Origin of the sequence: Achromobacter spanius, from assembly GCF_002812705.1 — a bacterium.
GTDB classification, from domain to species: domain Bacteria; phylum Pseudomonadota; class Gammaproteobacteria; order Burkholderiales; family Burkholderiaceae_B; genus Achromobacter; species Achromobacter spanius.
Map to the genome: position 1 here is coordinate 168,474 of NZ_CP025030.1, position 54,975 is coordinate 223,448.

General features: G+C 63.7%; 58 protein-coding genes and 1 tRNA gene (2 of these 59 running past the window's edge). 10 read left to right on the forward strand and 49 right to left on the reverse strand.

Annotated elements, in window-relative coordinates:
- The 3 genes in view from merA to merT are tightly spaced (at most 12 nt apart) and all read right to left on the reverse strand, a layout consistent with a single transcriptional unit that may run on beyond the window.
- On the reverse strand, positions 1-86 hold the beginning of the coding sequence (merA, locus tag CVS48_RS00850; RefSeq protein ID WP_003098932.1) for a mercury(II) reductase. The gene continues 1,603 nt to the left of window position 1, outside the view; only the first 86 of its 1,689 coding nucleotides appear in the window; its start codon is at positions 84-86; the stop codon falls past the left edge of the window.
- 10 nt (positions 87-96) lie between these two features.
- Positions 97-384: a mercury resistance system periplasmic binding protein MerP gene (gene merP, locus CVS48_RS00855; protein ID WP_003116826.1), complete on the reverse strand. Its 288-nt coding sequence runs from the start codon at positions 382-384 to the stop codon at positions 97-99.
- A gap of 12 nt (positions 385-396) precedes the next feature.
- A complete protein-coding gene (gene merT, locus CVS48_RS00860; RefSeq protein ID WP_003116827.1) occupies positions 397-747 on the reverse strand; it encodes a mercuric ion transporter MerT in 351 nt (116 codons plus the stop codon).
- Positions 748-818: 71 nt separating this feature from the next.
- On the opposite strand from merT, the gene merR reads away from it, so the two are divergent.
- Entirely contained in the window at positions 819-1,226 is a 408-nt protein-coding gene (gene merR, locus CVS48_RS00865; protein ID WP_003098939.1) for an Hg(II)-responsive transcriptional regulator, read from the forward strand.
- Between the two features lie 261 nt (positions 1,227-1,487).
- Here merR and CVS48_RS00875 read toward each other — a convergent pair whose 3' ends face one another.
- The 9 genes from CVS48_RS00875 to CVS48_RS00915 all read right to left on the reverse strand — a co-directional run bounded on the left by CVS48_RS00875 (position 1,488) and on the right by CVS48_RS00915 (position 9,695).
- A complete protein-coding gene (locus tag CVS48_RS00875) occupies positions 1,488-2,312 on the reverse strand; it encodes a hypothetical protein (protein WP_003098941.1) in 825 nt (274 codons plus the stop codon).
- A 288-nt stretch (positions 2,313-2,600) separates the two neighbouring features.
- Positions 2,601-2,879 (reverse strand): hypothetical protein, encoded by a 279-nt coding sequence (locus CVS48_RS00880; RefSeq protein WP_003116828.1) that lies wholly within the window; start codon positions 2,877-2,879, stop codon positions 2,601-2,603.
- Between the two features lie 97 nt (positions 2,880-2,976).
- The gene (locus CVS48_RS00885; RefSeq protein ID WP_003116829.1) at positions 2,977-3,714 is read right to left on the reverse strand and encodes a DUF5983 family protein; all 738 of its coding nucleotides are present in this window, start codon (positions 3,712-3,714) and stop codon (positions 2,977-2,979) included.
- Positions 3,715-3,797: 83 nt separating this feature from the next.
- On the reverse strand, positions 3,798-4,484 hold the full coding sequence (locus CVS48_RS00890; RefSeq protein WP_003116830.1) for a hypothetical protein: 687 nt from the start codon (positions 4,482-4,484) through the stop codon (positions 3,798-3,800).
- 182 nt (positions 4,485-4,666) lie between these two features.
- A complete protein-coding gene (locus tag CVS48_RS00895; protein WP_003116832.1) occupies positions 4,667-5,059 on the reverse strand; it encodes a hypothetical protein in 393 nt (130 codons plus the stop codon).
- A gap of 21 nt (positions 5,060-5,080) precedes the next feature.
- Positions 5,081-5,293: a hypothetical protein gene (locus CVS48_RS00900; protein ID WP_003116833.1), complete on the reverse strand. Its 213-nt coding sequence runs from the start codon at positions 5,291-5,293 to the stop codon at positions 5,081-5,083.
- A 337-nt stretch (positions 5,294-5,630) separates the two neighbouring features.
- Entirely contained in the window at positions 5,631-5,942 is a 312-nt protein-coding gene (locus CVS48_RS29870) for a hypothetical protein (protein WP_100852862.1), read from the reverse strand.
- Between the two features lie 336 nt (positions 5,943-6,278).
- Entirely contained in the window at positions 6,279-6,779 is a 501-nt protein-coding gene (lspA, locus tag CVS48_RS00910; RefSeq protein ID WP_003098955.1) for a signal peptidase II, read from the reverse strand.
- A 3-nt stretch (positions 6,780-6,782) separates the two neighbouring features.
- A complete protein-coding gene (locus CVS48_RS00915; RefSeq protein ID WP_003098961.1) occupies positions 6,783-9,695 on the reverse strand; it encodes a heavy metal translocating P-type ATPase in 2,913 nt (970 codons plus the stop codon).
- Between the two features lie 91 nt (positions 9,696-9,786).
- On the opposite strand from CVS48_RS00915, the gene cadR reads away from it, so the two are divergent.
- Complete coding sequence (cadR, locus tag CVS48_RS00920; protein WP_003098965.1) at positions 9,787-10,185, forward strand: Cd(II)/Pb(II)-responsive transcriptional regulator; 399 nt, start codon at positions 9,787-9,789, stop codon at positions 10,183-10,185.
- Positions 10,186-10,252: 67 nt separating this feature from the next.
- Here cadR and CVS48_RS29545 read toward each other — a convergent pair whose 3' ends face one another.
- Positions 10,253-10,627, reverse strand: a complete 375-nt coding sequence (locus CVS48_RS29545) for a DUF3703 domain-containing protein (RefSeq protein WP_011516992.1) — start codon at positions 10,625-10,627, stop codon at positions 10,253-10,255.
- A 12-nt stretch (positions 10,628-10,639) separates the two neighbouring features.
- Entirely contained in the window at positions 10,640-10,876 is a 237-nt protein-coding gene (locus tag CVS48_RS29550) for a sterol desaturase family protein (RefSeq protein ID WP_003098970.1), read from the reverse strand.
- A gap of 384 nt (positions 10,877-11,260) precedes the next feature.
- Between CVS48_RS29550 and CVS48_RS00930 the strand changes: the two genes are divergently transcribed.
- Positions 11,261-11,896 carry a cation efflux transmembrane domain-containing protein gene (locus tag CVS48_RS00930; protein WP_003098972.1) on the forward strand — a complete coding sequence of 212 codons (636 nt, stop codon included), beginning with the start codon at positions 11,261-11,263 and terminating at the stop codon, positions 11,894-11,896.
- Positions 11,897-12,619: 723 nt separating this feature from the next.
- Here the strand turns inward: CVS48_RS00930 and CVS48_RS00935 are convergent.
- The 11 genes from CVS48_RS00935 to CVS48_RS00985 all read right to left on the reverse strand — a co-directional run bounded on the left by CVS48_RS00935 (position 12,620) and on the right by CVS48_RS00985 (position 22,930).
- A complete protein-coding gene (locus tag CVS48_RS00935; protein ID WP_003116834.1) occupies positions 12,620-14,650 on the reverse strand; it encodes a DNA topoisomerase III in 2,031 nt (676 codons plus the stop codon).
- Between the two features lie 283 nt (positions 14,651-14,933).
- Positions 14,934-15,374 (reverse strand): single-stranded DNA-binding protein, encoded by a 441-nt coding sequence (locus tag CVS48_RS00940; RefSeq protein WP_003098976.1) that lies wholly within the window; start codon positions 15,372-15,374, stop codon positions 14,934-14,936.
- Between the two features lie 73 nt (positions 15,375-15,447).
- Positions 15,448-15,975, reverse strand: a complete 528-nt coding sequence (locus tag CVS48_RS00945) for a DUF3158 family protein (RefSeq protein WP_003098978.1) — start codon at positions 15,973-15,975, stop codon at positions 15,448-15,450.
- Positions 15,972-16,763, reverse strand: a complete 792-nt coding sequence (locus CVS48_RS00950) for a PFL_4669 family integrating conjugative element protein (protein ID WP_003116836.1) — start codon at positions 16,761-16,763, stop codon at positions 15,972-15,974. The genes CVS48_RS00945 and CVS48_RS00950 overlap by 4 nt, the downstream gene beginning before the upstream one ends.
- Before the next feature lie 429 nt (positions 16,764-17,192).
- The gene (locus tag CVS48_RS00955) at positions 17,193-18,431 is read right to left on the reverse strand and encodes an STY4528 family pathogenicity island replication protein (protein WP_003116837.1); all 1,239 of its coding nucleotides are present in this window, start codon (positions 18,429-18,431) and stop codon (positions 17,193-17,195) included.
- Between the two features lie 3 nt (positions 18,432-18,434).
- Positions 18,435-18,995 (reverse strand): DUF2857 domain-containing protein, encoded by a 561-nt coding sequence (locus CVS48_RS00960; RefSeq protein ID WP_003090097.1) that lies wholly within the window; start codon positions 18,993-18,995, stop codon positions 18,435-18,437.
- Between the two features lie 14 nt (positions 18,996-19,009).
- Complete coding sequence (locus CVS48_RS00965; RefSeq protein WP_004350508.1) at positions 19,010-20,689, reverse strand: ParB family protein; 1,680 nt, start codon at positions 20,687-20,689, stop codon at positions 19,010-19,012.
- Positions 20,682-20,951 carry a hypothetical protein gene (locus CVS48_RS00970; RefSeq protein WP_003050422.1) on the reverse strand — a complete coding sequence of 90 codons (270 nt, stop codon included), beginning with the start codon at positions 20,949-20,951 and terminating at the stop codon, positions 20,682-20,684. Before CVS48_RS00970 ends, CVS48_RS00965 begins: the two co-directional genes overlap by 8 nt.
- Positions 20,935-21,810, reverse strand: a complete 876-nt coding sequence (locus CVS48_RS00975) for a ParA family protein (RefSeq protein ID WP_003098988.1) — start codon at positions 21,808-21,810, stop codon at positions 20,935-20,937. Before CVS48_RS00975 ends, CVS48_RS00970 begins: the two co-directional genes overlap by 17 nt.
- Before the next feature lie 42 nt (positions 21,811-21,852).
- A complete protein-coding gene (locus CVS48_RS00980) occupies positions 21,853-22,065 on the reverse strand; it encodes an AlpA family transcriptional regulator (protein WP_003090093.1) in 213 nt (70 codons plus the stop codon).
- A 118-nt stretch (positions 22,066-22,183) separates the two neighbouring features.
- A complete protein-coding gene (locus tag CVS48_RS00985; RefSeq protein WP_003098991.1) occupies positions 22,184-22,930 on the reverse strand; it encodes a hypothetical protein in 747 nt (248 codons plus the stop codon).
- 450 nt (positions 22,931-23,380) lie between these two features.
- Between CVS48_RS00985 and CVS48_RS00990 the strand changes: the two genes are divergently transcribed.
- The gene (locus CVS48_RS00990; protein ID WP_003098996.1) at positions 23,381-23,881 is read left to right on the forward strand and encodes a DUF305 domain-containing protein; all 501 of its coding nucleotides are present in this window, start codon (positions 23,381-23,383) and stop codon (positions 23,879-23,881) included.
- 613 nt (positions 23,882-24,494) lie between these two features.
- Positions 24,495-25,205 (forward strand): hypothetical protein, encoded by a 711-nt coding sequence (locus tag CVS48_RS00995; protein ID WP_100852863.1) that lies wholly within the window; start codon positions 24,495-24,497, stop codon positions 25,203-25,205.
- Between the two features lie 90 nt (positions 25,206-25,295).
- Here CVS48_RS00995 and CVS48_RS01000 read toward each other — a convergent pair whose 3' ends face one another.
- The 17 genes from CVS48_RS01000 to gspG all read right to left on the reverse strand — a co-directional run bounded on the left by CVS48_RS01000 (position 25,296) and on the right by gspG (position 43,084).
- The gene (locus CVS48_RS01000) at positions 25,296-27,920 is read right to left on the reverse strand and encodes a S8 family peptidase (protein WP_100852864.1); all 2,625 of its coding nucleotides are present in this window, start codon (positions 27,918-27,920) and stop codon (positions 25,296-25,298) included.
- Between the two features lie 134 nt (positions 27,921-28,054).
- Positions 28,055-29,542, reverse strand: coding sequence for a lytic polysaccharide monooxygenase (locus CVS48_RS01005; RefSeq protein WP_100852865.1), 1,488 nt, complete (start codon positions 29,540-29,542; stop codon positions 28,055-28,057).
- A gap of 272 nt (positions 29,543-29,814) precedes the next feature.
- Positions 29,815-31,356, reverse strand: a complete 1,542-nt coding sequence (locus tag CVS48_RS01010) for a lytic polysaccharide monooxygenase (protein ID WP_100852866.1) — start codon at positions 31,354-31,356, stop codon at positions 29,815-29,817.
- A gap of 216 nt (positions 31,357-31,572) precedes the next feature.
- On the reverse strand, positions 31,573-32,886 hold the full coding sequence (locus CVS48_RS01015) for a sensor histidine kinase (protein ID WP_126376257.1): 1,314 nt from the start codon (positions 32,884-32,886) through the stop codon (positions 31,573-31,575).
- A 22-nt stretch (positions 32,887-32,908) separates the two neighbouring features.
- The gene (locus tag CVS48_RS01020; RefSeq protein ID WP_100852868.1) at positions 32,909-33,595 is read right to left on the reverse strand and encodes a response regulator transcription factor; all 687 of its coding nucleotides are present in this window, start codon (positions 33,593-33,595) and stop codon (positions 32,909-32,911) included.
- 266 nt (positions 33,596-33,861) lie between these two features.
- Positions 33,862-34,353, reverse strand: a complete 492-nt coding sequence (locus tag CVS48_RS01025) for a type II secretion system protein (RefSeq protein WP_242001130.1) — start codon at positions 34,351-34,353, stop codon at positions 33,862-33,864.
- Positions 34,328-34,717 (reverse strand): type II secretion system protein, encoded by a 390-nt coding sequence (locus CVS48_RS01030; RefSeq protein ID WP_100852870.1) that lies wholly within the window; start codon positions 34,715-34,717, stop codon positions 34,328-34,330. The genes CVS48_RS01025 and CVS48_RS01030 overlap by 26 nt, the downstream gene beginning before the upstream one ends.
- A complete protein-coding gene (locus CVS48_RS01035; protein ID WP_100852871.1) occupies positions 34,692-35,168 on the reverse strand; it encodes a type II secretion system protein in 477 nt (158 codons plus the stop codon). Before CVS48_RS01035 ends, CVS48_RS01030 begins: the two co-directional genes overlap by 26 nt.
- Before the next feature lie 9 nt (positions 35,169-35,177).
- Positions 35,178-37,013: a secretin N-terminal domain-containing protein gene (locus CVS48_RS01040; RefSeq protein WP_167400930.1), complete on the reverse strand. Its 1,836-nt coding sequence runs from the start codon at positions 37,011-37,013 to the stop codon at positions 35,178-35,180.
- Positions 37,014-37,061: 48 nt separating this feature from the next.
- Positions 37,062-37,517, reverse strand: coding sequence for a hypothetical protein (locus CVS48_RS01045; protein ID WP_111886320.1), 456 nt, complete (start codon positions 37,515-37,517; stop codon positions 37,062-37,064).
- Between the two features lie 11 nt (positions 37,518-37,528).
- On the reverse strand, positions 37,529-38,101 hold the full coding sequence (locus tag CVS48_RS01050; RefSeq protein WP_100852874.1) for a hypothetical protein: 573 nt from the start codon (positions 38,099-38,101) through the stop codon (positions 37,529-37,531).
- A complete protein-coding gene (locus CVS48_RS01055) occupies positions 38,098-38,625 on the reverse strand; it encodes a hypothetical protein (RefSeq protein ID WP_100852875.1) in 528 nt (175 codons plus the stop codon). Before CVS48_RS01055 ends, CVS48_RS01050 begins: the two co-directional genes overlap by 4 nt.
- A complete protein-coding gene (locus CVS48_RS01060; protein ID WP_100852876.1) occupies positions 38,613-39,368 on the reverse strand; it encodes a hypothetical protein in 756 nt (251 codons plus the stop codon). The genes CVS48_RS01055 and CVS48_RS01060 overlap by 13 nt, the downstream gene beginning before the upstream one ends.
- Positions 39,349-40,947, reverse strand: a complete 1,599-nt coding sequence (locus CVS48_RS01065) for a GspE/PulE family protein (protein ID WP_167400931.1) — start codon at positions 40,945-40,947, stop codon at positions 39,349-39,351. Before CVS48_RS01065 ends, CVS48_RS01060 begins: the two co-directional genes overlap by 20 nt.
- Before the next feature lie 41 nt (positions 40,948-40,988).
- The gene (locus CVS48_RS01070) at positions 40,989-42,182 is read right to left on the reverse strand and encodes a type II secretion system F family protein (RefSeq protein ID WP_100852878.1); all 1,194 of its coding nucleotides are present in this window, start codon (positions 42,180-42,182) and stop codon (positions 40,989-40,991) included.
- A 1-nt stretch (position 42,183) separates the two neighbouring features.
- The gene (locus tag CVS48_RS01075; protein ID WP_050447264.1) at positions 42,184-42,666 is read right to left on the reverse strand and encodes a lytic transglycosylase domain-containing protein; all 483 of its coding nucleotides are present in this window, start codon (positions 42,664-42,666) and stop codon (positions 42,184-42,186) included.
- On the reverse strand, positions 42,656-43,084 hold the full coding sequence (gspG, locus tag CVS48_RS01080; protein ID WP_100852879.1) for a type II secretion system major pseudopilin GspG: 429 nt from the start codon (positions 43,082-43,084) through the stop codon (positions 42,656-42,658). Before gspG ends, CVS48_RS01075 begins: the two co-directional genes overlap by 11 nt.
- A 339-nt stretch (positions 43,085-43,423) precedes the next feature.
- Here gspG and CVS48_RS01085 point away from each other — a divergent pair, with 339 nt between their 5' ends.
- The 4 genes from CVS48_RS01085 to CVS48_RS01100 all read left to right on the forward strand — a co-directional run bounded on the left by CVS48_RS01085 (position 43,424) and on the right by CVS48_RS01100 (position 45,270).
- A complete protein-coding gene (locus CVS48_RS01085; RefSeq protein WP_100852880.1) occupies positions 43,424-44,086 on the forward strand; it encodes a cytochrome b in 663 nt (220 codons plus the stop codon).
- Positions 44,087-44,164: 78 nt separating this feature from the next.
- A tRNA-Gly gene (locus tag CVS48_RS01090) sits at positions 44,165-44,240 on the forward strand.
- A gap of 360 nt (positions 44,241-44,600) precedes the next feature.
- On the forward strand, positions 44,601-44,852 hold the full coding sequence (locus CVS48_RS01095) for a type II toxin-antitoxin system Phd/YefM family antitoxin (RefSeq protein WP_100852881.1): 252 nt from the start codon (positions 44,601-44,603) through the stop codon (positions 44,850-44,852).
- Complete coding sequence (locus tag CVS48_RS01100; protein ID WP_100852882.1) at positions 44,842-45,270, forward strand: putative toxin-antitoxin system toxin component, PIN family; 429 nt, start codon at positions 44,842-44,844, stop codon at positions 45,268-45,270. Before CVS48_RS01095 ends, CVS48_RS01100 begins: the two co-directional genes overlap by 11 nt.
- 89 nt (positions 45,271-45,359) lie before the next feature.
- Here the strand turns inward: CVS48_RS01100 and CVS48_RS01105 are convergent, their stop codons facing one another.
- Genes CVS48_RS01105 through CVS48_RS01120 form a run of 4 tightly spaced genes read right to left on the reverse strand, consistent with a single transcriptional unit; the run spans position 45,360 to position 50,522 of the window.
- Positions 45,360-45,977, reverse strand: a complete 618-nt coding sequence (locus CVS48_RS01105) for a sarcosine oxidase subunit gamma (RefSeq protein WP_100852883.1) — start codon at positions 45,975-45,977, stop codon at positions 45,360-45,362.
- The gene (locus CVS48_RS01110) at positions 45,967-48,987 is read right to left on the reverse strand and encodes a sarcosine oxidase subunit alpha family protein (protein ID WP_100852884.1); all 3,021 of its coding nucleotides are present in this window, start codon (positions 48,985-48,987) and stop codon (positions 45,967-45,969) included. The genes CVS48_RS01105 and CVS48_RS01110 overlap by 11 nt, the downstream gene beginning before the upstream one ends.
- Entirely contained in the window at positions 48,984-49,262 is a 279-nt protein-coding gene (locus CVS48_RS01115) for a sarcosine oxidase subunit delta (RefSeq protein WP_100852885.1), read from the reverse strand. Before CVS48_RS01115 ends, CVS48_RS01110 begins: the two co-directional genes overlap by 4 nt.
- A 15-nt stretch (positions 49,263-49,277) precedes the next feature.
- Entirely contained in the window at positions 49,278-50,522 is a 1,245-nt protein-coding gene (locus CVS48_RS01120; protein ID WP_100852886.1) for a sarcosine oxidase subunit beta family protein, read from the reverse strand.
- Between the two features lie 246 nt (positions 50,523-50,768).
- Between CVS48_RS01120 and fdhA the strand changes: the two genes are divergently transcribed.
- On the forward strand, positions 50,769-51,965 hold the full coding sequence (gene fdhA, locus CVS48_RS01125) for a formaldehyde dehydrogenase, glutathione-independent (protein WP_100852887.1): 1,197 nt from the start codon (positions 50,769-50,771) through the stop codon (positions 51,963-51,965).
- Between the two features lie 10 nt (positions 51,966-51,975).
- Here the strand turns inward: fdhA and CVS48_RS01130 are convergent, their stop codons facing one another.
- The 3 genes from CVS48_RS01130 to CVS48_RS01140 all read right to left on the reverse strand — a co-directional run.
- Positions 51,976-52,968, reverse strand: coding sequence for a GlxA family transcriptional regulator (locus CVS48_RS01130; RefSeq protein WP_242001129.1), 993 nt, complete (start codon positions 52,966-52,968; stop codon positions 51,976-51,978).
- A gap of 112 nt (positions 52,969-53,080) precedes the next feature.
- Entirely contained in the window at positions 53,081-54,196 is a 1,116-nt protein-coding gene (locus CVS48_RS01135; RefSeq protein ID WP_100852889.1) for an FAD-binding oxidoreductase, read from the reverse strand.
- Between the two features lie 9 nt (positions 54,197-54,205).
- Positions 54,206-54,975: the 3' portion of an aromatic ring-hydroxylating oxygenase subunit alpha gene (locus CVS48_RS01140; RefSeq protein ID WP_100852890.1), read on the reverse strand. The gene runs 508 nt beyond the window's last position; 770 of the gene's 1,278 nt are visible here — the last part of the coding sequence; its start codon lies beyond the right edge, outside the window; its stop codon occupies positions 54,206-54,208.

Below are 54,975 nucleotides of genomic sequence, written 5' to 3' on the forward strand. Positions count from 1 at the left end.
GGCACGTTCGTCAAAGCCTGCTGGACGTGCTCGGCGCACGACGTGCAGGTCATGCCTTCGATGTGGAGGGTGATCGCCTCGGCCATGATTACGCCCTCACTGCTTGACGCTGGACGGGTAACCCGCGTTTGCGGTGGCCTTGGTCAAGGCGTCGGCATTGGTCTTGGCCTCGTCGAAGGTGACGACGGCCTCCCGCTTCTCGAAGCTGACTTCGGCCTTCTCGACGCCGGCGACCTTGGACAGAGCCGTCTTGACCGTGATCGGGCACGCGGCGCAGGTCATGCCGGGCACCGACAGGGTGACGGTCTTGGTGGCAGCCCAGGCGGGCGCGCTTAGAGCGGCGGCCAGGGCGATGAGGGTGGTGAGGGTGGTGAGTTTCTTCATGGTGATCTCCTTTCAGTAGAACAGCGGCAGGACGTAGGGAAACGCGAGGGCAACCAGAACCAGGGCGGCCACGATCCAGAAGATCACCTTGTAGGCAGTCCGCACTTGGGGCACGGCGCAAACGTCGCCGGGCTTGCAGGCATGGGCTGGTCGGAAGATGCTGCGCCAGGCGAAGAACAGCGCGATGAGCGCTGCGCCGATGAAGATCGGCCGATACGGCTCCAGCACGGTCAGGTTGCCGATCCACGCGCCAGAGAAGCCGAGCGCGACCAGGACAAGGGGGCCGAGGCAGCAGGCCGAGGCGAGGACGGCCGCGACGCCGCCGGTCGCCAGTGCGCCGCAGCCGTTCTTGGGTTCCGACATAAGGTTCTCCTTCCGGGACTTCGCTTGATGCTGTAACGTTACTTCCGTAGTCAACTACGGAGTCAAGCGCCATGGAGAACGCTCAAGAGAATCTGACCATCGGGGCCTTCGCCAAGGCAGCCCGGGTCAACGTGGAGACGATCCGCTTCTATCAGCTCAAGGGCTTGCTACCCCAGCCGGAGCGGCCCTACGGTCGCATCCGCCGCTACGGGCAGGCGGACGTGGCGCGGGTGAAGTTCGTGAAGTCAGCCCAGCGCCTGGGATTCAGCCTGGATGAAGTCGGCCAGCTCCTGAAACTGGAGGACGGCACCCATTGCAGCGAGGCGGCCGAACTGGCTGCTCACCGGCTGGCCGATGTGCGCGCACGCATGGCGGACCTCACGCGGATGGAAGAGGCCCTGTCGACGCTAGTGAGAGAGTGCAACGCGCACCATGGCAATGTTTCCTGCCCGTTGATCGCAGCTTTGCATTGCTGCTAAAGGGCCCACTTCGGCTCTTAGCGTACGATTTTTTTCCGTTTTCTGAGACGACCCCTGATTGGCGATGGCTTCGGTCAGCACGGGGCGCAGGTCAGCGCCTTTGAATCGCAGTGACATGGATGAAATCTCCTGTGTGGAAGAATGAGAAAGGCCTCCATCCGATGGGATGAAGGGCCTGTAGTGCACGCGGCCGGAACGGCTGGAACGCCGTGGCGGATGCCTCGGGTCAGCCGCAGGACCGCCCGGTTTCGCTGCGGGGCGTCATGCCGGGACGGCCTGGCGCTTGCGGGCCGCTTTCGCGTCGAGGATGCTCACGTCGATCTGGCGCCAGCGCCCGTCGTCGATGAGCCTCTCCAGCACTTCGCCGAGCATGTCGAAATACACCTCGTCGTGCCGATCGACCAGTTCGACCGATTCACCGTTCTGACGGTGCAGTTCCACCACGTAGGTGTCTCCGCCGCGGTCGTAGAGGATCGTCACCCGGCCCTCGAACTTCGCGGTCGAGACCGTGAAGCTGATCGCCGGCGGGGTCTCGATGATCTTGGAGGGCGTGGGATCGACCCAGGTGAAGTCGCGGGCACCGGCATCCACCAGCATGTGGGTGATGCGCCGGAAGCGATCGGGGGCCGGCATCTCCTCCAACTGCTCGATGAGCTGGCCCAACTCCATGCACTGCGGCGTGGGAATGGGCAGCTTGGCCGGCGCCGAGCCGAGGATGTGCCTCGTGATGGTGTACGGCGTGCCGTCCGAAGTCTCCTCGGTGATGACCTCCGGCGTGTCCGCGCGCAGTCCGTCGAAGCGACGACGGGCATAGGGTTGGACATGCACCTTGGCGCCTTCGGCAGGAACCGTGGTCACCAGGCTGGGATCGAGCACCGCGAACTCGGAAGGCTTGAGCTTGACGACGATGGCATCGTCGGTCGCGGCGACCACCTTGCCGTCGAAGGGTTGGGGGTCGATGGCGAAGCCCAGCGTTGAGGACAGCGGCTGATCATCGAACACGCGGTACTTGAACGACCGCACGTTGCGGGGCACATGGCCTGCGACCAGCGAAGGCATCATGGATTTGATGAGGGAACGATCCATGGGGAAACTCCTTGAGGAAAAACAAGGGATTCCCCGCCCGCAAGGGAGAGGTCCCTTGTGGGTGGCGTGGATGGACGCGGTAGGTCCGTAGGAAGAAACGACCAGCACGGTTTCCCGCGCTTGCAGCCTCGAAGGTCTCGACTGCCTGGGCATGTGCCGGCAACGCCGACGAACATGGGGCAAGCATGGCCCTGGGGCGGTCTGCCTGCCCGCAGGAAACGGCACCGCACCACAACCGTTTTCCTGTGCTGCGGGCAAGAAAAAGCCCCTCGAAAGGGGCTGGAGGAATCAGGCTTGGTACACGAAGTAGTGCTCGCGCTGACGCGGAAAGAACACGTGTTTCCACGTGTCGCCGCTTGTGTTGCCACCGTCGAAGACGACCATTTCGTAGTCGTCCACGTCGGTGTCCACCAGGTCGGCGCTGGCGATATGGCGCATGTGCAGCGTGCCGCTCATGCGCTCGAATACCAGGATCTGGCCGATGGCATCTTCCTGGCTCATGGCGTTGACGCAGGCTCCGAGTTGGTGCTCGAAGTCGGATGCGGGTGTGATGAGGTCGGGGAACATGGGATCGCTCCTGTGAAAGTGCGCCGGCCCGGCTCTCTGGCGGGAGACCGGGCCGGCATGCGGTGAGGACAAGGAAGGCCGGGGATGTGTGTGGCAGCTATTCGCCGGCCAGCGATAGGCCCGGCAACACGGGTGCGTCGGCATCGAGGATGAGGATGCGCACGTCGGCCTGGCCGGCCAGTTCAAGGATCTGTGCCAGCTCGTCCGGCATGCCCTTGCTGCGGTGCTCCTGCCGAAGCTGCTCGGCGGCGATCCCCTCGACGTCCTGCAGGTGCTGGTCCGTCCAGGGCGTGGAGATCAGCTTGACGCCGATCGCCGGGCTGTAGGGAATCCGGAACGCGATGAACAAAAAGGCCTCCGGCGTCGCGAGGTCAGCCAGGTTGGCCAGGTACTGGCCGGTTTCGCGGCTGATGTGCGCGCTGCTGATTTCCCAGCACCGGCTGTAGTAGCCGGTCTCGAAGCTCAACCGCTGCACGACTTCCCGTGCGGCCTCGGCCGAATAGGTGTCGCCAATGTGGACGGGGCGGCCGTCGAAGTCGTCGCCGTGGATCGCGTACACCACGGCACCCACCATGCCTTCGCCGCTGCCCCCTTCAGCCGCGTCGCATTCGGCGATCAGTGCGGCGCCGACAGGTTCGGTGCCAGTCCTGACCACCGCGAAGTCGCTGGTGATGATGCAAGGAGAAGAAACCAGCGCCGCGTCGCAGAGGTGCTGCTGGCTCGGGTGGATGTTTCGCCAAACATGCGGGCTTCCGTCCTCGTAGCTGATGGACAGCGTGCGGACGATTTTCAGATTCCAGTAGCCGCGTAGAAAGGGATTGGGATTCTGGGACATGGGATTTCTCCAACAGAATAATGATGGAGCAAATCCCCGCCACCGGGAATTGACCCCGGTGGGTGGAAAGAAAGGAAACAGCGTCAGGTGACGCTGATCGTTGGCGTTTGGGCCAATCGCTCGGCGACGCGCCGGCGCAAATTCATGCGGAATGGCTCGTCGCTGACGCCCGCCAGCAGATTGATGGTCTCCAGCGCGATCAGGGCCGAAGCCTCTTCGATGTCGGCGGCCACAATGGTCTTGCGCAATTGGTCGCCGAGCTGGAGGGCCTGGGAGGAGGAGCTGATGAAGCGGACCTCGCGGCTCAGGTAGCAGCCGTTGCCGCCGAACTCGAACAGCCGCGGCTTGCTGCAGTACCAGCAGCCCTCGAACTGGATGGCGGTCAGGTGGTGCCCGTCATCGAACCGGGTGGCGATCAGAAACAATGCGTCGAGATCGGCGGTGTCCTCGAACGAATGACGGTCGATCAAGTTCCCCAGCTCTTCGTCCTCATCGGCACGGAAGTGCACGGCGAGCAGTTCGAGCAGCGGCGGGATCGACAGCCCTTCGTCGTCCGGCATCGGAATACCGAGTTGCGTGGCCAGGTCTTCCAGGCCATCGAGCACGTCCGGCCATTGCGGATTGGTGGTCTCGGCGATCTGGGCGATGTAGGCCTGCCCGTTGCCGGGGTGGCTCTCGTCCAGCGCGAAGGCGCCGAACAGCGCCTGGATGACGGGCGTCACACGGTCGAGCACGAGAACGCCGGTGGCTTCGTAGTAGTTGTTGGCCATGAAGGCTCCTTTCGATGAATGAACGGAGCCAGCCCTTGCGGACGATGGCATCCGCAGGGGAAACCGCCTGATGCCGGATGGCGCTGGGCGGGGAGAAAACGCGAGGGACATGGCCTCGAACGAGGCGCATGTCCCTCATGGGGTCCCGTGAACGCAGTGATGAAGGTGTGCCAGGGACCGGCTCACCAACCGCTGTAGTTCAGCAGCAGGTCGGCGATCACCTGGCGACGTTGCAGATCGAGACCATCGAAGTCCGACAGTCCTTGGAAGTGGCAGCGCTTGAGCATGGCACCGCCCTCGCGCGCGTTGTAGAAGCTGAACATGGCGGACAGGAACATGCGTTCCCCGCTGCTCAGGACGCCGAGTGCGTCGTTGGCACGCAGCATGTCGGGACGCAGATCCCACTTGCTCTTTGCCTGGTTCAGGCCTTCGCGCGTGCCGTCGCCAAACCATTGCGGGCCTGCGATCTCGACGCCGCGCTTCCAGACCTCGAAGAAGGCTTGGGGCGCGGCGGCGAAATGCTGCTCTTCCCGCATGATCTGATCGACGACTTCCTGGGGCAAAAGCTGGTTCATGACGTGGTTCCTCCAGTTGGATCAGGGTGTGGCGAGCTGGGACCAGCCGCCTCTTTCGAGGGCACGTTGAGCCGCGGCATAGCTGCGGAAGTACTGGCAGGATTCCCGCGAAACGGGACCTTCTGTATCGCGCGTGCCGATGTAGTGGCCGGCGGCGCTATGCAGGATTTCGAGCGGCAGGAACTTGCCGCAATGGATCAAGGCCAACTGGCCGAAAGAGGCTTGCTGGGACATGGACGGGCTCCTTGGAAAAAGCGGGGCCTCGTCCCTCACGGGATGGCAGCTCCCGCACGCGGTTGAGAAAAAAGCATCGGCGTCACGGGTGACGCGCGTCCGCAGACTCGATGCGATGGCGGACTGGCGGGTAGCGCGGAAAGAATCCGCGGCAGCCTGGAAACTCTGGCTGCTGGCATGGTGCTGACGAATCAGCGACACATGCGGGCAGCTTCATGCGCGAGGCGAGCCGCGTCAGCCGGAAATCGGCATTTGCAACAGCCCCGATTGGCGAACGCGGAAAAAAGAAAGCCCCGCAATAAGTGCGGGGCTGTCAGGAGGATGAGGCGAAACTGGGTCAGCGAGGCCTGTCGCCCAGTACATGCTGCTTCCACAGGGCGAATGCCTCGTCCGGTCCCAGCTCTGCGAGGATGACGATGGGCTGGCCCCGACGGGCACGCAGCGATGCGAAATACGCTGGCCGGTCGGCGATGGCGTTGAGCTTGATGTCCTTTAGGAACAGCAACTGGCGGGGGCGAACTTTGGTGGTAACGCAGGCATGATTGCGCTTGTTTGGGGCAAAAGGGCCAGCGAAGCGGGCGGACACGGCCAGAAAACCGCGACGAACTACTTGTACTTGCCAGGCGAGGCGAACGGGTGACATCAGCATATCGCTATGCGGTAAAGAAGACCGTCCTAAAGCTTGCAGGATCCCGGCATAGCTTCATCATCACCTCTCCGTGACGGCTCATTGGAACGAAAAAGGCCAGCATCGCCGTGATGGACTTTCATAATTGCCAGGTCAACTGGCTTGCGTGCTGTTTATTCACAGCAAGGCATTGCGACGTCGTTGCAGCAATCGCCGCCATCGCAACAGGGCGTTGCAGCAAAAGCGGCGGTGGGCGCTAGCATGAGGGCCAAGCCGCGGCCGCTCATGCTGGGGGCCGTTCTCTTCAGATTGGTGTCCTGCACCGTGTGCATTGCGAATTTCCGGATCGTCCCAATGTCACTGGGACTCCTTTGTGGCGGCCGGGTTCTCCACGCTCATGAACGACTGGGCCACCAGCGCGATCGCCCCGCCCACGATGGCCATGTCAGCGATGTTGAAGGCGGGCCAGTGCCAGCCGTGCAGGTGAAAGTCGATGTAGTCGATAACGTGCCCGCGCGTGGCGCGGTCGAACGCGTTGCCCAATGCGCCGCCCAGAATGAGGCTGTACGAAAGGCCTTCCGTTTTGCGCAGCGGCCGGGAGAGCAGCCATGCGAGCCATGCCGATATTGCGAACGCGATCGCCAGAAAAAACCACCGCTGCCAGCCGCCCGCGCCAGCAAGGAAGCTGAACGCCGCGCCGGGATTGAGAGCGTGAACTAGGTTGAAGAATGACGCCACCTCGTGCGACCAACCCAAGGGAGTTGTCGCGTCAATGTAGCTCTTAGCTGCCTGATCGCCGGCGAATATAACGATCGCGAGTGAGTACCACTGCGTCTTGCGAAGAGATGGTTCATCCATTGTTCATGCCGCCTTGAACTTCAGGAGGCGCAGCCCATTGACGACAACCAAAAGACTTGCCCCCATGTCAGCGAACACAGCCATCCACATGGTGGCATGCCCTGTGAACGTCAACGCAAGGAACACCGCCTTGATGCCAAGGGCCAGAACGATGTTCTGCGTGAGGATCGCCGCAGTGCTACGCGACAGCCGGATGAAGGCGGGGATCTTGCGCAGGTCGTCGTCCATCAGGGCGACGTCGGCTGTTTCGATCGCGGTGTCGGTGCCGGCCGCGCCCATGGCGAAGCCGATGTCGGCACGGGCGAGCGCGGGCGAATCGTTGATGCCGTCGCCCACCATGCCCACCTGGCCCTCGCCGCCGACCAGGCTTTCGATGGTCTTGAGCTTGTCTTCGGGCAGTTGGTCACCACGGGCTTCAGAGATTCCGACCTGGGCAGCGATGGCCGCGGCCGTGTGCTGGTTGTCCCCCGTCAGCATCAGCGTGCGCACACCCAGCGCCTGCAGGTCGGCCACCGCCTCACGGCTGGTTTCCTTCACGGTGTCGGCCACTGCAAAAATGCCGAGCACGGTCGCATCGTCCATCAGCAGGATCGCTGTCTTGCCTTGGCGCTCCAGGGTCTCCAGCCGAGCCTGGAGCGTCGCTTCGCTCAGGCCCAGCTCCTGGGCGAGCCTGTGGTTGCCCATGTGCAACATGCGCCCGGCGACGCGGCCGCGCACGCCGCGGCCAGGCAGCGCCGCGAAGTCGTCGACCTCGTGCAGCGCGATGCCGTCACGGTTCGCCTTGCGGGCGATGGCCTGAGACACAGGATGGTCCGAGCGTGCCGCGAGGCTTGCGGCCCAGGCGGCAACTTCCTGCGCCTCGCCGATCAGCGGCACGAAGTCGGTCTGCTCGGGCTTGCCATGTGTGAGTGTGCCGGTCTTGTCCAGGGCCAACGCCTTGAGCTTGCGCCCGCCCTCCAGGTAGACGCCACCCTTGATCAGGATGCCGCGTCGGGCGGCAGCGGCCAAGCCGCTGACGATGGTGACCGGCGTGGAGATGACCAGAGCGCAGGGGCAGGCGATCACCAGCAGTACCAGGGCCTTGTAGACCCAGTCAAACCATGCGCCGCCGAAGGCGAGCGGCGGCACGACGGCAACCAGCACGGACACCGCGAACACCGCCGGCGTGTAGACGCGGGCGAACTGGTCGACGAAGCGCTGCGTGGGCGCACGGCTGCCCTGCGCGGACTCCACGGCATGGATGATGCGCGCGAGCGTCGAGTCGCTGGCGCCTGCGGTCACCTTGTATTCGAAAGAGCCGGTCTCATTGATGGTTCCGGCGAAGACCTGGTCACCTTCGGCCTTCTCGACGGGCAGGCTCTCGCCGGTGATGGGCGCCTGGTTGATGGCCGATCGACCCGAGGTGATCAGGCCGTCCAGTGCGATGCGCTCGCCAGGACGCACGCGGACCACCGCGCCCTTTGCGACCTCCTTGGCCGGCAGCTCTGTCCATGAGCCATCGGCCTGCCGCACGGTCGCGGTCTCGGGCGCCAAGTCCATCAGCCCCCGAATGGCGTTGCGGGCGCGGTCCAGCGACTTCGCCTCGATCACTTCCGCCAACGCGAACAGGAACATGACCATGGCGGCCTCCGGCCAGTGGCCGATCGCCATGCCGCCGGTGACCGCGATGGCCATCAGGGCGTTCATGTTCAGGTTGAGGTTCTTCAGCGCGATCCAGCCCTTCTTGTAGGTGCTGAGGCCGCCGGTGAAGATCGAAACCAGTGCCAGCACGATCACGGCCCAATGATTGCCGTCGTTGACCCAGTACACGCCTTCGGCGGCCACCGCCGCAACGCCCGAAACCGCCATCGGCCACCAATTGGTCTTGTGCGCGGCCACCGGGGCATCGCGCGGCTCATCAGTCCTCTGGACCTCGGCTTCCATGCCCAGCGATTCGATGGCTTCGACTGCCGGCTTGATCGCGTCGGGTGTGTGCCGAACCGTGAGCGTGCGCTGCATCAGGTTGAAATCCATTCCCTGCACGCCCGGCATGCCTTGCAGCTTGCCGCGGATCAGACTTTCCTCGGTCGGACAGTCCATCTTCGCGATGCGAAGTACCGTGGTGGCTGTCTGCATGTCCTGCCGCGCAGCCTGCATTCCAATGGAAGCAAGCGCCTTCTCGATCGGCGCTGAGGTCGCCAGCGTGTGCTGGACTCCCAGCACACGCTGCATCAGATTGAAGTCGAGCGCGGTCACACCCGGCAGCTTGCCCAGCCGGTCGCGGATCAGCGCTTCTTCCGTCGGGCAATCCATGTTCTCGATCCGGTACGTCACCCGCTCGCCGATCGGCGGCGCGGAAACGGCAGCGGTTGGTTGCTGCTGCAGGGCCGAGGATGGGATCACAGCCGCGGCTTCGATCGGCCCCGTGTGGCCGAAGGTCTGCTCCTTGGCGCGCATGCCGATCGAGGCCAGGACCTGCTCCATCTGCGCGCGTGCCTGAGCGAGGTGTTTCACCGACAGGGTGCGCTCAGCGAGGTCGAAGTCGAGGTCCTGAATTCCCTCGACTGCCCCGAGGTGCGAGCGGATGAGTTTCTCCTCGCTCGGGCAGTCCATGTTCTCGATGCGGTAGGTGGTCGACACGGCGGCGTCTCGGACAGCCTGAGCCTTCATGCCCACCGAATTCAGCGCTTGCTCCAAGGCATCGGCCGAGACTTCGCGGTGCGAAATGGTCAACAAACGCTGCGGAAGATCGAACAGGAGCCGCTCGACACCGGGCATGCCCTCCAGCGTTCGCCGCACCAGTGCTTCCTCATTGCGGCAATCCATGTTGCTCACGTGGAAAACGGTGGTTTCAGTGCTGGCCTGCTCACTGGCGCACGCCGTCTGTTGGCCATTGCCGCCGGAGCAGGCGCATGGGCTGGAAGGTTCTTTGTTCATAGATCGCTCTTCATTGACAAGGTTTTCCCCGGATGCCATCATTAGAAAACCTCTAGTAGATATAGAGTCAAGTTTTTTATAGGAAGCAACCATGATGCGGATCGGTGAACTGGGCAAGAAGGCAGATTGCTTGGTGCAGACCGTGCGCTTTTACGAGTCAGAAGGCTTGCTGCCCGAGCCTGCACGTAGCGAGGGCAACTTCAGGCTCTATGACGAAGTCCATTTGCAGCGCTTGCTGTTCATCCGCCGCTGCCGGGCGAAGGACATGACGCTGGATGAGATCCGTCAACTGCTGAACTTACGGGATCGGCCAGAGTTGGGCTGCGGCGAGGTGAACGCGCTGGTCGACGCTCATATCGCGCAAGTGCGGACCAAGATGAAGGAATTGCGCGCCTTGGAGCGCGAGTTAATGGATCTGCGACGCTCCTGCGATAGCGCCCGAACCTCGCGCGAGTGCGGCATTCTCAACAGCTTGGCCGAGCCCGCCTGAAGCTCGAGCGTGTCATCGGTGCTGGAAGTGATCGGGTCCAGTTCTGAGAGCCACGTGCCGCGCTCCATCATGCGAAAGCGCGCGATTCTGACGTTTTGAGACGGCGTGCGACCGAGGGCGTGGCCCACAGGAGCCAGCGCGAGCCGGACGACCTGCGCGCCGCAATCTCCGCCACCTTACGGGTTCTCCAGGCCAGACCGAGCATCGCGGCGTGGCTGCGCAGGTGCAGGTGCAGGCCAAGGTAGCAGTGCGCCACGACGCGGCCCGACTCATGGGCACGCCACGCAACTCGCGATCGCTTCGCAAGAAGCCGCAAGGCCCGACTCGCGCAAGAATGCGACGTGGGCAAGATCGTATAGCCAGCAGCGCAAGCGTTTGCCGCTGCTGGCCGGCTCCGGAAGGGATAGACAAGCTGCGGGCCGTAGTCCATTGGAAAGTCCATCTTTCTTGAGTGTCACTCTTTGGCGCCCAGCGTGTGCTTTTGCGACCGGAAAGCGCTGAACAAGTGGCCCCCGGGCATCCAGAAATCGCCGTAGTTGACTTGGGCGTCTTCGTGCTCACGCTTGTGATGCCAGCGATGGGCTTCAGCCACCCCGATCAACAATCCCAACGGCCCGACCCGGTATCCCAGATTGGAGTGCTGGAAGGCCAGATGCACGACCAAGAAGCCGAGCCATGCGCCGACGGCCAACCACAGCTTGGAACGCCGCTACTGGCTCAACGGGGAGTGGAAAGGCCGCCCGCCCTCTAGCAAGGCGGCACAAGCGAGCGCGACGATCACTGTGAGTAGCTCCGTCGGAAAAGACGGCCGGCCGGTCGCGAGCTCGCCGAAGAGCACAACCGCAGTGGCGCCACGGATCAGTGGATAGCAGCCATACCGGATGACAGTCGCAATGAAGGGGGCGCATTGGTGCTCATCTGTTCTGTCCTAAAGCTCTGACTGGATTGGAAAACCTTCTAGCTACGGTAGAGTCAAGGGCGTCCGGGAAGACCCTGTGGCAAGTTCGTTGCATCTGCGCCTTGACTCTCCAGCCGCTACAGGCTTCAGCATCCATCGATTTGGAAGGAACAATGCATGGCTGAAAACCACAGAAATCACGAAAACGACGAGTTGGGCCGCCTAGATGCGAGCGATGCGAAGGACCGAAAGATTCTTCTGACTGTGTTGCTGATCAACCTGACGCAGTCCGCCGCCGGCATTGCCCTTGGCATCTGGGCTGGCTCTACGGCGCTGATGGGCGCCGGGTTGGACAACCTCGCCGATGCGTCGGTCTATGCGGTTAGCCTGTATGCCGTCGGTCGTGCGGCAACGGTCAAGGTGGGCGCGGCCCGCTTGTCGGGTTTCTTGCTAATCGGCCTGGCCGCGCTGCTGCTGTTGGAAGTCCTACGCCGCTTCGCTGGAGGGGAAGAGCCTGTCGGCCCAGCCATGATGGCCATGGCCGCGCTGAACGCGGCTTTGAACCTAGTGTGCCTCAGACTACTGCGCCGCCATCGCGGGGAAGATGTGAACTTCAAGGCGTCAGCGATCTTTACCAGCAACGACTCCATCGTCAATGGTGCGATTGTGCTGTCCGGGGTGCTGGTGATGGGGTTCGGGTCGAACATCCCGGATCTGGTGCTGGGCGTCATCGTGGCCGCAATCGCAGCGAATGGGGGGCGGGAAATCCTGCGCGAAGCATCGGAAACAGCTCGCCGTAAGGCGGGCACATAAGGCATGTTTTCGCCCAGTTCATCCCGAGGTTTACCTCTGCAAAAGAGGTAGTCCAGCCTTTGGGCTACGGCCTCGGCTGCAGCCGAGCGTACCATTGGCGATGGCCGCGCGATAGGCGGGCATGCCGTTCTCGACCTCCGTCTGCCGTACAGCAGCGGTGCGCAAGGTTGAGGGTGCATGTCGTCTCTCCTGTTCGTGTGGCCCAGGCCAATGGCCGGGCCGGGACGTTGATGGGCAGGAGAATGGCGCCGAAGGCCCAACGGCCTTCGGCTCGGGAGAAAAGAGGAACCACCCGTGGGCTGATTGGCAGGCCCGGTCGTCGCTAGAACCGTCTGCTCATCAAGCAATCACACCCGGCCCATGTCGTGGCTGGGGCCGGCATCGTCTGGCGCACATCCGCGCACAAAGGGAGCCCGTTTTTGCACCGGCGGGCACCGGCACCGATTACCGCTGACCACGAAGGGTCTCCCGGTGGCTCGTGCAGCCTGGCAAGCCACCGGGAGACCCTTCGCAGAGGGCGGAAGAAACGCAGATCAACAGAACGCGCGTGGTGCGGCTCGCAGAGAAGCTACCTTCAGGTCCCGCGGCCGGGGACGGCTGGGCGGGACGCGCACACGGATCAAGAAGGCGTTGCGCGCTGGGCGTCCCGCAGGGCATGCGGCGGAGTGCGGGACAGGGGCCACGCCGCCGAAGGCGGGCACGGCTCACGGGGAACGGGGGCGGTCAGGAGCCTTTGCGGCCGCTACGGCGCGGGCGCGAGGCGCCGCGCTTGGAGCTGCCGGATTCGACTGGCAGCGTGCCTTTGCAGTCCGGGTAGCGGCTGCACGACCAGAACGGGCCGCTCTTGCCGCTGCGCTGGCGCGTGGGTGCGCCGCACTGCGGGCATGCCGGCCCTTGGGGAACCTTGATGGACAGGGAGGCGCTGCCGTACTGCGCAATCAACTGCGAAATCCACGCGGCCTGCTTGCCGATGAACACGTCCAGGGTGAGCTGTCCGGCCTCGATCATGTCGAGCGCCTGTTCCCAGACGGCGGTGGTGCCAGGGTCGGCAATCGCCGCAGGCACGGCATCGATCAAAGTGAAAGCCGCATCCGAGGCGCGGATGGCGCGCCCCTTCTTCACGAGGTAGCCGCGAGCGATCAGGCCGCCGATGATGTTGGCCCGCGTCGCTTCGGTGCCGATGCCAACCGTATCCTTGAGCTTCTGCTTCAGGCGGGGATCGGACACCAGCTTGGCGACGCCTTTCATGGACTTGACCAACTCGCCTTGCGTGTACGGTTTGGGCGGCAGCGTCTTGAGTGCCTTGAGATCGACGTCGGCCACCTGGCATGCCAGGCCCTCATACAGTTTCGGCAGCGCGGGCAGCACCTGGGCGCGGACCGCAGTATCGCCCTCGCCATCACCGTCTTCGGCCTGCGGCTCGGCGAGCACCTGGCGCCAACCCGGGATGACAACCTGCTTGCCCGTGGCCGCCAGGTTCTGCCCCCCGCACGAAAACTTGGCCACAGTGCGGTCGAACTCGTGGTGAGGGAGGAACTGCGCCAAGTAATGCGACCGGATGAGCCTGTACACGGCCAGTTCCTTCTCGCTCATGGCGGAGAGCTTCGCCGGTTCGAGCGTCGGGATGATGCCGTGGTGCGCCGTGACCTTGCCATCGTTCCAGGCGCGCGAGCGCTGCGAGCGGTCGAGCTGGCCCATGATCGAGCGCAGCGAGGGATCGGTCTTGAGCAGGCTGTCGAGAACGGTGGGCACTTCGGCAAACATGCTCTCGGGCAGGTAGCCGGAGTCCGAGCGGGGGTACGTCGTGGCCTTGTGCGTCTCGTACAGGGCTTGGGCAATCTCCAAGGTTTCCTGCACGTCCAGCCCAAGCTGCTTGGAACACACTTCCTGCAAGGTGCCCAGGTCGAACGGCAGCGGCGGGCCTTCGCGGACACGCTCAGTCTCCACCGACACGACGTGGGCACTGCCCGCAGCGCGGATCTGCTGCATGGTCTGCTGTGCGACCGGCTGCCGCAGGCAGCGGCCTGCGTCGTCGGTGCACGCATCGGGTGGAACCCATTGCGCGGCGAAAGTCGAACCGCCTGCGAACAGGGACACGGCGATGGCCCAGTATGGTACGGACACGAAGCGCGCGATCTCGCGGTCGCGGTCCACAACGAGCTTGAGCGTCGGGGTCTGTACGCGGCCGACCGACAGCACGCCGTCGTAACCCGCCTGTCGCCCCAGCACCGTGAACAGCCGGCTCAGGTTCATGCCCACGAGCCAATCCGCACGGGAGCGCGCCAGCGCCGAGTGGTACATCGAAAGCGTCTCGGCCGAAGGCCGCAGCTTGCCCAGTGCCGCCCGAATGGACGCATCGTTGAGCGCCGACAGCCACAGGCGTTCGATGGGGCCGCGGTAGCCGCAAAGCTCCACGATCTCGCGGGCGATCAATTCGCCCTCGCGGTCGGCATCGGTGGCGATAACCAGGTGAGTCGCCTTCGCCAAGAGCGCCTTGACGACCTTGAATTGCGTGGCGGTCTTCGGTTTGACCTCGACCCGCCAGTGCTGGGGAATGATGGGCAACTGCTCAACGGACCATCGTTTGAGCTGCTCGTCGTAGGCCTCGGGCGGCGCCGCCTCCACGAGATGGCCGATGCACCAGGTGACCGTGACGCCGGAACCGTTGAGGCAGCCTTCACCGCGCTGCGTGGCGCCGAGAATCCGGCCAATGTCTTTGCCCTGGGAGGGCTTCTCGCACAAGAACAGCCGCATATCCGTCCATCCCGATTCCTGTTGTTCATGGAGTTGCTGGGATCGAGGATGCCGAGCGCAGCCCCTGGCAGCAGCAAACAAGCCGCATGCGGCAGCGACCGCTTTCACGCCGATGAAATGGCGAGTGCGGGGAAGGTGCGTGGCCGGAAGTGTGCGGGCCGAGAGCCGCGATTTCCGGGAGCGCGCGTGGAACTCGGTGGACGTTGGTGGAGCTATCCCCTGGGGATAATTCGCAGCGCATGGAGGGCGGCGAAGCACTGCGGCAGCCGCCCTCCATGCCCGATCACTTCCTGCGCTTGGTCTCTTTCGGCGCCGTCGATTCCTGGGTGGCCTGGGGCTTCGGCTCTGCCTCCTGTGGCTTCGGGCTGAGGGCCACAGACTCGATGCGGTACGGCAGGATGCCGACACTGCGCGCGTTGACCTGCCAAGTCTCACGCGGCTGATCTTCGTTGTCCGTCCAGGGGTCGCGCTCCATGCGGCCGACGACCAGCACCCGCATGCCCTTCTGGTAGAGCTGCTGCCAGCGGTCGGCGTCGTGGTGCCAGAGTTCCACCGGCGCCCAGAAGCCGCCGCGGTCCTCGAACTCGCCGCCCTTGGTGGGGACGGGGTTGTCGAAGTACACGTTCAGCCGGAGCAACCGGCGAGGATCGTCGTTGCCATTGGGGAATTCGCGGTACTCGGGAGGCGATCCGATGTTGCCCTCGCCGATGAATTGTGTGCTCATGTTGGAATCTCCGTGGTGGTTGAAATACCCGTGCCTCGTTGGGCTCGGGCGCGTGCTCGGATGGCAGGCGCAATCACCGATCGCGCACTGCGGCAGGAACGGACGCGAGCCGGCGCAGGTAGGTGTTGTCCGCCTGCGCGGCCTTGCTGGCGCATTCCTGTGCTTGCCTGCCCAGGGTGTGCAGCAGGCTGATCTGCATGTTCAGCATGACGCGCTGCAGTTCGATCTCGTGCAGGTCGTGCAGCAGGTTGACCGGCGTGCTGGGGCTCGCCATCAGCTCCTGCCACAACGCCACGCCCATGGCCGATCGATCGTGCTTGCGCCAGCGAAGAAAGGTCGTGCCTGCGCCAGTGGTCTGCTGGGCCAGCTCGACGGGAAGCAGGTGGAAGGGATGCCCGCACGCCTGTGGCAGCACCTGTCGCTGCGCCAGGGCAATCAACTCGTCGCGCATGGCGAAGCACTGGCTGGCCCAGGCCTCGAAGTCCCCTTTACCTTTAAAAGGCTTTAAAAGGCCTTTTAGAGAGGCCGCGTGTTCCAGCCGCATGAAGGCTGGCTGTTCCAGACGACGGAAGTAGCGCGGTTCGCGGTTCGGGTCGCTCATGCCGGTTCGTCCTCGCCGGCGGCTGTGGACTTGGCCTCGGCCGAATCGGCGGCAGCGCCTTCGTCGGTGGGAGATGCGGCTGCGGCAGCGCTATCACCACGCTGTTGCAGACCACGGCGCACGACGGGCGGCGCAAACTTCGAGCGGCGCATGCCTTCGAGCACGTCCTGCGGCAGTTCGCCGAACTTCTCCAATGCTGCCCGAGCTGCGGCGTTCTTGGCCGCGAAGTCGTCGCGGGTGCAGCCCGAGTAGCGGTATTGCTGGGCCAGGCTGAACAGGCTGCGCAGCGCGTGGGCACCTTCGTTGAGCCAGCGCTCCAACGTCGAGCGATCGATCAGCGCGGTGTGGTGGGCGAGGATCAGCTTGCGGGCGATGTCGTCGTAGTCGGCCAGCAGATAGACGGCGGCAAAGCCGAGCTGCGCGTTCACGAACAAGGGGAGCTTCACCGGCTGCACGTTGAGGTTCTCACCCAGGCTCAACGCCGCAGGCACGCCGGCCAGTGCCTGGTCAACCTGCTCGCGCAGCGATTGCAACGTGGTCCTGGTCTGGTCGAGCTTTTCCTCGATGCGCAACATCCACCAGTCGCTGTACGGGTCGTCCTGCTCCGAGCCGCGCTTCATCTTGTTCATCACGGCGATGTAGCCGTTCAGGCCGACGATGCCGGGTCGCCCCTCGGCGGCGGCGCGGCCATGCCAGATGCGCGAGGCGTGGTGGGTGTGCAGCGTCAGCGACATCGCGCTGCGCAGGGAGCCGAGGTTGAGTTGCAATGGTTCGTTGCTGGTTGCCATGGTGATCGCTCGCTGGTGGACAGGGAGCCGCCAGCATCCGCATGCAGCGGAAGGCAGTCAGTCAACAAACCGAAATGAGCCGACCCCCGGTTCTGTGCGCGCTGGCGGCGCAGCGCGCAACGGTCCCCTGGGGACCGCTCCGCAGATGGGCACTCACATCGGCGTTCCCGTCCTCGGTTGTTGACGGTATGCGTGCTGCACCGCACGTCGCGCTGCCGTTCGACACGATCCTTCGCCGCGCAGCCGTCCCCAGGGGACCGTTCCGTTGAGCGCCATGGAGGTCTGCTTCATGGTCTTGCATGCGCTCTACTCAGGTTTTGCGCAGCATGTCGCGCCGTCGCCCGGCGCTTCACCGCACAGCCGTCCCCAGGGGACCGTTTCTGCCGACCGCCATGGAGATCTACTTCACGGCTTTGACAAGCCCTGTGCTCAGGATTTGCGCAGCAGATCGCGCAGGCGCTCGATGTGCTGCCGGGCCACCTCGGGCGGCACGACGTTGCGCGGCGGCTCGGTTGGTGGCGCTCGCGCCGCCGATGGTGTTGGCGGTGCCGGGCCGGTCTGCTTGGCCCAGGCATTGAACTCGCCGCGCATGGCGCGCTGGATGATGCCGAACAGATAACCGGCGGGGTTGCGGATGCCATGCTTGCCGCACCGTGCGGCCCATTCGTCCAGCACGGCCTGCCGCAGGGCAGCGTCCACCTGCTGCAACGCCATCTTGGCTCCGGCCTGCTGTTCCGCCTTCAGTTCCGCGAAGCGCTTGGGCCATTGCAGGTCGCCCAGCGCACGCGCCTGCGCGGTAGTACGTACTTCATCAATACGACTACTACGTACTGTACGGTCCTGCTTCGAATTCCGAAGAGCGCCGTCTGGCGCGGGTTTCGGCCCTGCTTCGGATTCCGAAGATGGGCGATCGCCATTCCGAAGAAGGCTCGCGGGCCCTTCTTCGGAATCGTGGACCGCATCCTCCTGTGGATAACTTTCGGAGGCGGTGATGCCCTGGTCGGCCAGGCGCTCGGCGAGCACTTGCAGCCGCGACGGCAAGGTGCGTCCGGACAGCATCGGGTCGTCCGCGATCTCCTGGAGGGTGTTGAGTCCCACCACCTGGACGGCCTTGGCCGAATGCCCCAGCGACTGGCTGACCAGGGCCAGGTAGTCGGCGTCGAGTTGCATCGCCTCGAACGGCGTCAGCGGTTCGTCGTGCAGGACGTAGAGGTTGCCGAGGATGCGACCGGTCTTGGGGTCGCGCCGTCGTCGCACGAGGCTCAGCCAGCGCGTCAGGCGCAGCAGCGTCAGCGCCCGCGCCACGGTCTCATGGGAGGCCTGGCCTGCGCAGGGCATCGACGCCAGCCAGGGGCGCAACTGCTCATAGGTGGGAAATGCCGTGACGCCATCGTCGTTGAGCATCAATCGGAACACCTGCCAGGCGTTGCGCTCCAGCGGTGTCAGGCGGCGGTCGAGGAACAGCCGCCGCGGCACGCTCTCGTGCCGATTGCCACTGAACAGGAAGGCGTCGCCGGACGTAGGAGGCGTGGGCGTTGGAGCAGGCAGGGACGCGGGAGCGCCAGAGCTGGACTTGGGCGCGAGGTCCTTCAGCGCAGCGTCGAACAGGTCGGCGAGTGCGATGGGGCCAGGGCGCTGGGCTCGTGGGGCGGTGTCGTCCACGGCCATGGCCTAGCCCAATCCCTGATCGACCCAGTTCCTGATCGCGGCCCAGACCACCGAGAGCGGCAGCGACATGCCCTCGGCCAGGTCCATGGCCGCATCGAGAATCGAGGTCTCGTCCTCCAGATCGACGTTCCTGCTGCTGGTCACGGCTTTCCATTGCCGCCACAGTTCGGTGTCCTGGGTCTCGTCCAGGACGGGGTGGCGCCCCTTGCGCTTGGGCAGGCCGAGGATCTCCCGCCGCAGGGCGACTTCCTGATGGGTCAGGCCATAGAAGCGGCTGACCATCTCCGTGCTGGCCCCCAGCCGCAGCATGCGATCGACCGTGGCGATTTCCTTCTCCACGTCCTGTGCCTGGTTGAGCAGGCGCTGCAGCACTTCGCGGTTGACCGTGACCGAGCACCACGAGACGCTGGCGTTGGCCAGCACGCTGATCAGCGCGGGGTGCTTGAGCGCATCCAGCTCGGCCTCGCCGAAGCCCATGGCCTTGCAGCGGCGCAGTTGGCCGTTGCGAAGGTCATACAGCGCCTGGGCAATCACGGCCTGGTTGAGCGGATGCGATGTGGACATGCGGCCTCCCTCGCTCACGTCCCGGGCGCCGTGGTGCCGGCTTCCAGGTCCAGCAGACGCCGGGCGAGGCGCAGCAGCCGAAAGAGCTTGACCAACGCCGTGTCGCTCAAGCGCCTTGCGCCGCTGCCATGGCCTTGGCTCTGGCCGTGCAACAGGGTCGGCAGGTCGGCGGCGAGCTGCGCGCCGTCCAGGCCCGCTTCGGCGACGGGCTGACCCGTCAGGGAAGTGAGCAGCGTCAGCACCGCGCGGCCGAGCGGCGACGGGGCTTGGCCGCGGGCGCGGCACGCAAACCCGATGCCATCGGCGCGATCCTCGATGCACTCGTCCAGGCCTGCCTCCCCGGCGATCTCGCGCGCGAACTGCGCGATGTGGATGCGCAGCCGATCGGGCGTGTCCAGGCCGGCGTCGATGTACCAGACGTCGGAGATCGGATAGAGTCCGCCGGCTTGCACCGGGATGGACTGCAGCACGCTCGCCGAGAAGTCGGGCGGCAGCGCATCGCCCAACTGGTCGGCGACCATGCGCTGGATCGATTGGAGCCGTTCTGTCGTCGGTGCTGGCGAGACGATGTGCTCGCGAAGCAGATCGCCCGGTGCGGCCGGCTGGCTTCCCGTGGCCGCTTCGCCAACCGCCGTGTCGTCGTGGCGCAAGGTGGGCTCGGACGCCGGAGGGCTGGCGGGTGGAGGACCGGCCGCCGCTGCAGGCGTGGCGATGGACGATGCTGCGCCCGGCGGAGTCGGCGTGCCGGCGGTGGGCGAAGGCAACGCCGGCTGCGCCGCAGGTGGCGTCGGGTCACTGACCAGCGCCCGGTGGCGGCTTTCCGATTCGGTCAGGTCCAGCGCCAGCACGTCGTAGCCGATGCCCAGCAGCTCGGACATCTGGCCGATCAGCTCGTCTTGCACGCGCTGCGGCGCGAACTCGTCGCCCTGCGTGTCGAACTGCGCCAGCACCTCCTGAAAGAAACTGTCGAAGTCCAGCGGCAGCGAACGGTCCTTGGCGTAGTGCTCCCAGGTGCGTTTGCAGGCCGTGCGCATGACCGACAGCCGCTCGACCTGGTGGCGCCCCAGGCCGCCATAGAGCACAGTGGGAATGGCGGGCAGCAGGTAGCGCACCGCGTCGGCCATGCGGGTGATGTGCGACCGCTGGACGGGGAAGCCATCGGCCGCCAGGCGGCGGGCCAGTTCCGACTGGCTCAGGGCGGCGCCGCTCTCCTGCTCGTAGAACTCCCGTGCTTTCTCGACGCCGAGCGCGCGCTCGATGAACGTGAGGCCGCCGCGCAGTTCGTTCTCGGCAAGATGCCCGGTCAGCGCGACGATTTCACCGCGCTCCGGCCATGGTCGGAACAGGCACGATATGCGGAAGAAGCGTTCTTCCTTGGTCTCCGACCAGAGTTCGCGCAGGATCGCCAGTCGCGTGTTGCCGCCGTTGCGGATGATGTAGTGGTCCTCGCCGGGCCTGCGCGTGATGGCCGGCGCCGCGTCCAGGCCGCGCTCGCGGATGGATGCCTTGATTTCCTCGTAAGCCGGGTTGCGCTTCATGCGCGGGTCATGGTCGTAGGGCCGCAACTGGTCCAGCGTCACGACCATGGGCGTGTCCGCGATCGGGTCGCTCAAGGCCGTAGCCGCTGGGCCGCTGCGCTCGAAGCCGGCCGCGAGCAGCTTGCCTGCCATGTCCTGCGAGGTCATGTCAGCCATGGCCGCACCCCTCGCAGTCCCCACGACCGCCGGCCGGCGCCATGCGGGCCTCTCGCTCGGCGCGGCGGATCTGCGCACGGGCGTTCAATTCGGCCCGGTGGTCACTCGCTGTCGAACTCGTGTAGATCGCCGCGCAGCCGGCCTTGGTGAACTTGAGGTGCCCGCCCGGCGTGCGCTTGACGTGCCAGCCCTCACCGACCGCGAACTCGATCAGGGCGCGCAGCCGCTTGTGGCCGCGGGCCAGCTCATGTGCGTTCGCCATGGGGCCTCCCAGGATCAAGAGGTCGCTGCGGGCGGCCGGATACTTGAGCCAGTCGGTCCTGCCATTGCGGGAACAACTCGCTGGCGAGCGCGCGCATCGTGTCGAGCGCGGCAGGGGCGACTCTGCCGGGCGGCTGGCGGTGCTCGACCCGATGCACCGGCAGGCCGCGCGTTGCGGCACGTGGATACGCTTCTATGGCCGGCACGTCGGTGGCGAGCACGCGGATGCCGGCGCTGTCCTGGAACAGGTCGCGCAAGGCCTGCTGGATCAGCCGTGCGTTGGCGGACACCGGGTGGACGCGGTTGATGAGCAAGTGCAGCGGCGGCGGTTCGATGCCCAGGTGCCGGTACGGCGCAATGTCTTCGAGCAACTGCATGGTGCCGCGCCGCAGCTCGCGTGCCGCGAGGATCTCCGGCGTGACGGGCGACAGCGCGAGATCGGAGGCGAGCACCGCCATCTCCAGCAGCACGGAACGCGCGCCCTGGGTGTCGATCAGCACCAGGTCGTAGAGGGGAGCAAGTGCTGGCAGCAGATGCCGCAACCGCAGGCGGCCATCCGGCGCATGCAGCAACAACGTGTTCAGCTCGCCCCGGTGGTCGTCGGACAGCACCAGGTCCAGGCCCGCGATGATCGTGCGGGACACGAGCTGGCCAAGGTCGCGCTCGTTGAAGGCCAACAGCTCATAGATGCCGCCCGGCGCGCGCTGGGTCAGTTCGTAGTAGGAGGACAAGGTGGGCTGCACGTCGAGATCGAGCAGCAGCACGCGCAGGCCCGCGTCCGCGGCGAGCCCGCCCAGGTTGGCGGCCGTCGTGGTCTTGCCGACGCCGCCCTTCGTTGAAATGATGGACACGACCTGCATGGCGCTCTCCGGCTGGGAATGGGAAGTCCGCGGGAGAGCGGGTCAGGTCCGGTGGTTGAGGCGCTCGGCGATCCACTGGTCGATTTCGATCGAATCCCAGCCGACAGCGCGCACGCCCAGGCGCAGCGCCTGAGGGAACTGGCGCTTCTTCATCAGGTTGTAGATGTGGGCGCGTTTGAAGCCGGACTTCGCTTCGACTTCATCGAGCCGCAGGATGCGGCGCTCGTTCGGCGGGAGTACAGGGGTCTGCGACATGGCGGTCACTCCTGAACGCTCGGTGGCGTTTGTTGGCGTGACCTCTATTCAATAGACCTGGCTGCGGAAAGACATTGCAAATGCAATCTCCGCGATTGCACATACAAGCTGGATAACCTCATGCGCTTGCGCTACGAACGTACCTCTTAGCGTTGGCGAACTTTCCGTTTAAGGTGCGCTCAGTGATGCCCATGGTGCCGCCGTAGTGGGCGACCAATGCAGAGACAAGGGCCTCCTGCGTTTTGAAGCTGGAATAGGGCACGCCTGAAGGCGACTGGCTCAGCATCAGCGTCAACATCCCTCCAATGATGTTGAGATAGGTCGTTTCCGCCCGTTCGCTGATCTCGCATTGCTTGGATGCCAACAGCACCGAGGATTGCTTGAGTAGCGTGTCGTGCTGCTCCTGCAGTTCTCGCATCTCACGTCGGGCTTGTTCAAGCGCGGCCTGAAGGGCCAGCCGCTCCACGAGGATCGCCTGTCCTGTTTCCATGGTGATGAAAGGATGCGCCATGCGTTCGCCACGGCTGAACAGAAATCCTGGCCGGTGCTCGGGATAGTGGGTGCGCATCCAGCGTTTTAGATCGACATGGCGAACAGTCAGATCCAGAGAATTGAGCAGGTTCGGATCATTGAGCGTGATCCCGTTCTTGCCGTAGGGCAGCTCTCCGTTGAGGATGCCGTCATAGATACGTTCCGAGTGCAGCCGGCACTCATTCCATCGAGGGCAGTTCAGCGACCGAGGCAGGACACGCGGTGACGCGATCGTGGCCAGGATCATCGGGAGATACCGCAGCAACCCAGCCCATCGGATGGCCGCCTCGATGGGACGATAGAACACCTTTGATGTTGAAATGTCCTTGTGCATGTCTTCGTCTCCTTTCGGGTGCGCTACATCACCGGCTCCTTTCTTGCCCAAGGGCTGTTGTGTCGTTATGGCCTGCGACGGACGCTTGAGGCGATGCCCTAAGCGAAGGCGGAGGAGGCCATTGGCGTCCGCCGCAGGTGGCCTTGTCTTGCTTGATATGCAAGAATCGATCAGTTGCCGGCCCATCGAGCGATGAGGACGCAAGCTCGATATTGGCGCTCACGGTACCAGCGTCATAGGTGGCGCAAAGCCCATCAAGACCGATTTGGTATGGTCTGATATCCAGACGGTTCAAGACCAGCGAGTTGAAGCGTTCGACGCCCCTACGTCCAGTTGGGGACTGGAAATCAGCGGTTAGTGATGCATCGCTCCACATGCTGATATATCGACAAAGTATCTGCCGCAGTACCAGTGACCCTGCCAGGTTGCCCCAGCACATAGGAGACGGAGATGGCTGAACATTCCCATGAACATCAACATCACACATCCGGTCAGATGGGTAAGCACGGCCGACCATACGCCAAGTTCTGGGTGAACATGGTGTTGGGCCTCGTCGTCATGTACTTCGTAATGTTCAGCATGATCGACGGCGCCAGGGACTTCAGAAACAATCTCAACATGCTCTACATGGCGGTCACTATGTGGGCGCCAATGGGCATCTTCATGCTAGCGACAATGCCCGGCATGTTTCCAAACCGGCGGCTCAATCTCGTGCTGTACGGCTTGTTTGCCGTTCTCACACTCGGTTCTTTTGCCGCTACCCGTGCTCAAACCGGAATCGGCGATCGACAGTTCATCGCGTCTATGGTCCCGCACCATTCGGGAGCGATCCTCATGTGCCGCGAGGCGCAGCTCTCAGATCCGGAACTCGTCAACCTATGCCAAGCGATTTCCGATGGCCAGCGCGCGGAGATCGAGCAGATGAACCGGATTGCTGCACGCCTTCGTTGAGGCTGGCTGCCACTACACTGGCGCCGCGTTGCGCTCCGGCGAAGTTAGCCGCAGCGATGTAAAGATGAGTACTTGCGGTGTTCCGATGCCGGCGGTTGTGTCCTACAGCCGTCCAGGTGCCAGGTAGTCCACGCGACACCACCCCGCGCTGCCTGCGGAGCGAGCGCAAGTCATGATCGTCGCAAGTTGGAGTTCGATAGCGAACCCGCTCAGCAGCTGGACGCATCAGGCGTAACGACGGGTGGATGGATCATCCTTGGACGCTGGTGGAAGTGGTTGGATGAACTTTGTTGCCGAGGGCGAAAAACAAGGCTATAATTGAGTTCTTCGCTGATCACCACAGTGGAGAAAGTGATTGGGAAACAGAGACTTAGCGCTCTAGTGCATGACTCGTTTCCCGCTCCAAATTCAGATTTGCAGCGTTCAAGCAACCCGTGTTCTTGATCACTGCAGTCACCTAAGAAGGGCCCGACACTAGTTGTCCGGCCCTTTTTCCATTTCCGCTGCCAATACCAGATTGCTCTGATTGCTTCTCGCTGATCCGGATGTTTTGCTCTTGGGTTGCATCGCGGACGCCGCGTCGTCGCGTCCGCCGCGCCCCGGAGGCTTGGCCATGACATTGACCCCCGCGGTGTTGCTACACCGCTTGAAAACCGCCTGCTACACCGTCAGTTCCATCGTGCTGATCAGCTGGGTTACCGATGCGCTCAACGAAGGGCTGATGTTCAAGCCTTTGCTGCGCTATTTCTACCCCACCACCGTTGAAAAGTATCAGCATCCGTTCACGGACCACCCCAGCCTGTTGATCTGGCTGGTTCCGTTGCTGGCGGGTTTATCTTTGACGATCGCCTCGTCGGCGATGGCGGTGCACCACCTGAAGCGGCGGCCGCGGTATCGGCTAAGCGCCGCACCCGCCCCACCCTCGCAACTGATCGGGCTGGCATCGGGCGGCCGCGCGCTGTCTTCTTTTTGCGCCGCCCGCGGTTGCTGCCAGCCACGCACATTCCATGCCCTGTATCGGCACGCCGACGAGCTGGCCGCGCTTGAAGCGCCATGCGCCGCCGCCGGGGTCCTCCTGCAAGGCCATTCGTTGCCAGACGTGCAAGACATGCATCAGCATCACGCCCGCCTGCACCATCTGCTGGCCGGTATCCGCCGCGCAGCCGGCCCCGACGCGGCCATCGGCTTTGACCTGAGCGGCCTGCCGGCCGAGCTGGCCAGCGTCGCCACGCTGGCGGGTCCGCAGCACGACGTCATGCTGTGCCAGGTCGACAAGCAGGGGCAAGCACACACCTATCGCGTGGTGGCGGACATGTACGCCTGAAGCCCAAGAGAGCGACTCGCCAAAAAAAAGCCCCCACCGGAAAACCGGCGGGGGCACCGCATCACGCAGCCATCGCGCGACGCTTAACGCTTAACGCTGAATCCACGCATCGCGCCAATGCGAACCCGTACCGGGTGCATAGTGCGACGGCGACTGGCTGCACCAGCCGCTGTACGGGAAAATCTTGCATTCAAACGTCTTGCCCACGTTCACGACCTTGTCGCCCGCTTTGTAGATCGTGCCCGCCTTGTACTGCGGATATCCACCCACGGCAGGCTTCGCCAACACCGTCACGGTATGGCTGGCCTGGACTTCGCCGCGCGAGTTGCTGACCGTCAACGTAAAGCGGTAAGGCGTGTCCTTCGCGGTGGACGGTGCGACGAAACTGATGTCCGCCTGGTCCAACGCACCGGCGGAAATGCCCGCGGGCACGGTCCAGCGGTAGCGCAGGTCCGTACCGGTGGACGCCTTGCCCGACAAGACGACGCGCTCGCCGCTCTTGACCGTGGCAGGGCCGCTCAGCTTGGCTTGCGGCGCAATCACTTCGGGCACCACCTCCTTGGCCTTGACCTTGACCACGTGGCTGGCGGTTGCGGTACGGCCCCGATCGTCGGTCACGGCAAGCTTGAACGTCAGGTTACGGTCCTCGCCCAGCGGCGGGCCATAGAACGTGACGGTTGCGCCATTGCCTTGCAAAGCGATGCCATCCATGCTCGTCCACACATACTTCAGCCCCTGGCCCGTGGAACCAGTGGCTGACAACGTGGCCGCTTGCGACGCCTTGACTTCGGTCGGGCCGCTGATACGCGCAACCGGAAGCGGCACGGGTGCCGGCTCCAGGTCGCAGGCTTCGGGCATTTTCCACGGCTTGCCGTACTGTGCCGAGTTCTTGTCCGGCGCGGCATCCACGTTCCAGTAGTTCTGGTGATACACCTTGCCGTTGTATGACACCGCCTCGTTCGGCACGTTGTAGACCTTGCGCGCATCCCAGGCCGGCACACTGGCACACACACCGGCCGCCTTTGCCTTGACCAGCACGCCGTGGTGCGTAGTGGCGCTGCGCCCTTGCGAGTCGGTCACTTTCAGCGTAATGCGGTAGGCAACGTCCTTCGCGTTATCCGGCGCGATGAAGCTGGCATTGACGCCTTGTTCGACAAACTTCAGCGCGGGCTGACTGCTCCACGCATAGCTCAGCTCCTTGCCGGTCGAGTCAGCGGCCGACAGCATCACCTTGTCACCCGCATTCGCTTGCGCGGAACCAGAGACGTGCGCTTGCGGTGCCTGGCCGCCGATGCTGGCGCCACCCAGCAGTTCCGCCGCGCGAACCAGATCGGGTTGCACGCCGATGGGGCGAGCCGGTTCGACGAAGGGCACGGGGTTGCCGCTGTCCACCAGAATCTGACGCATGACCTTGGGGGGAATATTGCCCAGACCGCGCTCACGCGCCAGGCTCTGCAGCCACGCCACGCTACCCGCGATGATGGGGTTGGCGGACGACGTACCGTTATAGCTGGTCGTGTACAGGTTGTGCTGACCCTCCTTCCAGTCCGTGGTGGTGACGCGCCCACCCCAACTGAACACGTCCACGCGGCTACCGTATTCCGAGAACCACGCGGTCCTGCCCAGGATCGGATCAGCCGCGCCCACATAGATGGCGCCCGAATCGCGCTTGGTGCGGTCATAGCGGCCACGGAAATACGGATCGTCCAGGTTGGCCGAGCCATTGGCCGCCGCCAAGACCACGTGCACGCCCTTCTCCTTCGTCAGATACGAAATGGCGTCGTAGACCGCGTCAACATGCTCGACGGGCAGCCAGCAGGCCGTGGTCGGCCCGCAGCCATTGCTGAACTTGTAGTGCACGCCAATCTGCACCACGTCGCCAGCCTGAAGCACGTTGCGCAGGTCGATCATGCCGCTGACGCTGTACTTGGTGTAGCCGGCCTGCGCTTGCGGCACGATGCCGGTCACGCCATAGCCGTTGTCCTGCCCGAACATGATGCCGGCCGACATCGTGTCGTGCGAATCAGGCTTTTCCACATACTGGCCGTGATGCAGGAAGGGCTTGGGCAGGTCTACGTGGTCGAAGTCCCAGTGACTGATCTCGTTCGAGATCAACCGCACGTTGGCACCATAGTGGCCGGTCTGGCGCTGCGCCTCGAAGGCATTGATGCCGCCCAGCACCCAATAGCCGGGCTTGGGGCCCTGCATGTAGTTTTGGCACGTGGGCGCAAGCGCGCCGTCGCACTTGGTGTAGTCGGGCGTGCCCGGCCCGGTGCGCGTGACCGCCATGACGGGATCGGCCTCCAGGCCTTCGCCCATCGACATCGGCACGGGTTCGATCTGCGCGCTTTCCACCAGCGGATTTTCCAGCAACTGCTTGACCAGCAGCTCCGCGTCGCGGCCGCGCATCATCTCGGCCGAAATCTTGTAGTAGCGCGTGAGGTTATGGCGCTCCAGCGCGGCGATATCCTCGTGGTTGCGCATCATGGGCGACAGCGGCACCAAGGGCTCCATGCCATTGGCCAGGCGAGTCAGCGCGTCCATTGCGCTGGCCACTTCGGGCGTCGGCGCAACACGCTGGACCGGATTGGGCGCTTCCGCCTTCAGCCGAACGTAGATGGGCCTGGGTTCACCGGCTGACGCCGCATGCCCCGGGGCCGTGAATGCCGTGCCGAGCATCAGCGCGAGCATCGATAACTGTATTTTGTTTTTCATGGCTATTCAGTGATCCGCCTTGACGGCGGATCCAACAACACAAAAAGAAAGCCCACCTCCCATCACTGAGAGGGGGCTGGCGTCCAGCGCGGGCCAAGACGTCTACCGCCTTGGCCCGCCTCAATAACGACGACTTACTTGATCAGGTTCCAGGCCTGGGTCCAGTAGCCGCCCTTGCCGGGCTCGTAGTGGAACGGCGACTGGCCGCACCAGTTGGTGTAGGGCCACGGCTTGCACTCGTAGACCTTGCCCAGGTTCGTCACGCGCTCATGCGCCTTGTAGGCGGTGCCGGCCTTGTAGGCGGGCGGCGTATCGCCGGTGCCACCGTTACCGCCGGTGCCACCATTGCCGCCTTCATCAACGACCGGCTTGCCCTTCACCGTCACCACGTGCGAGGCATCCGACGTGCCCTTGTCGTTGCGGGTCGTCAGCGTGAACGAGTACTGCTGGTCCTTCGTCAGCGCCGGCGCCACGAAGCTCAGCGTGGGCTGATCCTTCACCGCGGCGCTGATGCCGGCCGGCACGGTCCACGAGAACTTCAGATCGGTACCCGTCGAGGCCGAGCCCGACAACGTCACCTTCTGGCCCGCTTGCACATTGACCGGGCCGGTGATGCTCGACGCCGGCGGGATGACCACGGGATCCGGCTTGATATCCGCCGCTTCCTTGGTGACCACGAAGTGGTACTTGTTGCCGTCCATCGAATAGACGTGCGACTTGTCCACGCCCACGATCGGCGTCACGGTCTTGCCATCGGCGCCCAGTTGGCCGACACGCACGCGCTTGGACGAGCCGTTGACGGCATTGCCCAGCACTTGCGTCCAGCGCTCGCCTTGCACGGCGTTCTCGTCCAGCGGCACGCGCAGTTGTTCCAGGTATTCGCCGTTGCGCTTGGGGTCGGCCAGACGCCAGACCAGCGTTTCACCCACCTTGGTTTCGCCAATCGAGTACAGCGCGCCGATATCCGACGGCTTGATGACGTTGCTGACGCCTTCGATGTTCACGTCGCCGCAAGCGCGATAGGACTCGCCCGAGGTGACGCCATCGCCCACGTGATTGGTGTTCCAGACGCTCATGATCAGGTGGCGGCCCGTCTTGCCCGCGGGCAGCGTGCAGCTGTATTCCTGTTCACGGCCTTCGCCCGCAGCGGCCGGCGTGAAGTCGCGCTGTTCGCAGAACTTTTCAAAGTCGGAAAATTGCAGCGGCTTGGTCGAGTCGTACGGCATCTTCGTAATGAAGAATTGCAGCGACTTCGTGCGGTGGGCCACGGTGTGGTTCCACTTCAGGGTGACATTGCCATTGGCGTCCGGCTTGAGCGTGGTGATGGGCCATTGGGCCAGCGCGTTCAGGCCACGATGCGATGCCTTGGTGCCGCCGTCGCACAGGCGATCGCCCGGCGTGGTGGCAACAGTCTTTTCGCCGCCCGGCTTTTGCCAGACTTCACGCCAGTCGTACACGCTGCCGCCCTGCGCCTTGAATGCGGCGCAACCTTCGCTCTGACTGCCCGCGTAGCAATGCAGGATGCGCGCCTTTGGATGCGACATGGTGCCGTGAGCCAGGACCGAACCGGATACGACCGCCAGTACCAGGCCGCCCACCAGAGTTAATTTGAATTTCGCCATTTTTTATAAACACTTCAGAGTGAGGTTGAATAAATCACCTTCCATGCAGCACGCAGGACAAGGTGAATTCATTCTCGGCCGGAAGCTCATTGATAATCAAAGTTGATAAACGATTCCTTAAAGCACTTTCCCCACACTCATCAAGAAAATAATCTGGCGGCAAAAAAAATCCCCCGCGCTTTCGCACGAGGGACCAGGAACTTCATTTTTTCCGCGTTATTTACTGCGGATTTTCAAGCAGTTTCAGTTCAGACTGAGAACAGTGAAGGGAATTACTTCACCAGGTCCCAAGCTTGCTGCCAAGCCAGGCCCTTGCCGGGTGCGTAGTGCAACGGCGAGGCGCTGCACCATGCGGTCACGGGCCAGATCTTGCACTCGTAGACCTTGCCACCGTTGGTGACCTTGTCGCCGGCTGCGTACGTGGTGCCTTCCTTGTAGGCCGGGTACTGGCCGGTCTGGCCGCCGTTGCCGCCATCGTTGCCACCGTTGTCGCCGCCGGTGCCGCCGGTGTTGCCACCGTCAGTGCCGCCGCCGGTTTGGGCTTGCTTCTTGACCAGCACGGAATGCGTCTTGCTCGACGAACCCTTTTCGTTCGTGACCTTGACGGTGAACGAGTAGGACTTGTCTTGCGTCAGGGCCGGAGCGGTGAAGCTCAGGTCGGCCTGGTTCAGCGCCGAAGCGGTGATGCCAGCCGGAGCGGTCCACTGGAACTTCAAGGTGCCGCCACCGTTGTTCGAACCCTTGGCCGACAGCGAAACGCGCTCGCCAGCATTGGCCGTTGCCGGGCCAGTCAGTTGCGCCGTGGGTGCGTTGATGACGACGGGCGGCGGATCCACCGGCTCGGCAGCCTTCTGGTCAATCGCGAAGCCCACCTTCTTGTTCAGGCCATAGACCTGGTTGTCGGAGTCGCTTTGCTGCGGCAGGACTTGGCCGTTGGCCTGCATCTTGCCGACCTTGATGACGGACGACTTGTTGTTCACTTCCTTGGCCAGTGCGTACATCCACTGAGCAGCCTTTTCTTCACCGGCCTTGACGATGATCGAATGGCTTTCCAGGTCGCCCGAGCGGCTCAGGTCGAACACGCGCAGGGTCATCTTCGAACCGGCTTCCACTTGGCCGCCTTGCAGCACGCCGCTGGCTTGCCATTGCACGTTGGCAGGCATCACTTCAACGTTCGAGCAAGCGTAGAAACCTTCAGCGTTGTCGCTGGGGTCACGTTGCCACACGCTGTAGATCACGCGCTTGCCGGTGAAGTGGGCGGGGATCTTGACGTCCAGCGGGGTGATCGAGTTGTTGGCCGGACGCGGCAGGAAGCCGGTGTCGCCGATCAGTTCCAGATCGTCCCAACGCAGGCCGCGCTTGGGATCGTAGCTGTCCTTGCTGATGTAGGTCTTGAAGTACGTGCTGACGTGGGCAGCGGTCTGCATGTACTTGAACTGAGCCTTGCCGTTGGCGTCCGGCGTGATGACCGTGGTGGGCCACTCGTAGTTGCCGTCCAGTTCCTTCCAGCTTTCCTTGCCGCCGGCGCAAAGCAGGCCGTCGCGGATGTGGTCTTTGTGGTTGCTCTTGACGCCAAGGATGGCGTTGGACTGCCAGCTTCCCGCCAGGTTGGCGATCTTGCCGCAACCCGAATGCTTGGGGTTGTTCCACGGCGTGTCGTGCGTGTTGCAACCGTATTCACGGCTGGGGGGATCGATCACGGAGCCGTGAGCCGAAACCGTGGTGGGCGCCATCGCCATCAGCACAGCCTGCGTCAGCGCCGCGACCGGCAAGGCAAGCTTGGCGGCGGTACCGCGCAAAGTGGTTTTAGTCATCAAATATCCTTCGTTTAATGGATTGTTTTTCGCATCCCCGTGAACCGGAAATCGCACGGTTCTCGTGAAAGCGAAGCCATTATTCCCGGCGCTCAAAAACGGCAAAACCTTTCTCAACACACTATTAAAAGCAGGTGTTGCATCGTTGCCGCAATACGCGATGAAAAGCAGATTGCGGCGCGCACGAGAAAAAAAAAGCGCCGCAAGGGCGCTTGTTCATGAGGCGGCTTTAAGGCCGGTTCGAAATGCAGAGCGAGGCTCTCGGTGTTCGGTTTCGACGCATGGCATCACCATCACCGGAAACGTGAGTGAAAACTCGCTTCCTTCGTTTGGGCGGGAATCGACCGACAGCTTTCCACCATGGGCGTCGACAACCGTTGCGACCAGCGCCAAGCCCATTCCCACCCCATCACGACTACCCGGATCCACCTGAAAAAACGCCTGGCAGAGTTGCGGCATGACGGACTCGGCAATGCCGATGCCCTCGTCAATCACGCTGATGCGCGCCATATCGCCTTGGCGCTTCAGGCACAACGTAATCCGCGTATCAGCCTTCGAATACTTGATCGCGTTATCCAAAAGGTTCATCACGGCGCGCTGCAACATGCAATAGTCGCCCGACACCCACAGCTTCTCGCCGCATTCGCGGACTCGCACGTCGATGCCTTTTTGTTCGGCCAACAGCATGGCTTGGTCGGCCGCTTCCTGGCCGATGTCCAACAGCGAAACCGGCAGGAAATTGGCCTTGTCCAGGCGTTCAGCGCGAGACAGATGCATGAAGTCCTGGGCGACGGTCAAGCTGTACTGAGCCAGCTCCCGCACCGATTCCGCAAAGGCTTCCTGCTTGGGATCGTTGCTTTCCGCGCTTTGCTTGTCCACCATCACCAGGATCGTCGACAGCGGACTGCGCAGGTCATGCATCATCTGCAGCATCACTTCGTTATCACGGGCGCAATTCGCTTTGGCGTTCCGCATGGCAAGCGGCTCCGTCGATACCGCGCCGTCGGACAAGACACGTTCGCGGCGAGCGTTGCGGGTCGCCATGCGCCAGCGGACGACGCAGATGTACGCCAAGGCAAGACCCACTAACGGCGCCACCACCGGCGTCCAGCGACGCGCCGAAATCACAACAAAGGCGGCCAACAGCCAGAAGCCGATCAGCCAGGCCAAGGCGCGAAAGCGCATTTTTGATTGGCCGGCGATCACGCTGAACAAGGCCAGGGCCGCCAGGATTCCAAAGTCAGCCAGCACGCCGGGCGCCGCGGCGGTCAGTGGCCGCCCATCGCTGGGCACGGCGAAGCAAAGCAAGATGATGCCCAGATTGCAGAACAGCAGCGCATCGTTTTTTCTGGCGCCCAGGCGCGCATAAGGCCAAATCAGGAATTTCATCGTCAGGCTCGGAAGTTGTCGGCGGCGCGTGCAACGCGCGGTCGGACCGGCGGCGCCCGGAAGGCGCGGACAGCGATTGGAAGGGATTGGGTGTGCCGCAATGTTCCGGCAAAGTTGCCGATATGGCGTGGCACAAGGCAAGCCGGGGCGAACGCCCGCTGGCTCAATACATGCGTTCGAGGCGGTAGCCGTAGTTGTACACAGTGGCGATTACATAGCCGTTGCGTGAGCGCAAACCCAGCGCCGAACGCAGGTTGCTGACGTACGTCGCCAGGCTCGCGTCGTATTTACGGTCAACGGTGCCCCAGATCTGCTGGCACAAGGCGTCCTTGGTGATGATGCGGCCGGGGCTGCGAAACAACATCGTGGCCAGATCGAATTCCCGCGTGGGCAAGGTCACGGGGCGTCCATCCACCGTCAGCGTCTTGGCTTCAAGGTTGAAGGCGAAATGGCCAACCTGGAACTGCAACGCGGAGGCTTCGCCGCGTTGCGACTTGCGCAACTGGGCGCTCATGCGGGCCAGCAATTCGCGTTCGCGAACCGGCTTTTGCAGGTAGTCGTCGGCGCCCATGTTCAAGGCCTGCACGATGCTCTCTTCGTCGTCGCGCTGCGTCAGCATCAAGATGGGCATGGAAGGCGCCAGGTTGCATCGCGCCCACTTCAAGACGGCCAGGCCCGATGCGCCAGGCACTTCCCAGTCCAGCAGCACAACGTCAACCTTCTGTTGTTGCAACAGCGCGATGAAGCCATCGCCGTCGCGGCGGGAGAACGCCTGGTGGCCGTGGCTTTGCAGCAGTTTGGTGACCCACTCGACTTGAGTGGGCGAATCTTCAAGGATGGCGACAAGCATTGAGTCCGATCTTATGTAAGCGCAATTCCCGAAGACTTTTATTATTACGGCAATCACATTGATACCCCGACAGAATGATTTCATGCTGGGATAGACACAACAATAAGAAATTTCTCAAAGCCAAAACTGGAAAGCCAAATGTCAAGATATGAAAATAAGTCCTTAATATGGGGCTATTTCTTTGTGAAAGACCAAAGATAATCCGGTGATTATCAACAAATTCCTGGCGCGCCTTTAACCAGCTTTTAGAAATTGCCAAGCAGGCTTTAATTAATCCCCATGAAGACAAACTTCCAATCCTGATAACTGGATTTTCCCGACATATCCCCCAGCTCCGCGGCAAACCCGTCCTGTTTGATCGGCTTTCGTTCCGACAGGCTATATACCCCCATGATTCCCCCATCTGGTGATTTCACGATGCCCCACTCGGTGCCGCCGGTAATCGGGTCGGCATAAAGACGGCGCAAATGGCGACGCGTGAACGACACGCGGTCGTCCTTGAGCAAGGCCTCCATGGTTTTGGGATAGGCCGGCGCGGTGCCGGACAGGTAATACGAAGCCAACGCTCGTTGATATTGCTGACCGACGAAAAGCAGCTCGGCCTCCTGGTCGCGCAGCTTTTGCATCGACCATGGCTGCACCACCGCGGTCAGCCCCGTGGCCACCGCCATTACCAGCATCAGCACCATCAGATAGCCGAAGCCCGCCTGACGGCGCGACAACGCACCGCGATCACCACCGCGCATAGTCCAACCCATCCAGCCCCCTGCCGGTCGCGCCGCTGATTACATCGTTCACGCCCGGCGCATCCCCGTTCTGCGGCAACCAGCTGTCGCGCTTGCCTGTCACCGGGTCCATGGGAAGCTCGCGCAGGTATTTGTCGGCGACAAGCACATCCAGCGAATCGGGATTGTTGCCATGGTCGGCGCGGTAATCGTCGATAGCGTGACGAATCGATTGCAGGTTGTGACGCAGCACCGTTTCACGCGCGCGATCGTTGCTTTTGAAAAACGACGGCGCTACCAGCGACATCAGCGCACCGATGATGGCCATGACCGCCATCAGTTCAATCAGCGTAAAGCCGGCGCAGCCGCGCTTACCAATCTTTGTACGGAACGCCATTGAGACCTCTACGTTGACTTTTTGAACGCACATCGAACACATCACGGCCCGATGAGAATGAGTCGGCCGAACTGTCATAGCTTCGGGTGTCCCAGGTATCGGCCGCCGCGCGGTTTTCGCAGTTCTCGCACATGGGGTCGGCCGGCAGGCGGCGCAGGAAATACAACATGCCGCCATTAGGGTCCGTCTTGTTCTGCACGCCCTTGACCAGGGCTTCCAGGTCGGGGGGGTAGCCGCTGCGGTCCAGCGGCTTGTCAACCTTGCCTTCGCGGCTGGCCTGATAGTAGGCGTCGATCGCGTCGCGCATGGTGTGCAGGTTCTGGCGTAGCTCGCGCTCCAGCGCGCGCTGCTTGACCAGCGATGAGAACGGCAGCGCGACGCTCAACAGCAGGGCCAGCAAGGTCATGGCCGCCATCATCTCGATCAGCGTGAAACCCGATTGCTTGCGCATGACCCGTCCTTAGAAAGGCGGCTTGGTCAGCGCCGCATCCAGCGCCGGGGCATCACCCGCCGCAGCCGGTGCTTCCGGCGCGGCGGCGGGCGCCTGAGTGGTCATCGGCATCACGGTGACCCGCGCTTCCGTGCCCGACGGAAAGTAGCTGTCGGCCGCCGACGGCAATGCCATCGAGCGTTCGATATGCGGCGTCAGAAGCAGCACGATCTCGGTGTTCTGGTCCGTCTTCTTCTGGCCACCGAACAGGCTGCCCAGCCAGCCCATCACGCTCAGTCCGGGCACACCGCTGCTGCTGCGCGTCTGCTGCTGGTTGACCAGCCCCGCCAGCACCTGGGTTTCACCGTCACGTGCCGTCATCACGGTTTCCGCGTTGCGCGTGCTCATCGGGTAGACGATGCCGCCGCCCGCCGTCTTGACCTCGCCCTTCAGGTTGCTGACTTCCATACTGACCTTCACGCTGACTTCATTGCTCAGGCTGATGCGCGGTTCCACCTGCAGGATCAGGCCCACGTCCTGGTAGTTCACGGATTCCGTCACCACGCCATTGGCGTTGGTCGTCGTCACGACCGGCACCTTTTCACCGATCTTGATGCTGGCCTTTTCCATGTTGCGCACGCGGATCTTCGGGTTCGCCAACACCTTGGTCTTGCCACGCTTTTGCAGCAGGTTCAGCGCCGCCGACAGATCATTGCGGCTGGTCACGCCGATCTTGCCCTGGTTCAGCCCCAACAGGTCACCCACCGTGATCCTGCCGTTTTCGCCTTGCGGCAGCACGGAAAAGCGCAAGTCGCTGGGGTAGTCCACCCCGATTTCAAGCTCGTCGCTGGCGTTGACTTCCAGCACCTGCACGTCCATCGTCACTTCGGACTGCGCGATGTCCAGCGCCGCCACCACGCGCTCCACCACCGCCATGACTTCCGGCGTGTCGCGCACCAGCACGGCATTGGCGCGTTCGTCCAGATGCACGTTCTTGGGCGCGCTGATCTGCCGCAACGCCGCCAGCACGTGCGTGGCATCCGCATGGTTCAGGTAGAACACCCGCACCATCAGCTCGCGGTATTCCTTGTCTTTGTCCGGACGCGACGGGTAGATCAGCAAGGTGTGGGCATCCAGCACCTTCTTTTCCAACTGATTGGTGCGCAACAGCAGGTTGATGGCGTCTTCCGCCGTGGTCTGTCGGGCCATGATGCTGGCCGGCATGCTGGTCTGCACGTCCGGGTCCAGCACGAAGTCCACGCCCGCCGCCAGGGAAATCGTGTCCAGGATCTGCACGATGGGCTGCGCCTTGAAGTTCAGCGTAACGGGCTTGCGCAGCGCATCCGCCAGGCGCGGCTTGACCGACTGACGGCCCACGTCGCGGCGCTGCAGTTGCGTGCGCAGCGCTTCGGCCGACGGAAACCCCGGCTGCTCCTGCAAGATGCGGTTGACCTTGTAGAGCGCCTCGCGCGGGTGGTCGAACTGCAGCCTGACCGCTTCGGCCAGCTCGGCGTTCAGGTGCACACGCTGCTCCAACTGCGTCTTGAGCTGTTGGGCACGCATATTGCCGGGGGTGATCGTCAACAACTCCAGCACGTCTTGCAGGGCGGCTTCGTCATCGCCCGCCTCCATCTTGACGCGTACCCGCTGCAGGATCTCGCGCGACAGCGCGACGCCGTCACGCGCCACATCCTTGCCCGCCTCGATATCGTTGGGGTTCTTGTCCAGCTTTGCGCGGCCGGCGGCCAGGCGGTCAGCGGTCGATGCAGGCTCGCCGCCCAGCGCGCGTTTCAGGGATTCCGGGGCCGCGCATCCACCCAGCAACAGGCTGAGGAACGCGGCCAATACAACAGGTTTTGCAATCATGATTCTTGCCATTCCCAAAATAATTGTTCGTTTCGATGAGCGTCTTGCTCATTGCGCCAGCGGCGCCAGGTCCACATGCAGTTCCCGACCCTGCGCATCCAGCAGCACCACGCGCTGCGGTTCCAGCGCCTTGAACCGGTACTGCGACGCCACCATGCCGCCGGGCCACACCGCACCGGCGATGTCGCAGCGTTGGCACAGCAAATAGGTTTGCTCTTGATGCGCCAGCACCACGATGCGGCGGCCGGTGTCAGACCATTCGCCAATGGCCATGAACGCCGGCATGCTGGCCGCGCCGTTACCCTCGGGCATGGTCGGCAGGGCAAGGTCAAGCGCCGGGACCTCGGCCTGCGCCGTGGCGGCGTCGGCGGCGTCGCCCTGCGCCTGCGCATTGCCGCGATCCAACAACGAGGCCCAGCTTTGCGACGGAAACAGATCCACTTCGCGTGCCGGCTCGGCCAGCACGGCGGCGCCGGGCGCCAGGGCGACAAACACTGCGGTCATCCATCGCTTCATCACACCACCCCCAACATGCTCAAGCGCATCTTTACGTTCACCAGCATGTTCTCCGGCCGTTGCCGGTCCAGCGACAGCGACTCCAGGCGCAGCAGCGGCTCGTCGGTCAGCTTGCGCAAGCCCGCGCTCAGGTCCTGGTAGGAACCCACGGCGGTGATGTCCACCGACGTGCGGCGCAACCGACCCTGGATGGTGTCTTCGCCCTGATACTGGATGTCGACCAGCAACAAGCCCGATCGCACCAACTGCTCCATCACGGCCAGCTTGCGTTCATCCGGGTCCAGGCGCAGTTGCACGCGCAGTTCGTCCATGTCATTGCCGGACGGCGCGACGTGCGGGGTGCAGGCATGGATCTCGGCATGCAGTTCCAGGGCACGCAGTCGCAGCTCACCCTTCTCCGGCCACAACACCACAACGAAATGCACGATCAAGACCCACAAGGCCACCAGCGCCAGGAGCCCGCCCCGCCCGAGCCGCTCGGCCCAGCACTGCCAATGCCACCGCAAAGGCGAACCGGCCTCGCGCTGGCGCAGCGCGGCCAGGCGACGACGAATTTCAGTAAAGGATTTCATCGCAGCTCCACCTGCACGGTAGACATCGTGGCCAGGTTGGGATCACCCGACTTGATGCCGTGGCGAACTACCGTGGCGCGCATGCCTGATTCGGCGTTCAAGCGAGCCGCGAAGGCGAATACTTCAGTCAGGTCCACCGTCATCAATTCAAGCTGGACGGACTTGCCAGCCCCCTCGACCTTCAGGTTCATCACAGCCAGGCGCGGGCTCCAGGCGTGTTCGATGGCGCGAAGCAGGACGGGCCGCAGCCGGTCCTCGGCGCTTTGCGCGGACAGCATTGCATCAACCCTCTTTTCTTCCGGCGACTGCGCCAGGGCACGGCGCTGCTCGCGTTCGTGCTGCATGCGACGCTCGACCAACTGGCTCTCGGAGCGGGTGACTTCCACTCGCAACGCCCACACGTCCCATTCCCGCCACGCGCTCAACAGGGCCACGCACAGCAACAACAGCACGATGATGGCGGCCCAGGGTTGCGTGGCGCCGCGCTTGGTGAAATCTAGCTTGCTCATCTTCAGACCGGGCATGATCGCGCTCCCAACATGGCGTGCGGAAAGCCCAGCCAGCGCGCTTGCGGCGGCAAGGAAAGATCCGCCGGCGCCAAGATTGACGTCCAGTTGCATTCCGGCACGATGGGCTGGTTGCACAGCGCCTGCGCGCCGGCAACCGCCGAGGCGTGCGACTGGCCGGGCGAGCGCTGCAAGGTGATCATGTCGTCCCACCCCTGCGCCGATGGCCACAGGCACGTCACCGCGCTGGCCTCCGCCAGCACCAGGCACGCGCCTTCGGTGCGCGCGGGGCGGTGATAACGTTGCAAGCTTGCGGACAACAGGTCGCGGCAGGCTGCCAGCGTCCACTTCTGTTCCCGCAACTTGCCTTCCAGCGCATCCAGCATCAGTGCGTCCGCCGCGACGGCCAGCCGCGCATGCCCATGGCGCGCCGGCCCCAACCGCACGCGCGTCTGCACGGTGATGCCGCGCTCGCGCAGCAGCGCCTGGGCGTAGCCGCGCCAGTGCGTATCGCCGCCAGGCAGGCCCGGCTGCCACGGCAGCAGCAGCGTATGCACCCACGGATAGCCCAGCCAGACATGCACGCGGTTGCGCCACCACGGGCGCAGCCGCGTGCAAGTGGCAAGCAAGGCGGCCACGGCCTCGGCCGGTTCACCGCCGTGGCCACACTTCAGACGATCGTCCACCGCCTTCGTCGGCGACAACAGGCTGACATGTTCAGCATCGATCAGAACGGCTTGTTCATTCCATAGCGACCGCACGGCAAACCTCCTGATAAGTCGTCAGTCCGTGCGCGACGGCCTCGTGGGCCGCATCGCGCATCGATTGATAATCGGCGCACTGCGCCAGCGCCTCTTGCCGACGCTCGGGCGAGCGATCCAGCAGCGCGGTCTTCATGCGGCTATCCAGGCGCAAGACCTCGGCCAGCGCAATGCGGCCCAGGAATCCCGTGTGGCGGCAGGCTTCGCAACCCGGGCCGGCACGTGCCTCGCCCGGCGGCGCGCAATGCGGGCACAAGCGCCGCACCAGCCGCTGCGACACCACGCCGTTGAGCGATTCCAGGAACGTGGCGGGTTCCACATCCATGTACAGAAAACGGTCAATCACGCTGAACGCATCGTTGGCGTGTACCGACGACAGCACGCGGTGGCCGGTCAACGCCGACTGCACGGCAATGGCCGCCGTTTCGGCATCGCGGATTTCGCCAACCAGGATGGTGTCCGGATCATGGCGCAGGATGGAGCGCAGGCCGCGCGCGAAGGTCAGGCCCTTTTTCTCGTTCACCGGAATCTGCAGGATGCCGCTCATCTCGTATTCCACCGGGTCTTCGATGGTGATCAGCTTTTCGTCGCCGCTGTTCAGTTCGGACAAGGCGCCATACAAGGTGGTGGACTTGCCGCTGCCCGTGGGGCCGGTGATCAGCGTCAGCCCATAGGGCAACTGCGCCAGCACACGGATACGGCGCGCCGTTTCCGCCGGGAAGCCCAAGGTATCCAGGTTCAGCTTGTCGCCACGCTGCGAGCGGTCCAGCAGACGCAAGACGGCGTTCTCGCCATGGTTGCCCGGCATGATGGACACGCGGAAATCCACTTCCCGCCCTTGCAGCACTACCTTGAAGCGGCCGTCCTGCGGCACGCGCTTTTCGGCGATGTCCAGGCTGGACAGCACTTTCAGACGCGACATCACCTGGTTCGCGGTGACCTGCCCCGGCACCTTGCGGATGCGCAGCATCACGCCGTCGATGCGATAGCGGATCAACAGCCCTTCCTCGTCAGACTCCAGATGGATGTCGCTGGCGCGGCTTTGCAGGCCGTCGTAGAGCGTCATGTTCACCAGGCGGATCACCGGGCTTTCGTCCTTGGCCAGCGAGGCCAGGGAAATCGATTCGACCGCCTTGGCAAGCGAGTCGTCCGCCATGTCCACGGACACGCCGTCCAGCACGCGCTCGGTGGCCTCGGCCTGCTTCAACCAGGCATCCACCACGCCGGTGGGGCACACGGCAAAGCGCAGCGCATGGGCGGACAGCATGGCTTGCAGCTTCAGGCGCGCATCGCGCGAGAACGGCGCGGCCATGGCCAGCAGGAATTCGCCATCCACCTGCAAGGGCGCGACGCGGCACGCCATGGCGTCCGCCAGCGGCAAGACGTCAAAGCGCGGCGCGGCCTGGCGGCATTGCTCGGCGGTCAAGGGCTCCATACCCAAGGCCTGCGCCAGCACCGGCAGCAGTTGCGGGCGGCGCGCCAATTCCTCGTCCAGATAGTCGGCCAGGGACAGGCTCAGTTCCGCCGCGCGCTCGCGCCACAGCCACCATGCCTCGTCGGCCACGGTCGTGCTTTCCATTGCGCCATCCTCCTGACTGATTTCGAATTCGTGCATTACGTTCATCCAAGACTCCCGGCCATCTCGAAGATGGGCATGTACAGCAAGATGACGATGGTGCCCACCAGCCCGCCGACAACCAGCATCAGCAGCGGCTCGAACACCTTTCCAAATACTTCGATGGCGTGATCCAGCGTGCCATCGTGAAACTGCGCGATGCGTTCGCACATGCCGCCCAAGTCCCCGCTTTGCTCGCCCACGCGCAGCAACCGTTCGGCCACCGCCGTCGTCAAGCCATGGCGCGCCAAGGTCTCCGACACGCTGCGTCCGGCCCGCAATTCCTGCAGCGCCAGGTCCAGGCGTTCGCCATAGGCGGGCGGCAAGATGCGGTCGGCCAGTTCAAAGGCCTGCAACGCGGGGGTGCCGCCTTCAATCAACAAGCCGACCGTGCGATAAAAGCGCGCCAGCACGAACAAGTTGCCCACGTCGCGCAGCTTGGGCAGCCGCCAGAACAGATTCATCAACGCCGCCTTCACCGTCTGCGTGCGCAGCGCCAACGCGGCGGCAAGCAGACTTGCACCGATGCCCGCGCCCAGCAAATGACCGTCGGACTGCACCAGGCGCGCCCACCACAACATGGCCTCGGCGGTGGCCGGCAAGGTGCGCATGCTTTCGAATACGACCGCAAAGCGCGGCACGACAAAGAACAGCATGAACAGCAAGATTCCAAAGCCCACCGCAATCACCACCAGCGGGTACACCAGCGCGCCCACCACTTTCTTGCGGATGTTTTCGATCCGCGTTTCGTAGTACTGATAGCGCCTGAGCACCACCGGCAATTGCCCGCTGCCTTCGGCCGACGCCACGGTTGCCACCAGCAGCGCCGGATACACCAAGGGTTGAGCCTCCATCGCCTTGGACAGCGGCTGGCCCTGATACAGCGAGCGCAGCAGTTGGCCCAGCGATGCCTGCAACGCCTTATTGCCCTTACCGGCCTTGTCGCTCAGCGCCTCAAGCGCTTCGATCAAGGCCAGTCCGGCGTCCAGCAACGTGGACAATTCTTGCAGCAGCAGCCCAAGCGAAAAGGCCTTCTTGCCGCGCGACTTGATGCCACGGCGCACGGCCGAACGTTGAATGTCCAGAACCATGCCGTCGGCATCGCTCAACTGCGCGCGTGCCTCGTTTTCGCTGGAGGCGCGCACGGTGTGCACGCGCAGCGTTCCTTGCTTGAGCAAGCGGATCCGGAATTCATTCATGTCAACGCTCCGCGTGTTGCGACTGGCGATAGCGAGCGTCGCGCGCCTGGCTCAGTTGCAGATAGTGTTGCCACACGCGGCTCACGTAGCGCTTGCGTGCCGCTTCGCGATTGGCCGCGCCGCCGGCGTTGTACGCCCCGACCGCGCGCCAGGTGTAGCCGTAGCGCTTGACGAAGCCCGCCAGGATTTCGGCGCCCACGTCGATGGACAGACAGGGTTCGTCCAGTAAGCGCTGGCGTGTGATGCCGCGCTTGGCCAGGCCGGGCAGATGGATGCTGTTGATCTGCATCAGCCCGACGTCCTGGGTGCCGTTGGTGTTGTTGTTGATGGCGCGAGGGTTCAGGGACGACTCCACCTTCGCGATCGAATACAGCAGCAGCGGGTCCACGCCATGGCGATCGCCTGATTGCTGCCAGCAACTGGCGGCGGCGGCGGTGGACAACGTCATCCCGACGAGCACGGCCGCCGCCGACTTAGAGGCCATAAACCAGCTCACCGCTGCCTCCCGCCCGGCCTTCCTCGCCGAAAGAAACGACTTCAGCATCCGTGCTGCGCCCGGGCACATTCAAGACATAAGGGCGGCCCCATGCATCAGCGGGCACATCCTTGGCCAGGTAAGGGCCATGCCAGTTGGGCGCGCCCTGGGGCGCCTTCACCAAGGATTCCAGGCCCTGCTCGGTGGTGGGATAGCTGCCCACGTCCAGGCGGTATTGCGTCAGGGCGTCGCCCAGCGTCTTCATTTGCGCCTGCGTGGCGCGCACCTTGGCGCGATCAACCTGAGAGAACAGCTTGGGGCCGACATAGCCCGCCAGCAACGCGATGATCAACAGCACGACCAGCAATTCCAGCAAGGTAAAGCCCTGTTGCAGGCCAAGACGGCGTCGGAAGTTAAGAGTCTTCATGAGTCCACTTTTTCTGATTGAGCGATCACCGCGCTGCGGCAATCTGGAGTGAAGTGCGGGCAGAGGCGAGCATCGTGAGGAACGATGCGGGTCCGAGCGCCGGCGTGACCGGACGCTTCAAAGGCGGAAAAATCTCTACGCAGGCCGGCATATTTCCATGCGGGCGATAGGCCAACAACGTTTCTAAAGAGAGCCTCAATCGCTAGCCGGAGGGGGCTGGGAGGGCTTTAAGAAGTGTTGAGGAAGATGGCGCGGCAACAGGGGCGGCGCTTCAATCTTGCCTCTTGAGCCAGGCCCCGCGGCAAGCGGGAGCAGGCTGGCCCCGCTAGAAGGAAGACCATGCAATCCCCCCACGCCGCCCTGGCTGCACAGGCCACCCCGGCCTACACGAAAGCGCAGATCGCCCTGCATTGGCTAAGCGTCAGTTTGATGAGCATCCTGGTGCTTGCCGGTGAATTGCGCCATCTGCTGACGGCGCAGACGGGCGTATCCATGCGCTCGGTGATGATCGTGCACATTGGTTGCGGCATGGCCCTGCTTGTGGTCACGCTGGTGCGGACGGTGGTGCGCATCACGCGCCGCCGTGCCGTGGGCGACGGCTTCTGCATGCAGGATGCCTGCGCCCACGCGGTGCATCTGTGCATCTACGCGTTCATCTTCGCGTCGTGTCTGGTGGGCTGGGTCATCGTCAACGCCAAGGGCCTTGCCGTGCCCGTGCCCTTCACCAGCCTGGAGTTCCCCCGCCTGGTCTCGGCCGACCCCGCCCTGGTCGCCACCACGGTATGGCTTCACAACATGCTTACCTGGGCGCTGTACGGCCTGCTGGCCTTGCACATCGTTGCGGCGCTTGGCCACCATTACATCTTCCGGGACGACACGCTGGCGCGCATGGCCTGGCGCCGCCCGACGCGCCGGCTTGCCGAACCGCGCACGACTGAACCCAAGCGCGCACGTGCGCCTGCACGCACGCAAACGGCCGGCGTGCATTTTTCAAAAAATTAGGTATACTTCCGCCTCGCTTGCAAAAAAACGGTGTTGAAACCGGTACGGCAAGCGCTGAAGTACTGCAAGAAAAAAACTGCGGGAGTAGCTCAGTTGGTAGAGCGCAACCTTGCCAAGGTTGAGGTCGCGAGTTCGAGACTCGTCTCCCGCTCCAGGATTTTTGTCCATGGAGATCAATAGATTCCGTGGATGTTAAAAAAGGCCAAAACTTTGTTTTGGCCTTTTTTATTTTTTGCACCACCGGCTGCTGCTTGGCTGGGGCCACACCCCTCAATTTTTATTGGCGTCCATTTTCGAAACGCGCGCGTCGAATGGACATGCTTTGCCGCAAAGCCAGTGCCACCCCGGCCGCGCCCAATATCGCCCGTCCCGCTGCAAACCGAAACTCCCCCTATACGTATTGAGATTTCGCCGGAGAGGGCTGCCAAACGCATCGAATCGTTCGATTCAACCCAATTGAATGAATCGAACGACTAGAGTAACCTAGCCTCCACGGACTGTATGAGGAGTCGAAATGCGAACCTTTACTGCCAATGAGGCAAAAACTCGATTCGGCGAGCTGATAGACCGGGTTCAACGAGAGCCGATCCAGGTCACTCGACGTAACCGTGTCGTAGGCGTGATGGTTTCTGCGGAGGACTACCAGGCAATGCGCGCATTCTATGCAGATCGGCTGCGACGCACCCTGAAGCAAACCGCCGAAGAGGCATCGGCCCAGGGCTTGACGGACGAGAAGCTGAAACAGCTCCTGGCCGATGACGATTGAACGCGCTGTCGTCGATACCAACGTCCTGATAAGTGCAGCGCTGTCTCCCCGATCTGCGCCAGCCCAGATTGTGGATTGTCTTCTGCAGCACGCTACGCTGGTATTTTCACGGGAAACGGTCGAGGAACTGGAAACCAGGCTGTGGCGCCCAAAATTTGACCGTTATCTGGACATGGATCGCCGACGTCTGCTTTTACATGACTTCGCCGCAGCGGCTCAATGGATCGATTTGCCTGCGGCGCCCCGGCCAACGTACTGCCGCGACCCCGATGACGATATGTTTATCCATACCGCCTTGCACGGCAGCGCGGAATGGCTCGTGAGCGGCGACAAGGATTTATTGGAAACTCCACCCTCTGATTGGAAATTTGAAATCCTATCGCCAGCGCAAGCGTTAGAAAAATGGCATCAGAAATAAGCACGCTCCAATTGAAACCACGCTTGACAGCGTCAAATCAGTATCATCGCGCCACCGAATTTTGAAGAATGGACCTGCGGGTCCTTTTTTCATGCGCGCTCGTTGCGTTGCGTCGCTGGCAGGTATTCCCGCCCCGCCTCCAACAGCATGCGTCCGACATAGTCCGCGAAGCTGCGGCGCACCACCACTTCGATGTCACCCTCATCAAGCGCACGCACCATGACGCCGGCCTTGAAATAGTGGCTTTGCGCGCATTGGCCGGGGCCGAAGACGCGTGGATGCAGATCCAGCGGGCAGCCTTTTGCCAGCACGTCGCGCGCGTGCTCGCCCGACAGTTCCAGCACCGTGTACCCGCTACTGACATCCACCACGCAGGCGGACAAGCCTTGCAGCACCGGGCGCAACGTTTGCTCAAGCGCGGGGCGCGCGGGTGCCAGCGATTGCAGCCACCATTCATCCGGCCCCATCCAGGCCAACAGGTGTCGGTGGCCATGCTCCACTGTGTTGGGGGCCAGGGGTGGTGCCGTGCCCAACGCGCGTTCAAGCGCCTTCGCGAAGTCTGGCGACCGCGCGTTGCCGCGCAGCACGGCCAGGTCCAGGAATGGCCGCTCACTGATGCGTAAGCGCTCGGAGTCTGGCGTCTCGGCAGTCCGGTGAACGGGCTCCAGGCCCTTCAGGGGCGATTCCAGATAGGTTTCAGTCCACATGCTGGCGTGCTCCTTCGGGGTCGTAGAACACCGGGCTGCCGATCGTGGCCGGCAGGAAGCCGCCGCCAGGCAACGCCACCTCGACCTGCTGCCCCATGCGTTGCAGACCGTCCTGCACCAGGCCAAGCGCGATCGAACGGTTCAAGGTGGGGCTCATATAGCTGGATGTGATGTGGCCGACCATCGGCATGATCGGCGCTATCGGCGCGCGACTCGCCCGGTTCATGATCTGGCTGCCTTCCGGCAGCACAATGGCCGGGTCCCGCGACAGCAGGCCCACAAACTGTTTGCGCTTGTCGCTGGCCGTGTGTTCGCGCAAGAGCGAGCGTTTACCCAGGCAGTCCTTGGACTTGGCGACCATGCCGCCCATGCCCAGGTCCTGTGGCGTCACGGACCCGTCCGTGTCCTGGCCCACGATGATGTAACCCTTTTCCGCGCGCAGGACGTGCATGGCTTCCGTCCCGTAGGGCGTGATGCCATATTCGTGGCCGGCTTCCATCAACGCCTTCCACACATGCTGGCCCAGATTGGCGGGCACGTTGACCTCGTAGGACAGCTCCCCCGAAAAGCTGATGCGCATGATGCGCGCCGGGGTGGACCAGCCGGCACCCGCTACCGTGCCCTCGCGGAAGGTCATGAAGGGAAACGCCGCGTTGGAAAAATCAATGTCGGGGCAGACCGCGCGCAGCACCTCGCGCGACCGCGGTCCCGCCACCGCGAAAGTGGCGAAATGGTCGGTGACGCTGGTCAGGTGCACATCCAGATGCGGCCATTCCGTTTGCAGCCAACGTTCCATCCAGGTCAGCACGCGCGCCGCGCCGCCGGTGGTGGTGCTCATCAAGTAGTGATGTTCGCCCAGGCGCATGGTGACGCCGTCGTCGAACACCATGCCGTTTTCATCCAGCATCAGTCCGTAGCGCCCCTTGCCGACTTCCAGCTTGCTCCAGAGATTGGTGTAGACCCAGTTCAGCAAGGTTGCGGCATCCGGGCCTTGCACGTCGATCTTGCCCAGGGTGGAGGCATCCAGCATGCCGACGCCATTGCGCACGGCCAGGCATTCTCGGGCGACGGCGGCCTGCATGCTTTCGCCCGCCAGCGGAAAATACCAAGGCCGCTTCCAGTTGCCCACATCTTCGAACGCCGCCCCTTGGGACACGTGCCATTCGTGTATGCAGGTCTTGCGGATGGGGTCGAAAAAGTCGCCCAGTTCGCGGCCCGCCAGCGCGCCGAAGGTGACGGGGGTGTAGTTGGGGCGGTAGGTCGTGGTGCCGGTCTGCGCGATGGTCTGGCCCAGCGCGTCGGCCAGCACGGCGGCGCCATTGATGTTGCCCAGCTTGCCTTGGTCAGTACCGAATCCCATGGCGGTATAGCGCTTCACGTGTTCGACTGAGTGATAGCCCTCGCGCACCGCCAGGTGGATGTCGGCCACGGTCACGTCGTTCTGGTAATCAACGAACTGCTTGGCGCCGCTTCCGGGACGCTGCCGGTTTGCTACCTGCCAGATCGGCAGCAGTGGATCTTCGGCGATATCAGTGGTGCGCCACGATAACGGGCTTGCGCCGTTCAGCCCTGCCCGTGTTGCCGCGAGCTCGCCCGCCATGGCGCCGCCATGTAGCGCCTGCGCCAGCGAAAAATCCCCATTGGCCGCGCCCGCGCTAACCTGCGCCTGCCGTGAACCCTCGGGAACAAAGCAGGCCCGGGCATCGTCCCAGCGCGTCTGACCGCCCGACTGCGCATGCAAATGCAAGGCCGGATTCCAGCCGCCCGACACCGCTACCAGATCGCAGGGTAGCTTGGCATTCGGCGGGCCAGCCCGGCCGGCGGTATACGACGCCAACACCACGCCGGACACCTGCCGCCCACCGCGGGCCTGCAGCACCACCGATTCATTGCGAACCTCGATGCCCGCGCTGCGCACCGCATCGGGCAGCGCGCCCCGCCCCGGCGGTCTCGGATCAATCACGGTGACGTTCGCGCCTTGCTCGCGCAGATCAAGCGCGGTGCGGTAGGCGCCGTCGTTGTTCGTATAGAGCACCACCCGCCGTCCCGGCAGCACCGCGTAGCGGCGCACATACGTCGACACCGCCGACGCCAGCATGATGCCCGGCAGGTCGTTATTGCCGAACAACAGCGGCCGCTCGTGCGCACCGGTCGCCAGCACGACTTGCCTGGCGCGCACTTTCCATAGCCGTTGGCGCACGCCCCGACGCTGCGACAGGGGTAGATGGTCGGTCACTTGTTCGCACACCGTCACCAGATTCTGGTCGTGATAGCCGAACGCGGTGCTGCGCGTCAGGATGCGCACTTCCTTCATGGCTTGCAGCTCTGCCTGTGTCTGGCGGATCCAGTCCAGGTTGGCCGCGCCATTGATCAATGCCGGATTGGAGAGCAGGCTGCCTCCAAGTTCCGCCTGGTTGTCGACCAGCATCACGCGGGCACCCGCCATTGCCGCCGCCATCGCCGCGGCCAGGCCAGCCGGCCCGGCGCCCACCACCAAGACGTCGCAATGAGCGTAGCGCTTGTCGTAGTGGTCGGGGTCGGGTTGCCGGGGCGCGCGACCCAGGCCACCCGCTTTGCGGATCAGTCGTTCGTAGTGGGGCCACCAACGCCGGGGCCACATGAAGGTCTTGTAGTAGAAGCCCGCCGGGATGAAGCGGCCCAGCCGCTGGAACACCGCCATGCGGTCGCGCTCCAGGTCGGGCGCCGCATTGACGCTGCTAGCGCGCAAGCCTTCGTAGAGTTCGATCGTGGTGGCGCACGGGTTGGGCACGGTGTGACCGTCTTCTTCCAACTGCACCAGCGCGTTCGGCTCTTCGACGCCCGCCGTCATGATGCCGCGCGGCCGGTGGTACTTCCAGCTGCGCGCCACGAAGTGTTCGCCATTGGCCAGCAGCGCCGAGGCCAGGGTATCGCCCTGACACCCGAAGTACGTACGGCCATTGAAGGTGAACTCGATGGAAGACGCGGGGTCGATGCTGACGCCGCGTGCAATCCGATTGGGCTGCGTCATTTGCGATCTCCGGCCGCGTGCTCGAACGTGTGGAACGCATGGAACTCGTGGCTGATGGTGTCGCGTTCGGCCAGGAACCAGCGCCGGCATCCATGCGCATGCTGCCACTGCTCGCGCGCCCGACCGCGCACGTTCTTGCGCATGAAGGCGTAGTCCGCCCATTGGGCATCCGTAAGCGTGTCGCAATTTGTGGGGCGGACGATATCGGCTTCGCCGCCGCAGGTGAATTCGGTTTCGGCGCGCGGGCCGCAATAGGGACAAGTCAGCATCAGCATGATCAAGCTCCGCAATCAGTGCGCGACGGCGGCGGCGCCGTGCTCATCGATCAGATGGCCGGTTTGGAAGCGGGCCAGGGAAAAAGGCGCATTGAGCCGGTGCGGCGCATTGTTGGCGACCGTGTAGGCAAACACCCACCCGGACCCCGGCGTGGCCTTGAAGCCGCCAGTGCCCCAACCGCAGTTGAAGTACAGCCCCTTGACGGGCGTCGTTGAAATAATGGGGCAGGCGTCGGGCGACACGTCCACGATGCCGCCCCACTGGCGGTTCATGCGCACCCGGCTGAACGCGGGGAACATCTCGACGATGGCCTGCAGTGTGCTTTCTATCAGGTGGAAACTGCCGCGCTGCCCATAGCCGACGTACTGGTCGATGCCCGCGCCGATGACCAGATCGCCCTTGTCCGACTGGCTGATGTAGGCGTGCACGGCGTTGGACATCACCACCGTGTCCAGCACCGGCTTGAGCGGTTCGGACACCAAGGCTTGCAGCGGGTGGCTTTCCAACGGCAACCGAATGCCCGCCATGTCCGCGATCACGCTGGAATGGCCGGCCGCCACCACGGCGACCTTGGCGGCCTGGATATACCCACGGCCCGTCTCCACGCCACGCACTTCGCCGTTTTCGCGTCGAATGCCGGTAACCGGGCAGTTTTCAATGATGTCGACGCCCAGCCGATCCGCCGCGCGCGCATAGCCCCACGCCACCGCGTCATGGCGCGCCACACCGGCTCGGCGTTGAAATGAGGCGCCCAGTACGGGGTAGCGGCAGTCCAGGTTGATGGCCGGCACGATTTCCTTGACCTGCGCGGGCGTCAGCCATTCGCCATCAATGCCGTTGTAGCGGTTGGCGGTGATGCGGCGTTGGGTGTCGCGCACGTCTTGCAGGTTGTGCGCCAGGTTCATGACGCCGCGCTGGCTGAACATGACGTTGTAGTTCAAGGCCTGCGACAGCCCTTCCCATAGCTGCATCGATTTTTCATACAACTGGGACGATTCATCCCACAGGTAGTTGGAGCGCACGATGGTGGTGTTGCGGGCGGTGTTACCCCCGCCCACCCATCCCTTTTCCAGCACGGCGATATTTTTCAGCCCGTGCTCCTTGGCCAGGTAATACGCGGTGGCCAGTCCATGGCCGCCGCCGCCCACGACCACGATGTCGTAGGCACGCCGGGGCTCCGGACTGCGCCAGGCGCGGGGCCAGCGATCATGGTTCGACAACCCATTGCGGATCAGGCTGAACAGGGAATAGCGGCTCATCATGGCTCCTAGGCAGGGTCCCATTCTTCTCCGAAGTCGCGCGCCGCTCCTTCCCCCGTCGGACGGGAACTTGCCTGATCCCGCCAATGGCCGGGTGGCCCGGGCGCCTGTCACGTACCCGCCTGTCGCGTACCCGCTTGTTCGTGTCGCGCCGGGCTGCGTTGCCTGCTATACGGCTTGCCAAAATCGGCCATAGGCGGGCACGGGCCCGCATCCATCCGGCCCGGCCGGCAGGGAGACGCAGACATGGCAGCGAACAGAGGCGTGGTGTATGTGGGCGACGGGCGAGTCGAAGTGCAGTCGATCAGCTTTCCAAAACTGGTGGACCCACGTGGCCGCAAGATCGAGCACGGCGTGATCCTGAAAGTGGTGTCCACGAATATCTGCGGGTCCGACCAGCACATGGTGCGTGGACGCACCACGGCGCAAAAGGGCCTGGTATTGGGGCACGAGATCACCGGCGAAGTCATCGAGGTGGGCCGCGACGTTGAAACGCTGAAGGCGGGCGATCTGGTTTCCGTACCGTTCAACGTGGCCTGCGGCCGCTGCCGCACCTGCAAGGAGCAAGACACCGGCGTCTGCCTGACCGTGAACCCCGCGCGCGCGGGCGGCGCGTACGGCTACGTGGACATGGGCGACTGGATAGGCGGCCAGGCCGAGTACGTCATGGTGCCGTATGCCGACTTCAACCTGCTGCGCTTCCCGGATCGAGACCAGGCCATGGCGAAGATCCGCGACCTGACCTGTCTGTCGGACATCCTGCCGACGGGATTCCACGGCGCGGTCAGCGCGGGCGTCGGCCCCGGCAGCACCGTCTATGTGGCCGGCGCGGGTCCGGTGGGCATGGCGGCCGCCGCCTCCGCCCGCCTGCTGGGGGCCGCCGTGGTCATCGTGGGCGACATGAACGCCTTGCGGCTTGAACATGCTCGCAAGGTCGGCTTCGAAACGGCCGACCTGTCCCTGGACGCCACGCTGGGCGAACAGATTGCGGCGCTGCTAGGCACGCCGGAAGTGGATTGCGCCATCGACGCCGTGGGCTTCGAAGCGCGCGGACACGGCGCTACCGGGTCGCAGTCGGAAGCACCCGCCGCCGTGTTGAATGCCTTGATGGACGTGACCCGGGTTGCCGGCCGCATCGGCATCCCCGGCTTGTACGTCACGGACGACCCGGGCGCCCAGGACCCCGCCGCCCGTCGCGGCAGCCTGTCGGTACGCTTCGGACTGGGCTGGGCCAAGGCGCATAGTTTTCACACCGGCCAGACACCGGTGCTGAAATACAACCGCGCGCTGATGCAAGCCATTCTGTGGGACCGCATCAATATCGCGCAGGTGGTGGGAGTTCAGGTCATCACGCTGGACGCCGCGCCCGATGGCTACGCGGCTTTCGACGCGGGCGCACCAAAGAAATTCGTGATTGACCCGCACGCCATGCTGCCCGCCTGATGTCCCCGCCCTAGCCCCGAATGAAGCGCCGCTCGATGCTGGGCGAACGGCCAAAACGCGCGCGGTACGCCTTGCTGAAATGGCAAGGCGACTGAAAGCCGCAGGCTACCGTCACGCCCATGATGGTCATGCGCGTCTGCAGCAATAGTTCGCGGGCGCGCAGCAGCCGCAACCACAGGTAGTAGCGCATGGGCGACATCCCCAGGTAGTACTTGAACATGCGCTGCAACTGCCGCTGTGACAGGCCGATCTGGCCGGCAATCTGCTTGAACGTCAGCGGGTCTTCGATATGCGCTTCCATCAGTTGGGCCACGTTGACCAGTTCTTCGCGGTTGAACCCCACCCTGGCGACCATGGGAATGTGCTGCGGCTCGGTGGAGGCCCGGATCCGATCCAGGCCGAACTGCTCTGACACGCCGTCGGCCAGCGCCATCCCGAAGCGCTCCGCCGTAATGCCCAGCATCAGGTCGATGGGTGCCGTGCCGCCAGAACTGGTGAGGCGATCGCGGTCGATCGCGAACAGTTCGTCGGTCAGTTCAACGGAAGGGAATTCCTCGCGTACGGCGTACAGGTTTTCCCAGTGCATGGCGCAGCGATAGCCCGTCATCAGGCCGGCCTTGACCAGCGCATAGCTGCCTGTACAGATGCCGCCCAGCGCCACGCCTTGCCGGGCCAGTCCGTGAAGCAGCCTGACGACGGGCTCGCTGACGTGGTCCTGCACCTGTATGCCGCCGCAGACGAATACCGCGTCCCAGCCGTCTTCCCTTCCGGACGGAGCCAGCGGTCCGATCGGCAAGTGGTTGCTGGCCTCGACTTCCGCGCCATCCAGCGTCATGACAGACCAGCGATATAGCTCGCGCCGACTGAGGTGGTTGGCCATGCGCAGCACTTCCACCGCGCCGGAAAACGCAATCATTGAGAAATTCGGCAACAGCAGGAATCCGAAATGCAATGGCGGCGCGCCGGCCGTGTGCCAGGCGGACTCGGGCGTGGGTTGAGGCACGCGCTGAAACACGGGCTGAGATAGAAGCTGAGACCCAGGCTGAAACCCAGGCCAGGACTCAGCGGAAAGGCGCGCGAAAGCTCGGTGCGTAGTCATTGAATCTTGATCCCCATCATTTATCGATGAGCAAATTGCTTAGCGGACGGCTACAGCACAGCAACACCATGCCTTGATCGATCTCGCGCTGGCGGATTCCGCCCTGGTGCCGCATATCCACCCGCCCATCCAGCAAGCGCACCTTGCACGTGCCGCACAGGCCCTGCGTACAAGACGCCGCCAGCCGCAGGCCCGCGTCACGCGCGGCGTCCAGCAAGGGCTGACCGGCCGCGCATTGTATGGTGCGCTGGCTTTTCTGGAAGTGGATGCTGAAGGCGGGTTCGGCCGGGCTTGCCAACGCCATGTCGGTTGCAGCGACGGCCTCGGCGGGCTTGGACAGCGTTTCAAACGAGAAACTCTCTTCGTGATGCCGCGCCATGTCGAAGCCGGCCGACTCCAGCATGCGGCGCACCGACAGCATGTAGGGCGCGGGCCCGCAAACGAAGATCTCGCGCCGCAGGAAATCAGGCGCCATCAGTTCCAGCAGCGGCCGGCTCAGGCGCCCGGTCAGCCCGTGCCATCCTGCATGCTGGCCCAGCGATTCGCAGACGAAGTGCGCGCGGAAGTGGCGCTGGCTTGCCGACAGCAAGGCCAGCTCGCGGCTGAAAATAATGTCGTCAGGCGTGCGGGCGCTATGCACGAACACGGTATCGCGGTCATCGCAGAGATCGCGGTGGGTGCGCACCATGGACATCAGGGGCGTGATACCGGAGCCGGCCGACAGGAAAAGATATCGCGGGGCGGGATGCAGGGCCGACGAAAATTCGCCCGCCGGACCCAGCACCCGCAACACATCCCCCACTTCCAGGCAGTCATGCAGCCAGTTCGACACCTTTCCCCCCGGCACCCGCTTGACCGTGATCGACAAGGTGTGCGGCCGAGTCGGCGGAGACGAAATCGTGTAGCAGCGGTTGAACGGTTCACCGTCGATGTCCAGCTCCAGCGTCAGGAATTGTCCGGGCGAAAACTGAAACGCATGCCCGGCGCGCGAGCGGAAGTAGAAGCTCTTTACATCGGCCGTCTCTTGCCGCACCTGGCAGCACAGCAGGGTTTCCTCGACGTTGCTGTCCCACGGCGAAGGCAGCCGCTGCCAGAAGCCAGGCTGATGGATGCGTAAAAGCGCGTGCGGCATGGCGGCCTCTTAATCCAGGTAGCGTGCCGCCAGGCGGCCAACATACCAATTGCAGAACTTGTCCACCAGGCTCTCGGTGTAAGGCGAATAAGGCCCGGGCTGATACGCCGGGCTGCGCACTCCTTGCTGCGAAAGCTCGACCAGCGCGCGGTCTTGCGCATTGGTGGCGCGCCACACGGCGGTCAGGTTGTCGACGTGGTAGTCCACGTTTTCAACCGCGTCCTTGTGTACCAGCCAACGGGTGCGCACCAGCGTCTTTTCAGGCCCCAGCGGCAGCGCCGAGAACGCCACGACGTGGTCGCTCATAAAATGAAACCAGGCGTTGGGCTGCGTCCATAGCGACAAGCCACCCAGGTCGCGCCGCGACAACCCACCCAACAACTTCTTCGACGCCGCGTTGCCGTCCAGGGTCTGGGATTCCCCGGCAAGGTCCAGCGGCAGCCGCCGTACGCGGTAGCCCGTCACACAGCTGTCCAGCGCTTCAAGCTCGGCCGAGGGCAGGCCGGCGGCCTCCCATTCCTGGCAACGCTCTGCCGATATCCGGTCGAAGTGTTCCATTTGCTCGGCGTTCGCTGGCGATGGCTGATAGCCAAAGCCGAATTCGAACAGCGACACGGTCAGCTCGGGATGGTTCACTGCGCAGTGATAGCACTCGCGGTTGTTCTCCATGGTGAGCTTCCAGTTGCAGTCTTCAATGATGTCGATCTGCGCGGCAACCTTGCAGTCGCGTATCTGGTGCGGCCGCAGGTAGGGTTCGACCTGCTCTCGCATCACCGCGA

What these genes read in the sequence shown, in the direction of transcription:
- CVS48_RS00915 (WP_003098961.1), bottom strand. Translation starts at nt 9,695, where the DNA reads ATGAACAAAGAACCTTCCAGCCCATGCGCCTGCTCCGGCGGCAATGGC.
- fdhA (WP_100852887.1), top strand. Translation starts at nt 50,769, where the DNA reads ATGGCAGCGAACAGAGGCGTGGTGTATGTGGGCGACGGGCGAGTCGAA.
- CVS48_RS01055 (WP_100852875.1), bottom strand. Translation starts at nt 38,625, where the DNA reads ATGCCCGGTCTGAAGATGAGCAAGCTAGATTTCACCAAGCGCGGCGCC.
- CVS48_RS01040 (WP_167400930.1), bottom strand. Translation starts at nt 37,013, where the DNA reads ATGATTGCAAAACCTGTTGTATTGGCCGCGTTCCTCAGCCTGTTGCTG.
- CVS48_RS00880 (WP_003116828.1), bottom strand. Translation starts at nt 2,879, where the DNA reads ATGTTCCCCGACCTCATCACACCCGCATCCGACTTCGAGCACCAACTC.
- CVS48_RS01065 (WP_167400931.1), bottom strand. Translation starts at nt 40,947, where the DNA reads ATGGAAAGCACGACCGTGGCCGACGAGGCATGGTGGCTGTGGCGCGAG.
- CVS48_RS01105 (WP_100852883.1), bottom strand. Translation starts at nt 45,977, where the DNA reads ATGTGGACTGAAACCTATCTGGAATCGCCCCTGAAGGGCCTGGAGCCC.
- CVS48_RS01020 (WP_100852868.1), bottom strand. Translation starts at nt 33,595, where the DNA reads ATGCTTGTCGCCATCCTTGAAGATTCGCCCACTCAAGTCGAGTGGGTC.
- CVS48_RS01035 (WP_100852871.1), bottom strand. Translation starts at nt 35,168, where the DNA reads ATGCGCAAGCAATCGGGTTTCACGCTGATCGAGATGATGGCGGCCATG.
- CVS48_RS01045 (WP_111886320.1), bottom strand. Translation starts at nt 37,517, where the DNA reads ATGACCGCAGTGTTTGTCGCCCTGGCGCCCGGCGCCGCCGTGCTGGCC.
- merR (WP_003098939.1), top strand. Translation starts at nt 819, where the DNA reads ATGGAGAACGCTCAAGAGAATCTGACCATCGGGGCCTTCGCCAAGGCA.
- CVS48_RS01000 (WP_100852864.1), bottom strand. Translation starts at nt 27,920, where the DNA reads ATGAAAAACAAAATACAGTTATCGATGCTCGCGCTGATGCTCGGCACG.
- CVS48_RS00885 (WP_003116829.1), bottom strand. Translation starts at nt 3,714, where the DNA reads ATGTCCCAGAATCCCAATCCCTTTCTACGCGGCTACTGGAATCTGAAA.
- CVS48_RS00935 (WP_003116834.1), bottom strand. Translation starts at nt 14,650, where the DNA reads ATGCGGCTGTTCTTGTGCGAGAAGCCCTCCCAGGGCAAAGACATTGGC.
- CVS48_RS00900 (WP_003116833.1), bottom strand. Translation starts at nt 5,293, where the DNA reads ATGTCCCAGCAAGCCTCTTTCGGCCAGTTGGCCTTGATCCATTGCGGC.
- CVS48_RS00945 (WP_003098978.1), bottom strand. Translation starts at nt 15,975, where the DNA reads ATGAGCGACCCGAACCGCGAACCGCGCTACTTCCGTCGTCTGGAACAG.
- lspA (WP_003098955.1), bottom strand. Translation starts at nt 6,779, where the DNA reads ATGGATGAACCATCTCTTCGCAAGACGCAGTGGTACTCACTCGCGATC.
- gspG (WP_100852879.1), bottom strand. Translation starts at nt 43,084, where the DNA reads ATGAAGACTCTTAACTTCCGACGCCGTCTTGGCCTGCAACAGGGCTTT.
- merP (WP_003116826.1), bottom strand. Translation starts at nt 384, where the DNA reads ATGAAGAAACTCACCACCCTCACCACCCTCATCGCCCTGGCCGCCGCT.
- CVS48_RS01120 (WP_100852886.1), bottom strand. Translation starts at nt 50,522, where the DNA reads ATGAGCCGCTATTCCCTGTTCAGCCTGATCCGCAATGGGTTGTCGAAC.
- CVS48_RS01135 (WP_100852889.1), bottom strand. Translation starts at nt 54,196, where the DNA reads ATGCCGCACGCGCTTTTACGCATCCATCAGCCTGGCTTCTGGCAGCGG.
- CVS48_RS01050 (WP_100852874.1), bottom strand. Translation starts at nt 38,101, where the DNA reads ATGAAATCCTTTACTGAAATTCGTCGTCGCCTGGCCGCGCTGCGCCAG.
- CVS48_RS01075 (WP_050447264.1), bottom strand. Translation starts at nt 42,666, where the DNA reads ATGGCCTCTAAGTCGGCGGCGGCCGTGCTCGTCGGGATGACGTTGTCC.
- merT (WP_003116827.1), bottom strand. Translation starts at nt 747, where the DNA reads ATGTCGGAACCCAAGAACGGCTGCGGCGCACTGGCGACCGGCGGCGTC.
- CVS48_RS01085 (WP_100852880.1), top strand. Translation starts at nt 43,424, where the DNA reads ATGCAATCCCCCCACGCCGCCCTGGCTGCACAGGCCACCCCGGCCTAC.
- CVS48_RS00985 (WP_003098991.1), bottom strand. Translation starts at nt 22,930, where the DNA reads ATGCACAAGGACATTTCAACATCAAAGGTGTTCTATCGTCCCATCGAG.
- CVS48_RS01100 (WP_100852882.1), top strand. Translation starts at nt 44,842, where the DNA reads ATGACGATTGAACGCGCTGTCGTCGATACCAACGTCCTGATAAGTGCA.
- CVS48_RS01095 (WP_100852881.1), top strand. Translation starts at nt 44,601, where the DNA reads ATGCGAACCTTTACTGCCAATGAGGCAAAAACTCGATTCGGCGAGCTG.
- CVS48_RS00950 (WP_003116836.1), bottom strand. Translation starts at nt 16,763, where the DNA reads ATGGCAACCAGCAACGAACCATTGCAACTCAACCTCGGCTCCCTGCGC.
- CVS48_RS01030 (WP_100852870.1), bottom strand. Translation starts at nt 34,717, where the DNA reads ATGGCGTTCCGTACAAAGATTGGTAAGCGCGGCTGCGCCGGCTTTACG.
- CVS48_RS01110 (WP_100852884.1), bottom strand. Translation starts at nt 48,987, where the DNA reads ATGACGCAGCCCAATCGGATTGCACGCGGCGTCAGCATCGACCCCGCG.
- CVS48_RS29545 (WP_011516992.1), bottom strand. Translation starts at nt 10,627, where the DNA reads ATGGACTTTCCAATGGACTACGGCCCGCAGCTTGTCTATCCCTTCCGG.
- CVS48_RS00930 (WP_003098972.1), top strand. Translation starts at nt 11,261, where the DNA reads ATGGCTGAAAACCACAGAAATCACGAAAACGACGAGTTGGGCCGCCTA.
- CVS48_RS00975 (WP_003098988.1), bottom strand. Translation starts at nt 21,810, where the DNA reads ATGCAGGTCGTGTCCATCATTTCAACGAAGGGCGGCGTCGGCAAGACC.
- cadR (WP_003098965.1), top strand. Translation starts at nt 9,787, where the DNA reads ATGATGCGGATCGGTGAACTGGGCAAGAAGGCAGATTGCTTGGTGCAG.
- CVS48_RS00940 (WP_003098976.1), bottom strand. Translation starts at nt 15,374, where the DNA reads ATGAGCACACAATTCATCGGCGAGGGCAACATCGGATCGCCTCCCGAG.
- CVS48_RS00875 (WP_003098941.1), bottom strand. Translation starts at nt 2,312, where the DNA reads ATGGATCGTTCCCTCATCAAATCCATGATGCCTTCGCTGGTCGCAGGC.
- CVS48_RS29870 (WP_100852862.1), bottom strand. Translation starts at nt 5,942, where the DNA reads ATGCTGATGTCACCCGTTCGCCTCGCCTGGCAAGTACAAGTAGTTCGT.
- CVS48_RS00980 (WP_003090093.1), bottom strand. Translation starts at nt 22,065, where the DNA reads ATGTCGCAGACCCCTGTACTCCCGCCGAACGAGCGCCGCATCCTGCGG.
- CVS48_RS01010 (WP_100852866.1), bottom strand. Translation starts at nt 31,356, where the DNA reads ATGACTAAAACCACTTTGCGCGGTACCGCCGCCAAGCTTGCCTTGCCG.
- CVS48_RS00965 (WP_004350508.1), bottom strand. Translation starts at nt 20,689, where the DNA reads ATGGCTGACATGACCTCGCAGGACATGGCAGGCAAGCTGCTCGCGGCC.
- CVS48_RS00955 (WP_003116837.1), bottom strand. Translation starts at nt 18,431, where the DNA reads ATGGCCGTGGACGACACCGCCCCACGAGCCCAGCGCCCTGGCCCCATC.
- CVS48_RS01070 (WP_100852878.1), bottom strand. Translation starts at nt 42,182, where the DNA reads ATGAATGAATTCCGGATCCGCTTGCTCAAGCAAGGAACGCTGCGCGTG.
- CVS48_RS00990 (WP_003098996.1), top strand. Translation starts at nt 23,381, where the DNA reads ATGGCTGAACATTCCCATGAACATCAACATCACACATCCGGTCAGATG.
- CVS48_RS00960 (WP_003090097.1), bottom strand. Translation starts at nt 18,995, where the DNA reads ATGTCCACATCGCATCCGCTCAACCAGGCCGTGATTGCCCAGGCGCTG.
- CVS48_RS00895 (WP_003116832.1), bottom strand. Translation starts at nt 5,059, where the DNA reads ATGAACCAGCTTTTGCCCCAGGAAGTCGTCGATCAGATCATGCGGGAA.
- CVS48_RS00970 (WP_003050422.1), bottom strand. Translation starts at nt 20,951, where the DNA reads ATGGCGAACGCACATGAGCTGGCCCGCGGCCACAAGCGGCTGCGCGCC.
- CVS48_RS00995 (WP_100852863.1), top strand. Translation starts at nt 24,495, where the DNA reads ATGACATTGACCCCCGCGGTGTTGCTACACCGCTTGAAAACCGCCTGC.
- CVS48_RS01025 (WP_242001130.1), bottom strand. Translation starts at nt 34,353, where the DNA reads ATGGGTTGGACTATGCGCGGTGGTGATCGCGGTGCGTTGTCGCGCCGT.
- CVS48_RS00890 (WP_003116830.1), bottom strand. Translation starts at nt 4,484, where the DNA reads ATGGCCAACAACTACTACGAAGCCACCGGCGTTCTCGTGCTCGACCGT.
- CVS48_RS01005 (WP_100852865.1), bottom strand. Translation starts at nt 29,542, where the DNA reads ATGGCGAAATTCAAATTAACTCTGGTGGGCGGCCTGGTACTGGCGGTC.
- CVS48_RS01115 (WP_100852885.1), bottom strand. Translation starts at nt 49,262, where the DNA reads ATGCTGATGCTGACTTGTCCCTATTGCGGCCCGCGCGCCGAAACCGAA.